This is a genomic window from Burkholderia sp. AU19243 (assembly GCF_018148075.1).
GTDB lineage: Bacteria > Pseudomonadota > Gammaproteobacteria > Burkholderiales > Burkholderiaceae > Burkholderia > Burkholderia latens_A.
Genome location: NZ_JAGSTV010000003.1, coordinates 112,119 through 168,616, shown reverse-complemented (window position 1 = coordinate 168,616; position 56,498 = coordinate 112,119). Strand labels below are relative to the sequence as shown.

Annotated in this window: 51 protein-coding genes and 2 pseudogenes (2 of these 53 cut by a window edge); 39 read left to right on the top strand and 14 right to left on the bottom strand. The window is 66.4% G+C overall.

Going from position 1 to position 56,498, the window contains the following annotated elements; translation table 11 throughout:
* The 3 genes in view from lptC to kdsD are tightly spaced (at most 3 nt apart) and all read right to left on the bottom strand, a layout consistent with a single transcriptional unit that may run on beyond the window.
* Positions 1-239: the start of an LPS export ABC transporter periplasmic protein LptC gene (gene lptC / locus KDW55_RS06985; RefSeq protein ID WP_040142002.1), read on the bottom strand. It extends 376 nt beyond the left edge of the window; 239 of the gene's 615 nt are visible here — the first part of the coding sequence; its start codon is at positions 237-239; its stop codon lies off the left edge, out of view.
* A 3-nt stretch (positions 240-242) separates the two neighbouring features.
* Positions 243-779, bottom strand: a complete 537-nt coding sequence (locus KDW55_RS06980) for an HAD family hydrolase (protein ID WP_040141999.1) — start codon at positions 777-779, stop codon at positions 243-245.
* On the bottom strand, positions 779-1,762 hold the full coding sequence (kdsD, locus tag KDW55_RS06975) for an arabinose 5-phosphate isomerase KdsD (RefSeq protein ID WP_069241758.1): 984 nt from the start codon (positions 1,760-1,762) through the stop codon (positions 779-781). Before kdsD ends, KDW55_RS06980 begins: the two co-directional genes overlap by 1 nt.
* A gap of 126 nt (positions 1,763-1,888) precedes the next feature.
* On the opposite strand from kdsD, the gene KDW55_RS06970 reads away from it, so the two are divergent.
* The 5 genes from KDW55_RS06970 (at position 1,889) to purU (ending at position 7,061) form a co-directional block, all read left to right on the top strand.
* The gene (locus tag KDW55_RS06970) at positions 1,889-3,895 is read left to right on the top strand and encodes a monovalent cation:proton antiporter family protein (RefSeq protein WP_212160848.1); all 2,007 of its coding nucleotides are present in this window, start codon (positions 1,889-1,891) and stop codon (positions 3,893-3,895) included.
* Between the two features lie 95 nt (positions 3,896-3,990).
* Entirely contained in the window at positions 3,991-4,557 is a 567-nt protein-coding gene (locus KDW55_RS06965; RefSeq protein ID WP_040141994.1) for an adenine phosphoribosyltransferase, read from the top strand.
* A 41-nt stretch (positions 4,558-4,598) separates the two neighbouring features.
* Positions 4,599-5,213 (top strand): LysE family translocator, encoded by a 615-nt coding sequence (locus KDW55_RS06960; protein WP_212160849.1) that lies wholly within the window; start codon positions 4,599-4,601, stop codon positions 5,211-5,213.
* Between the two features lie 5 nt (positions 5,214-5,218).
* Positions 5,219-6,076 (top strand): NUDIX hydrolase family protein, encoded by an 858-nt coding sequence (locus tag KDW55_RS06955; protein WP_069241756.1) that lies wholly within the window; start codon positions 5,219-5,221, stop codon positions 6,074-6,076.
* A gap of 100 nt (positions 6,077-6,176) precedes the next feature.
* Positions 6,177-7,061, top strand: a complete 885-nt coding sequence (purU, locus tag KDW55_RS06950) for a formyltetrahydrofolate deformylase (protein ID WP_040141987.1) — start codon at positions 6,177-6,179, stop codon at positions 7,059-7,061.
* 117 nt (positions 7,062-7,178) lie between these two features.
* Here purU and KDW55_RS06945 read toward each other — a convergent pair whose 3' ends face one another.
* On the bottom strand, positions 7,179-8,261 hold the full coding sequence (locus tag KDW55_RS06945; RefSeq protein ID WP_040141985.1) for an AI-2E family transporter: 1,083 nt from the start codon (positions 8,259-8,261) through the stop codon (positions 7,179-7,181).
* A gap of 257 nt (positions 8,262-8,518) precedes the next feature.
* Positions 8,519-11,404, bottom strand: coding sequence for an excinuclease ABC subunit UvrA (uvrA, locus tag KDW55_RS06940; protein ID WP_040141983.1), 2,886 nt, complete (start codon positions 11,402-11,404; stop codon positions 8,519-8,521).
* 278 nt (positions 11,405-11,682) lie between these two features.
* Between uvrA and KDW55_RS06935 the strand changes: the two genes are divergently transcribed.
* Entirely contained in the window at positions 11,683-12,870 is a 1,188-nt protein-coding gene (locus tag KDW55_RS06935) for an MFS transporter (RefSeq protein ID WP_040141981.1), read from the top strand.
* Positions 12,871-12,974: 104 nt separating this feature from the next.
* Positions 12,975-13,529, top strand: coding sequence for a single-stranded DNA-binding protein (locus KDW55_RS06930; protein ID WP_069241755.1), 555 nt, complete (start codon positions 12,975-12,977; stop codon positions 13,527-13,529).
* A gap of 252 nt (positions 13,530-13,781) precedes the next feature.
* Here the strand turns inward: KDW55_RS06930 and KDW55_RS06925 are convergent, their stop codons facing one another.
* Entirely contained in the window at positions 13,782-14,006 is a 225-nt protein-coding gene (locus KDW55_RS06925; protein WP_040141977.1) for a hypothetical protein, read from the bottom strand.
* A gap of 229 nt (positions 14,007-14,235) precedes the next feature.
* On the opposite strand from KDW55_RS06925, the gene KDW55_RS06920 reads away from it, so the two are divergent.
* From KDW55_RS06920 to KDW55_RS06900, 5 genes are all read left to right on the top strand, one after another.
* Complete coding sequence (locus tag KDW55_RS06920; RefSeq protein ID WP_209821107.1) at positions 14,236-15,000, top strand: ParA family protein; 765 nt, start codon at positions 14,236-14,238, stop codon at positions 14,998-15,000.
* A 450-nt stretch (positions 15,001-15,450) separates the two neighbouring features.
* Complete coding sequence (phaP, locus tag KDW55_RS06915; protein ID WP_059544732.1) at positions 15,451-16,032, top strand: TIGR01841 family phasin; 582 nt, start codon at positions 15,451-15,453, stop codon at positions 16,030-16,032.
* A gap of 247 nt (positions 16,033-16,279) precedes the next feature.
* Complete coding sequence (locus KDW55_RS06910; RefSeq protein WP_212160851.1) at positions 16,280-17,461, top strand: acetyl-CoA C-acetyltransferase; 1,182 nt, start codon at positions 16,280-16,282, stop codon at positions 17,459-17,461.
* Between the two features lie 217 nt (positions 17,462-17,678).
* Positions 17,679-18,422: an acetoacetyl-CoA reductase gene (gene phbB, locus KDW55_RS06905; protein WP_040141969.1), complete on the top strand. Its 744-nt coding sequence runs from the start codon at positions 17,679-17,681 to the stop codon at positions 18,420-18,422.
* Positions 18,423-18,615: 193 nt separating this feature from the next.
* The gene (locus tag KDW55_RS06900) at positions 18,616-18,819 is read left to right on the top strand and encodes a hypothetical protein (RefSeq protein ID WP_040141967.1); all 204 of its coding nucleotides are present in this window, start codon (positions 18,616-18,618) and stop codon (positions 18,817-18,819) included.
* A 79-nt stretch (positions 18,820-18,898) separates the two neighbouring features.
* Here KDW55_RS06900 and KDW55_RS06895 read toward each other — a convergent pair whose 3' ends face one another.
* Complete coding sequence (locus KDW55_RS06895) at positions 18,899-19,192, bottom strand: hypothetical protein (RefSeq protein ID WP_209824622.1); 294 nt, start codon at positions 19,190-19,192, stop codon at positions 18,899-18,901.
* A 22-nt stretch (positions 19,193-19,214) separates the two neighbouring features.
* Positions 19,215-19,466: pseudogene (locus KDW55_RS06890) on the bottom strand (3-hydroxylacyl-ACP dehydratase); the annotation flags it as partial.
* Between the two features lie 208 nt (positions 19,467-19,674).
* Between KDW55_RS06890 and KDW55_RS06885 the strand changes: the two are divergent.
* Positions 19,675-20,436 carry a M48 family metalloprotease gene (locus KDW55_RS06885; RefSeq protein ID WP_040141963.1) on the top strand — a complete coding sequence of 254 codons (762 nt, stop codon included), beginning with the start codon at positions 19,675-19,677 and terminating at the stop codon, positions 20,434-20,436.
* Between the two features lie 148 nt (positions 20,437-20,584).
* On the opposite strand, the gene KDW55_RS06880 is transcribed toward KDW55_RS06885, so the two are convergent.
* Complete coding sequence (locus KDW55_RS06880; RefSeq protein WP_212160852.1) at positions 20,585-22,285, bottom strand: lactate permease LctP family transporter; 1,701 nt, start codon at positions 22,283-22,285, stop codon at positions 20,585-20,587.
* A 33-nt stretch (positions 22,286-22,318) separates the two neighbouring features.
* On the opposite strand from KDW55_RS06880, the pseudogene KDW55_RS06875 reads away from it, so the two are divergent.
* The 5 genes and pseudogenes from KDW55_RS06875 to KDW55_RS06855 all read left to right on the top strand — a co-directional run.
* Positions 22,319-22,639, top strand: a pseudogene (locus tag KDW55_RS06875) (FCD domain-containing protein); the annotation flags it as partial.
* Between the two features lie 173 nt (positions 22,640-22,812).
* Positions 22,813-24,435 (top strand): phospholipase D family protein, encoded by a 1,623-nt coding sequence (locus tag KDW55_RS06870; protein WP_059548692.1) that lies wholly within the window; start codon positions 22,813-22,815, stop codon positions 24,433-24,435.
* Positions 24,436-24,666: 231 nt separating this feature from the next.
* Positions 24,667-25,440, top strand: coding sequence for a class II aldolase/adducin family protein (locus KDW55_RS06865; protein ID WP_212149446.1), 774 nt, complete (start codon positions 24,667-24,669; stop codon positions 25,438-25,440).
* 349 nt (positions 25,441-25,789) lie between these two features.
* Positions 25,790-26,224, top strand: a complete 435-nt coding sequence (locus KDW55_RS06860) for a CHRD domain-containing protein (protein ID WP_040141954.1) — start codon at positions 25,790-25,792, stop codon at positions 26,222-26,224.
* A 104-nt stretch (positions 26,225-26,328) separates the two neighbouring features.
* Positions 26,329-27,291: an alpha/beta hydrolase gene (locus KDW55_RS06855; RefSeq protein WP_212160853.1), complete on the top strand. Its 963-nt coding sequence runs from the start codon at positions 26,329-26,331 to the stop codon at positions 27,289-27,291.
* Here KDW55_RS06855 and KDW55_RS06850 read toward each other — a convergent pair.
* Complete coding sequence (locus KDW55_RS06850; RefSeq protein WP_069241749.1) at positions 27,261-28,103, bottom strand: EcsC family protein; 843 nt, start codon at positions 28,101-28,103, stop codon at positions 27,261-27,263. The genes KDW55_RS06855 and KDW55_RS06850 overlap by 31 nt on opposite strands.
* Positions 28,104-28,213: 110 nt before the next feature.
* On the opposite strand from KDW55_RS06850, the gene KDW55_RS06845 reads away from it, so the two are divergent.
* Complete coding sequence (locus tag KDW55_RS06845; protein ID WP_212160854.1) at positions 28,214-29,809, top strand: MDR family MFS transporter; 1,596 nt, start codon at positions 28,214-28,216, stop codon at positions 29,807-29,809.
* A gap of 26 nt (positions 29,810-29,835) precedes the next feature.
* Complete coding sequence (locus KDW55_RS06840; RefSeq protein WP_040141948.1) at positions 29,836-30,282, top strand: MarR family winged helix-turn-helix transcriptional regulator; 447 nt, start codon at positions 29,836-29,838, stop codon at positions 30,280-30,282.
* Between the two features lie 125 nt (positions 30,283-30,407).
* Here KDW55_RS06840 and KDW55_RS06835 read toward each other — a convergent pair whose 3' ends face one another.
* The gene (locus KDW55_RS06835; protein WP_040141946.1) at positions 30,408-30,989 is read right to left on the bottom strand and encodes a DJ-1/PfpI family protein; all 582 of its coding nucleotides are present in this window, start codon (positions 30,987-30,989) and stop codon (positions 30,408-30,410) included.
* Positions 30,990-31,161: 172 nt separating this feature from the next.
* Positions 31,162-32,442, bottom strand: a complete 1,281-nt coding sequence (locus KDW55_RS06830) for an amino acid deaminase (protein ID WP_040141945.1) — start codon at positions 32,440-32,442, stop codon at positions 31,162-31,164.
* Between the two features lie 119 nt (positions 32,443-32,561).
* On the opposite strand from KDW55_RS06830, the gene KDW55_RS06825 reads away from it, so the two are divergent.
* From KDW55_RS06825 to KDW55_RS06815, 3 genes are all read left to right on the top strand, one after another.
* On the top strand, positions 32,562-33,500 hold the full coding sequence (locus tag KDW55_RS06825; RefSeq protein ID WP_040141942.1) for a MurR/RpiR family transcriptional regulator: 939 nt from the start codon (positions 32,562-32,564) through the stop codon (positions 33,498-33,500).
* A gap of 2 nt (positions 33,501-33,502) precedes the next feature.
* Positions 33,503-34,984 (top strand): D-aminoacylase, encoded by a 1,482-nt coding sequence (locus KDW55_RS06820; RefSeq protein WP_212160855.1) that lies wholly within the window; start codon positions 33,503-33,505, stop codon positions 34,982-34,984.
* Between the two features lie 80 nt (positions 34,985-35,064).
* Positions 35,065-35,451: a RidA family protein gene (locus tag KDW55_RS06815; RefSeq protein ID WP_040141939.1), complete on the top strand. Its 387-nt coding sequence runs from the start codon at positions 35,065-35,067 to the stop codon at positions 35,449-35,451.
* A 146-nt stretch (positions 35,452-35,597) separates the two neighbouring features.
* Here KDW55_RS06815 and queF read toward each other — a convergent pair whose 3' ends face one another.
* Both queF and ilvA read right to left on the bottom strand, forming a co-directional pair.
* Positions 35,598-36,428 (bottom strand): NADPH-dependent 7-cyano-7-deazaguanine reductase QueF, encoded by an 831-nt coding sequence (queF, locus tag KDW55_RS06810; protein ID WP_059548686.1) that lies wholly within the window; start codon positions 36,426-36,428, stop codon positions 35,598-35,600.
* 12 nt (positions 36,429-36,440) lie between these two features.
* Positions 36,441-37,964, bottom strand: a complete 1,524-nt coding sequence (gene ilvA / locus KDW55_RS06805) for a threonine ammonia-lyase, biosynthetic (RefSeq protein WP_209821102.1) — start codon at positions 37,962-37,964, stop codon at positions 36,441-36,443.
* A 573-nt stretch (positions 37,965-38,537) separates the two neighbouring features.
* Between ilvA and KDW55_RS06800 the strand changes: the two genes are divergently transcribed.
* The 16 genes from KDW55_RS06800 to KDW55_RS06725 form a co-directional block, all read left to right on the top strand.
* On the top strand, positions 38,538-42,563 hold the full coding sequence (locus KDW55_RS06800; RefSeq protein ID WP_059548683.1) for a DUF3683 domain-containing protein: 4,026 nt from the start codon (positions 38,538-38,540) through the stop codon (positions 42,561-42,563).
* An 87-nt stretch (positions 42,564-42,650) separates the two neighbouring features.
* Positions 42,651-43,094 carry an HIT family protein gene (locus KDW55_RS06795; protein ID WP_175923984.1) on the top strand — a complete coding sequence of 148 codons (444 nt, stop codon included), beginning with the start codon at positions 42,651-42,653 and terminating at the stop codon, positions 43,092-43,094.
* Positions 43,091-43,504 (top strand): DUF971 domain-containing protein, encoded by a 414-nt coding sequence (locus KDW55_RS06790; protein WP_040141927.1) that lies wholly within the window; start codon positions 43,091-43,093, stop codon positions 43,502-43,504. Before KDW55_RS06795 ends, KDW55_RS06790 begins: the two co-directional genes overlap by 4 nt.
* 52 nt (positions 43,505-43,556) lie before the next feature.
* On the top strand, positions 43,557-44,288 hold the full coding sequence (ubiE, locus tag KDW55_RS06785) for a bifunctional demethylmenaquinone methyltransferase/2-methoxy-6-polyprenyl-1,4-benzoquinol methylase UbiE (RefSeq protein WP_040141925.1): 732 nt from the start codon (positions 43,557-43,559) through the stop codon (positions 44,286-44,288).
* Positions 44,289-44,329: 41 nt separating this feature from the next.
* Positions 44,330-45,361, top strand: coding sequence for a TIM44-like domain-containing protein (locus KDW55_RS06780; protein WP_212160856.1), 1,032 nt, complete (start codon positions 44,330-44,332; stop codon positions 45,359-45,361).
* A gap of 160 nt (positions 45,362-45,521) precedes the next feature.
* Positions 45,522-46,148, top strand: a complete 627-nt coding sequence (locus KDW55_RS06775; RefSeq protein ID WP_040141920.1) for an SCP2 sterol-binding domain-containing protein — start codon at positions 45,522-45,524, stop codon at positions 46,146-46,148.
* Between the two features lie 12 nt (positions 46,149-46,160).
* A complete protein-coding gene (gene ubiB / locus KDW55_RS06770) occupies positions 46,161-47,738 on the top strand; it encodes a ubiquinone biosynthesis regulatory protein kinase UbiB (RefSeq protein ID WP_209821099.1) in 1,578 nt (525 codons plus the stop codon).
* Positions 47,739-47,755: 17 nt separating this feature from the next.
* Entirely contained in the window at positions 47,756-48,382 is a 627-nt protein-coding gene (locus KDW55_RS06765; RefSeq protein ID WP_040141912.1) for an SAM-dependent methyltransferase, read from the top strand.
* 95 nt (positions 48,383-48,477) lie between these two features.
* Positions 48,478-48,813: an FmdB family zinc ribbon protein gene (locus KDW55_RS06760; protein WP_040141911.1), complete on the top strand. Its 336-nt coding sequence runs from the start codon at positions 48,478-48,480 to the stop codon at positions 48,811-48,813.
* A gap of 61 nt (positions 48,814-48,874) precedes the next feature.
* The gene (locus tag KDW55_RS06755) at positions 48,875-49,525 is read left to right on the top strand and encodes a DUF502 domain-containing protein (protein WP_040141909.1); all 651 of its coding nucleotides are present in this window, start codon (positions 48,875-48,877) and stop codon (positions 49,523-49,525) included.
* 67 nt (positions 49,526-49,592) lie between these two features.
* Entirely contained in the window at positions 49,593-51,395 is a 1,803-nt protein-coding gene (gene aspS, locus KDW55_RS06750; protein WP_212160857.1) for an aspartate--tRNA ligase, read from the top strand.
* Between the two features lie 156 nt (positions 51,396-51,551).
* Positions 51,552-52,046, top strand: a complete 495-nt coding sequence (nudB, locus tag KDW55_RS06745; RefSeq protein ID WP_040141906.1) for a dihydroneopterin triphosphate diphosphatase — start codon at positions 51,552-51,554, stop codon at positions 52,044-52,046.
* Complete coding sequence (gene clsB / locus KDW55_RS06740) at positions 52,043-53,317, top strand: cardiolipin synthase ClsB (RefSeq protein ID WP_040141905.1); 1,275 nt, start codon at positions 52,043-52,045, stop codon at positions 53,315-53,317. Before nudB ends, clsB begins: the two co-directional genes overlap by 4 nt.
* Positions 53,318-53,506: 189 nt before the next feature.
* Positions 53,507-54,106, top strand: a complete 600-nt coding sequence (locus tag KDW55_RS06735; protein ID WP_040141903.1) for a TetR/AcrR family transcriptional regulator — start codon at positions 53,507-53,509, stop codon at positions 54,104-54,106.
* A gap of 58 nt (positions 54,107-54,164) precedes the next feature.
* Positions 54,165-55,952 carry an acyl-CoA dehydrogenase C-terminal domain-containing protein gene (locus tag KDW55_RS06730; RefSeq protein WP_212197907.1) on the top strand — a complete coding sequence of 596 codons (1,788 nt, stop codon included), beginning with the start codon at positions 54,165-54,167 and terminating at the stop codon, positions 55,950-55,952.
* 112 nt (positions 55,953-56,064) lie between these two features.
* Positions 56,065-56,498 carry the 5' end (the start) of a 3-hydroxyacyl-CoA dehydrogenase/enoyl-CoA hydratase family protein gene (locus KDW55_RS06725; protein WP_212160859.1) on the top strand. Its footprint extends 2,002 nt past the window's final position, so 434 of the gene's 2,436 nt are visible here — the first part of the coding sequence; the start codon lies at positions 56,065-56,067; its stop codon lies off the right edge, out of view.

The following is a 56,498-nucleotide window of genomic DNA, read 5'->3' as shown; positions in this document are numbered from 1 at the left end:
TCCGTGTCTTCGTAATGGATCAGCTTCGCGGCGGTGAGCCGGTACTGCGTCGTGCCGGTCTGGTCGAGTTCGGTGACCGAGAAGTTGTCGGCGAAGTAGTCGGGCGTGTGGCGCTTCGGCTGCGCGGCGCCCTCGCCGGGCGGCGGCAGCGTCGCCTGCAGCAGCCACCATGTGATGCCCGCGAGCGCGGCCACCGCGACGAGCGGCAGCAGTTGGGTCCAGCGAAAATGCGTGTTCATCCGTCAGGCTCCGCAGGCAGCCGCGAGCAGCGCATCGTAGCGGCGTTGCGCGCGCAGGATCGCGTCGCACACCTCGCGCACCGCGCCGTGACCGCCGCGGGCCTCTGCCACCCAGTGCGCGCGGGCGATCACCTCGGGGTGCGCGTTGGCAGGCGCGGCCGCGAAGCCACAGCGCAGCATCACCGGCAGGTCGGGCCAGTCGTCGCCCATGTAGCCGCACGCGTCGGCGCCGATGCCGAGCGATGCGATCAGATCGGCGAACACGGCGAGCTTGTTCTCGACGCCCTGGAACAGGTGCGCGATCTTCATTTCCTTCGCGCGCGCCGCGACGATGTCCGAGCGGCGGCCGGTGATGATCGCGGTCGCGATGCCGGCCTCGCCGAGCAGCTTCACGCCATGGCCGTCGAGCGAATTGAACGATTTCATCGCGTCGCCGGCCGCCGTAAACAGCAGGCCGCCGTCGGTCAGCACGCCGTCGACGTCGAAAATCATCAGCTTCACGCGGCTCGCGCGTTCGGCCGCTGTCAGCGCTGCGCTCATCAGATCACCTTCTTCGAAAACAGGTCGTGCATGTTGAGCGCGCCGATCAGCGCGCCGTCCGCATCGACCACGAGCATCTGGTTGATCCGGTGGCGCTCCATCAGTTCCACGGCTTCGACCGCGAGCTGGTCCGGGCCGATCGTGCGCGGTGCGCGCGTCATCACGTCGGCGATCGGCAGCGTGCGGAAATCGCCTTCGCGCGCGAGCACGCGGCGCAGGTCGCCGTCGGTGAAGATGCCGGCCACGCGGCCGTCTGCGCCGATCACGGCGGTCATGCCCATCCGCTTCGCGGTGATCTGGAACAGCGCATCGGATAGCGTCGCGTCGAGCCCGACGCGCGGCACGTCGTCGCCCGACCGCATCACGTCGCGCACGTGCGTGAGCAGGCGGCGGCCGAGCGCGCCGCCCGGATGCGAGCGCGCGAAGTCCTCGGAACCGAAGCCGCGCGCGTCGAGCACCGCGACCGCGAGCGCATCGCCGAGCGCGAGCGCGGCGGTCGTGCTCGCGGTGGGCGCGAGGTTCAGCGGGCACGCTTCCTTCGAGACCGCGGCGTTCAGGTTCACGTCGGCGAGGGTGCCGAGGCTCGATTCCGCACGGCCCGTGATCGCGATCAGCTTCGCGCCGATGCGCTTGACGAGCGGCAGGATTGCGACGAGTTCTTCCGACTCGCCGGAGTACGAGATGCCGATGAAGACGTCGTCGGAGGTGACCATGCCGAGGTCGCCGTGGCTGGCCTCCGCAGGATGGACGAAGAAGGCCGGCGTGCCGGTGCTTGCCAGCGTCGCCGCGATCTTGCGGGCGATATGCCCCGATTTGCCGATGCCGGATACCACGACGCGCCCGCGGCAGCCGAGCAGCAGCGCAACGGCGTGGACGAAGTCGCCGTCGAGCTGGTCGCGCAGCGCGCGCACGGCGTCCGCTTCGATGTCGAGCACGTCGCGGGCGAGCGCGAGCGCCCGATCATCATTGATTTTCGCTATCATGCGCGGAGTATAGCAAAGGCGTTTGTTCGCCGTGCCGCACCTTCGGACGCGTGCCGAGGTTGCCGGCCCATCGCCACCACCCGCGCCCGCATTGCCGCGGCCCCGACGAACGAGGACGCTTCGCCCGTGATTTCCCCGCTCGAAATGACCCTGCTGCTGCTGCTGGCCTCGGTGGTGGGCGTCGTCGTATTTCGCTCGCTGAACCTGCCGCCGATGCTCGGCTACCTGACCGTCGGCATCCTGGTCGGCCCGCACGCATTCGGCGTCGCCGCGGATCTCGAACGGGCCGAGCATCTTGCGGAATTCGGCGTGGTGTTCCTGATGTTCTCGATCGGCCTCGAATTCTCGCTCGCGAAGCTGCGGGCGATGCAGCGGCTCGTGTTCGGCCTCGGGCTGCTGCAGGTGGTCGCGACGCTCGCGGTCGCAGTCGTGCTCGGCGCGTTGTTCGAGCGCTGGGTGCACATCACGTGGCAGGGCAGCGTCGCGCTCGGCGGCGCGCTCGCGATGTCGTCGACGGCGATCGTGTCGAAGATGCTTGCCGAGCGGCTCGAGATCGAGACCGAACACGGCCGCAACATCTTCGGCGTGCTGCTGTTCCAGGATCTCGCCGTGGTGCCGCTGCTGATCGTGATCGCCGCGTTCGGCGCCGAGTCGTCGAAGGACCTCGCGCTCACGCTCGGCTTCGCGGCGGTGAAGATCGTGATCGCGCTCGCGTTGCTGCTCGTCATCGGTCAGCGGTTCATGACGCGCTGGCTCAACGTCGTCGCGCGGCGCCGCTCGCAGGAACTGTTCGTGCTGAACCTGCTGCTCGTCACGCTCGGCGCCGCGTTCATCACCGACCGCTTCGGGCTGTCGCTCGCGCTGGGCGCGTTCATCGCCGGGATGCTGATCTCCGAGACGCCGTTCCGCCATCAGGTGGAGGAGGACATCAAGCCGTTCCGCGACGTGCTGCTCGGCCTGTTCTTCGTGACGACGGGGATGCTGCTCGATCCGCGCGTGATCTGGGAGCATCCGCTGATCGTGCTCGGCTTCTTCGTCGGGCAGATCCTGTTCAAGGCGACGATGATCGCGGGGCTCGCGCGCCTGTTCGGCGCGACGCCGGGCGTCGCGATGCGCACCGGTATCGGGCTCGCGCAGGCCGGCGAATTCGGCTTCGTGCTGCTGAACCTGATCCTCGACCGGCATCTGGTCGACTCGACGCTGCTGCAGGCGATCCTCGCGTCGATGCTGCTGTCGATGCTTGCCGCGCCGTTCCTGATCCAGAACGCGGACCGGATCGTGATGCGGCTGTCGTCGACGGAATGGATGCAGCAGTCGCTGCAAATGACGCGGATCGCGACGCAAAGCCTGAAGCAGCGCGGCCACGTGATCATTTGCGGCTACGGGCGCGCGGGCCAGAACCTGGCGCGCATGCTCGAACAGGAAGGCATTTCGTACGTCGCGCTCGACCTCGACCCCGATCGCGTGAGCGCGGCCGCGACGGCCGGCGAATCGGTGGTGTTCGGCGACGCCGCGCGCCGCGAGTCGTTGCTCGCGGCCGGCATCCATCGCGCGGCGGCCGTCGCGATCACGTATGCGAACACGCCGTCCGCGCTGCGCGTGCTGCATCACGTGCATGAACTCGAGCCGACGCTTCCGGCGATCGTGCGCACGGTCGACGACGCCGATCTCGAGAAACTGCTCGCGGCCGGTGCGACCGAAGTGATTCCGGAGATCGTCGAGGGCAGCCTGATGCTTGCGTCGCACACACTGGTGCTGGTCGGCGTGCCGATGCGCAAGGTGGTGCGGCGCGTCGAGGAGATGCGCGACGAACGCTACAGCTTGCTGCGCGGCTATTTCCACGGCGCGGACGATGCGGACGACGACGACCACGAGCAGGTGCGGCTACAATCGGTGCCGGTCGATGCGCGCGCGGACGCGGTCGGGCGCTCGCTGGAGGAACTGGGGCTGTACGTGCTCGGGCTGGAAGTCACGGCGATCCGCCGGCACGGCATCCGCGGCGTCGAACCCGATCCGCAGACGAAGCTGCGCGCAAGCGATATCGTCGTGCTGCGCGGGCTGCCGGAAGCGCTCGCGCTCGCCGAGGAGCGGCTGTCGCGCCACCGGCGCGAACCGCCCGCTGCGGTCGCATGACGCCCGGTCGGATCGACCAGCCGATTCAATAACCTGACCCGTATTTACTCGAAACGGTGCCCGATCTTCGCGCACCGTTTTTTTCGGAGAGTTTCATGCCGCATTCGTCGTCGGGCGCACCGCTCGATCCGGTCGCCTTCATCCATAGCCAGATCCGCACGGTGCCGGACTGGCCGCAGCCGGGCGTGATGTTCCGCGACATTACGACGCTGCTGCAGAGCCCGAAGGCGCTGCGCATCCTCGTGGATCTGTTCGTCGAACGCTATGTCGATGCGAAGCTCGACTACGTCGCGGGGCTCGACGCGCGCGGCTTCATCATCGCGCCGATCGTCGCGTATGAGCTGAGCGTCGGCTTCGTGCCGATCCGCAAGGTCGGCAAGCTGCCGTACAAGACGCGCTCGGAATCGTACGACCTCGAATACGGCAGCGCGACGGTCGAGATCCACGAAGACGCATGCCGCCCCGGCGACCGCGTGATCATCATGGACGACCTGATCGCGACCGGCGGCACGATGATGGCGGGGCGCAACCTGTTGCAGCGGCTCGGCGCGGTCGTGGTCGAGGGCGCGGCGATCATCGATCTGCCGGATCTCGGCGGCTCCGCGCTGCTGCGCAATGCGGGGTTGCCGGTCTACACCGTCACCGAATTCGCCGGCCACTGAACCGGTGAGCCACTGAACGCCGCCCACGCCGCGAGGTCACGATGCCCAATTTCATGCTGTTTCTCGCCACGTCGATCGCAATCACGTTCGCGCCCGGTCCGGACAACCTGCAGGTGCTCGCACGCGGGATCTCGCAAGGGCGCGCGGCCGGTTTCGTCGCGGCGCTCGGCTTCACGGCCGGGATCCTGTTCCATACGACACTCGCGGCGCTCGGCGTCGCGGCCGTGCTGCGCTCGTCGCCGGTCGCGTTCCAGGCGCTGAAGCTCGCGGGCGCCGCGTATCTGATTTGGATTGGCATCAAGGCGCTGCGCAGCCACGGCCTCGCGAATGCCCATGAGCGGCCGCCTCAGCCGCTCGGTGCGATCTTCCGGCAAAGCGTGATCGGCAACCTGATGAACCCGAAGGTCACGCTGTTCTTCGTCGTGTTTCTGCCGCAGTTCGTCGATCCGCGCGGCACGCAGGGCGTGACGCTGCAGATGTTCGAGCTCGGCGCGCTGTTCATGCTGCAGACGGCCGCCATCTTCTCGTTGTTCGGCGTTGGCGCCGGTGCGATCGGCGCATGGCTGAAGCGTCGCCCGAAGGCCGGCGTGTGGCTCGACCGGATCGCAGGCGCGACGTTCATCGCGATCGGCATTCACGTTGCCCTGAAGGACTGAAGCCGATGACGTTTCCGTGCATCGCTGCTGCGCGCCGCTTCGATCGGGCCGCGCACCTGCGCTTCGAGATCGCCGGCCGACAGGTCGGCTGGGTGCGGCGCCGGGACGTCGCGAAGCTCGTGCGCTGGCCTGACGTGTTTGAACTGACGGACGAGCGCGTCGTGCTGTCGGCACGCTACGACACGGTCGACGCGCGCAGCATGGCGCTCGCGAGCGCGATCGGCGCGCTCGCGGCCGAAGGCGCGATTCCGGGCTGGCGCGACGAAATCTACGCGATCCGCAACCGCTTCGACGATCCGCCGCTCGCGTATATCGAGCGCGCCGCGTCGCGCTTCTTCGGCACGCAGACTTATGCGGTGCATCTGAACGGCATCGTAGAATATGCGGTTGCACCGGGTTCGCCGGCCGCGCCGCAGATGTGGCTCGGCCGCCGCAGCGCGACCAAGTCCACCGACCCCGGCATGCTCGACAACGTCGTCGCGGGCGGCATCGGTTGGGGGCTGGGCGTTCAAGAGACGCTCATCAAAGAATGCTGGGAAGAGGCCGGCATGCCGGCGGAACTCGCGGCGCGCGCGATCGCGGGCCGCGCGGTGCAGGTGTTGTGCTCGCTGCCGGAAGGCACGCAGTCCGAACTGATCTTCGTGTACGACCTGCCGTTGCCGCGCGACTTCGCGCCGCACAACCAGGACGGCGAAGTAGCAGAGCATCTGCTGGCCGGCGTGCCGGAAGTGATCGCGTGGCTGCGCGAAGGCCGCGCGACGATGGATGCGAGCCTCGCGATGCTCGACACGCTGCTGCGCCATCGCTGGCTCGCGGCGGCCGATGCCGAGGGCATCGACGCGCTGTTCGCGCCGGCCGCATAACGCGCCGCATGCGAGGCCGTGGCCGAGGCCCGCGCCTCGCGCGCGGGAGGCGGCCGAACGCGCGCCATTTGACGAATACCGAAACGAAGGAGTAGCGGTCATGTCGACCGATCACAGCTTTATCTTGAAACTGTCGTGCCCCGACCGGCACGGCATCGTCCACGCGGTCTCGGGCTTCCTGTTCGAACGCGCCAACAACATTCTCGATTCGGCGCAGTTCGGCGACAGCCGTACCGGCGAGTTCTTCATGCGCGTGCACTTCGTGCAGGACGGCGGCGGCGCGGATGCCGCGTCGGCGCTCGACACGCTGCGCCAGGAATTCGCGCCGCTCGCCGAGCAGTTCGCGATGCGCTGGGAGATGCACGACGCGGCGGTGAAGCCGCGCGTCGTGATCATGGTGTCGAAGATTGGCCACTGCCTGAACGACCTGCTGTTCCGCTATCGCACCGGCCAGCTGCCGATCGAGATTCCGGCGATCGTGTCGAATCACAAGGAGTTCTACCAGCTCGCCGCGAGCTACAACATTCCGTTCCATCACTTCCCGCTCGTCGGCGGCTCGTCCGAGGCGGCGAAGGCCGCGCAGGAAGCGCGCGTGCTGGAGGTGATCGACGAGCACCAGGCCGATCTCGTCGTGCTCGCGCGCTACATGCAGATCCTGTCGCCGAACATGTGCCAGCGGCTCGCCGGCCGCGCGATCAACATCCACCATTCGTTCCTGCCGAGCTTCAAGGGCGCGAAGCCGTACTACCAGGCGTTCGACCGTGGCGTGAAGCTGATCGGCGCGACCGCGCACTACGTGACGACGGACCTCGACGAAGGCCCGATCATCGAGCAGGAAGTCGAGCGCGTCGATCACAGCATGACGCCCGACCAGCTCACCGCGATCGGTCGCGACGTCGAGTGCGTGACGCTCGCGCGCGCGGTGAAGTGGCACGTCGAACACCGGATCGTGCTGAACGGGACGAAGACGGTCGTGTTCCGCTGATCGCGGTTCGCGTCGGGCGGCCCGTGCCGCCCGACGGCCGCTGAAAGCAAGAACGCCGCGCTCGACGGAGCGCGGCGTTTTTGTTTGGATGACGAGTGGGGCGGCGGCGCGCGGCCGTCAGATCAGCCGCAGCATGTACAGCTCGCGCTTCAGGTACGCATAGAAGATCGGCGCGGCGATCACGCCCGGCAAGCCGAACGCGGCTTCCATGATCAGCATCGCCAGCAGCAGCTCCCACGCGCGCGACTCGATCTGCCCGCCGATGATTTTCGCGTTCAGGAAGTATTCGAGCTTGTGGATGATCACGAGGAACGCGAGCGACGCGATCGCGGTGCCCATGCTGACCGACAGCGACACCGCGACGATCAGCGTGTTCGAGATCAGGTTGCCGATCACCGGCAGCAGGCCGACGATGAACGTGACGAGCACGAGCGTCTTCGACAGCGGCAGCCGCTGGTGAAAGACCGGCAGCGCGACGAGCAGGTAGATCGCGGTGAATGCCGCGTTGATCGCCGAGATCTTGATCTGCGCGAACACGATCCGGCGGAAAGACTCGGCGAAGCGCGACACGCGCGTGACGAGCGCGGTCGACAGCGGCCGGCGCACCTTGCCGTGCTCGACGCCGATCGCGATCATCGCGCCGATGATCATCCCGAACAGCACGTGGCCGAAGCCGCGCGCGACGCTCTTGCCGCCTTGTTGAAGCTGATCCATGTGCGAGTGCATCAGCAGCGCCGCCTTGGCCTTCATCTGTTCGACGTCGACCGGCAGCAGGTTCGCGATCCAGGCCGGCGTGCGTGCGCGCGTCTGCTCGACGATCTGCATCAGCTGGTCGAGCAGGCTCTGCAGGTTCGGCACCGTGTGCTCGAAGTGCTCGATGATGCCGATCGTCAGGCCGGTGAGCCCGCCGACGATCGCGATCGACAGCAGCACGACGGCGACCCAGCGCGCGCGCATGCTTGTCGTGTGGCGTTCGATGACCGGCGCGATCGTATGGATCAGCTGATAGACGAGCAATCCGGCGAGCAACCCGCCGAGCAGCTTGAGCTCGATGACCAGCACCATCGCGACGAGGGCGAACAGATAACTGCCGATCTCGATCGCCGACAGCTTCGGCAGGCTGAAGTCGCTCGTCAGCCGCACGCTGCGCAGGTGCGGCTCGCGGCTTTGGGCGTCGCGCGACTCTTGTTGCTTCTCCATCGTGGATTCCTGTCGTTCGGGTGTCGTGACGCGCGGTACGCGGCAGGACGGCGGTCGGCCGGCGCCGCACCGGATTGGTGCGGATGGCGAACCTTACGACCGTAAAGTATAGCTGCCATTATGGTCCGCCTCGGGACAGTTTGGCTCGTGGTGTAAACGCAGAGGGGAAAACCGCGGGAGGGAAAACGATGACGCCGGGGCTGCCGCGAATTCCGTTCCCGCGCGCGGCCGGCAGCCACGCGCGGGAACGGCGGTCGTCAGCCGGCCGCAGCCTTGCGGGCAGGACGCTTGAGCAGCGGCGCGAGATACTTGCCGGTAAAGCTCGCCTTGGTCTTCGCCACCTGCTCGGGCGTGCCCTGCGCGATGATCTGGCCGCCGCCGGCGCCGCCTTCGGGGCCGAGATCGATCACCCAGTCGGCCGTCTTGATCACGTCGAGGTTGTGCTCGATGATCACGACCGTGTTGCCCTGGTCGCGCAGCCGGTGGATCACCTCGAGCAGCAGCGCGATGTCGTGGAAGTGCAGGCCGGTGGTCGGCTCGTCGAGGATGTACAGCGTGCGGCCCGTGTCGCGCTTCGACAGCTCCAGCGACAGCTTCACGCGCTGCGCCTCGCCGCCCGACAGCGTCGTGGCCGACTGGCCGAGGCGGATGTAACCGAGGCCGACGTCGAGCAACGTCTTCAGCTTGCGTGCGATGACCGGCACCGCGCTGAAGAATTCGTATGCGTGTTCGACCGTCATGTCGAGCACTTCACTGATGTTCTTGCCCTTGTACTGCACTTCGAGCGTTTCGCGGTTGTAGCGCTTGCCGTGGCACACGTCGCACGGCACGTAGACGTCCGGGAGGAAGTGCATCTCGACCTTCAGCACGCCGTCGCCCTGGCACGACTCGCAGCGGCCGCCCTTCACGTTGAACGAGAAGCGGCCCGGATCGTAGCCGCGCTCCTTCGCGGTCGGCACACCCGAGAACAGCTCGCGGATCGGCGTGAACAGGCCGGTGTACGTGGCCGGGTTCGAGCGCGGCGTGCGGCCGATCGGCGACTGATCGACGTTGATTACCTTGTCGAAGTGCTCGAGGCCCTCGATCGCCTCGTGCGGCGCGGGCTCCGCCGACGACCCGTACAGGTGGCGCGCGACCGCGTGGTACAGCGTGTCGTTGATCAGCGTCGACTTGCCGGAGCCCGACACACCCGTGATGCAGGTCAGCAGGCCGACCGGCAGTTCCAGATCGACGTGCTTCAGGTTGTTGCCGTGCGCGTCGACGATGCGCAGCATCCGTTCGGGATCGGGCGCGATCCGTTCGTCCGGATACTCGATCGTGCGCTTGCCGACCAGATATTGGCCGGTGAGCGACTGCGGGTTCGACTGCACCTGCTTCGGCGTGCCTTCGGCGACCACGACGCCGCCGTGCTCGCCCGCGCCCGGGCCCATGTCGACGACGTAGTCGGCCGTGCGGATCATGTCCTCGTCGTGCTCGACGACGATCACCGAGTTGCCGAGGTCGCGCAGGTGCTTGAGCGTGGCAATCAGCCGGTCGTTGTCGCGCTGGTGCAGACCGATCGACGGCTCGTCCAGCACATACATCACGCCGGTCAGCCCCGAGCCGATCTGCGACGCGAGCCGGATCCGCTGCGCCTCGCCGCCGGACAGCGTCTCCGCGCTGCGCTCGAGCGACAGATAATCGAGCCCGACGTTGTTCAGGAAGGTCAGGCGCGCGACGATTTCCTTGATCACCTTGTCCGCGATTTCGCGCTTCGCGCCGTCGAGCGACAGGCCGTCGAAATAGCCGAGCGCGTCGCGCAGCGGCCAGCCGCTGATTTCATAGATGCCGCGCGCGTAGTCGCCGGTGCCGACGCGCACGTGGCGCGCTTCGCGGCGCAGCCGCGTGCCGTCGCACGACGGGCACGGCTGGTTGTTCTGGTATTTCGCGAGCTCTTCGCGCACCGCGACCGAATCGGTCTCGCGGTAGCGGCGCTCGAGGTTCGGGATGATCCCTTCGAACACATGCTCGCGGATCGTCGTGCGGCCGCGCTCGTTGATGTACGAGAACGGGATCGTCTGCTTGCCTGAGCCGTACAGCAGCACCTTGCGGATCTTTTCGGGGAGATCTTCGAACGCCGCGTCGATGTCGAATTCGTAGAACGCCGCAAGGCTCTGCAGCATCTGGAAGTAGAACTGATTGCGGCGGTCCCAGCCTTTCACGGCGCCGGCGGCGAGCGACAGCGACGGGTGCGCGACAACCCGCTTCGGGTCGAAGAACGTGATCTGGCCGAGGCCGTCGCATTCCGGGCACGCGCCCATCGGATTGTTGAACGAGAACAGGCGCGGCTCGAGCTCCTGCAGCGAGTACGAGCAGATCGGGCACGCGAACTTCGAGCTGAACAGGTGTTCGCGGTCGGTGTCCATCTCGAGCGCGATCGCGCGGCCGTCGGCGAGGCGCAGGGCGGTCTCGAACGATTCCGCGAGGCGCTGCTTCATGTCCGGGCGCACTTTAAGGCGGTCGACGACGACGTCGATCGTGTGCTTGTCGTTCTTCTTCAGCTTCGGCAGCGACTCGACCTCGTAGATCTTCGCGACGCCTTCGTTCGCGGTGCCGCCGCCCGAGCGCACGCGAAAGCGCACGAAGCCCTGCGCCTGCATGTCCTCGAACAGCTCCGCGTGCTCGCCCTTGCGGTTCGCGACGACGGGCGCGAGGATCATCAGTTTGGTTTCCTCGGGCAGCGCGAGCGCCGCGTCGACCATCTGCGAGACGCTCTGCGCCTCGAGCGGGATGTCGTGGTCCGGGCAGTACGGCGTGCCGACACGTGCGAACAAAAGTCGCAGGTAGTCGTGGATTTCGGTGACCGTGCCGACGGTCGAGCGCGGGTTGTGCGACGTTGCCTTCTGCTCGATCGAGATCGCCGGGGACAGGCCTTCGATCAGGTCGACGTCGGGTTTCTCCATCAGCTGCAGGAACTGGCGGGCGTACGCGGACAGGCTTTCGACGTAGCGGCGCTGACCCTCGGCATAAAGGGTGTCGAACGCAAGCGACGACTTGCCCGACCCTGACAACCCGGTAATCACGATCAGCTTGTGGCGCGGCAGGTCGAGATTGACGTTTTTCAGGTTGTGGGTGCGTGCCCCACGGATACGTATCTGTTCCATGAACCTGGCGAAAATGGAGGGAACCAAACCTGCTACTATAACGGCTTTTCGAGGCCGTCGTTGGGGGCCCCCAGCCTTTGCAGCAGCTGGCAGCAACGCGGCGCGCACGCCGGCGAAAAGCGGCCGCGCCGCCCGGCCCGAGGCGGCCTGCGGGCCGCCGGCACCGCGTGCCGGCAAGCACGCCGGGAAGCGCCTGCCACGCCCCCCCGCGCCGGTGGCCCTGATCTTCCGCCGCCCGCCGTCGGGCGGACATTCCGATCATTCGAAATTCATTCCCGATGTCCAATCCGTCCGCCACGTCTTCCCGCATGAGCGCGCCCGAACTGCGCGCGACCACGTCGCTCGCGGCGATCTTCGCGCTGCGCATGCTCGGCCTTTTCATGATCATGCCGGTGTTCTCGGTCTACGCGAAAACCATTCCGGGCGGCGACAACGTGCTGCTCGTCGGGATCGCCCTCGGGGCCTACGGCGTCACGCAATCGCTGCTGTACATCTTCTACGGGTGGGCGTCGGACAAGTTCGGCCGCAAGCCCGTGATCGCGACGGGGCTGCTGATCTTCGCGCTCGGCAGCTTCGTCGCCGCGTTCGCGCACGACATCACGTGGATCATCGTCGGCCGCGTGATCCAGGGGATGGGCGCCGTATCGTCCGCGGTGCTCGCGTTCATCGCGGACCTGACCTCCGAGCAGAACCGCACGAAGGCGATGGCGATGGTCGGCGGATCGATCGGCGTATCGTTCGCGGTCGCGATCGTCGGCGCGCCGATCGTGTTCCACTGGGTCGGGATGAGCGGGCTGTTCGCGATTGTCGGCGTGCTGTCGATCCTCGCGATCGGCGTCGTGGTGTGGATCGTGCCCGACGCGGCGAAGCCCGTGCATGTGCCGGCGCCGTTTGCCGAAGTGCTGCACAACGGCGAGTTGCTGCGCCTGAACTTCGGCGTGCTCGTACTGCACGCGACGCAGACCGCGCTGTTCCTCGTCGTGCCGCGCCTGCTGGTCGACGGCGGGCTGCCGGTCGCCGCGCACTGGAAGGTGTACCTGCCGGTAATGGGGCTCGCGTTCGTGATGATGGTTCCGGCGATCATCGTCGCGGAGAAACGGGGCAAGATGAAGCCGGTGCTGCTCGGCGGCATTCTGGCTATCCTGATCGGCCAATTGTTGCTCGGCAGCGCACCGCATACCATCCTGATTGTGGCTGCGATCCTGTTCGTGTACTTCCTCGGCTTCAACATCCTGGAAGCGTCGCAGCCGTCGCTCGTGTCGAAGCTCGCGCCAGGTTCGCGCAAGGGTGCGGCCACGGGCGTTTACAACACCACGCAATCGGTCGGGCTCGCGCTCGGCGGCATCGTGGGCGGCTGGCTGTTGAAGCACGGCGGCGCGAACACCGTCTTCTATGCATGCTCGGGGCTCGTCGCGGCGTGGCTTATAATCGCGGCCAGCATGAAAGCGCCGCCGCGCAAGGCCTGAACTCACTTTTCGGGCGCGCAAGCGGCGACGCTTGCGGGCTTGCCCGGCGGGCTGCTCCGGCGACATTCGCGGGCGGCCCGGCATCGAATTTACTGGAGAAACACATGGCATCCGTCAACAAGGTCATCCTCGTCGGCAATCTCGGCGCCGATCCTGAAGTCCGTTACCTGCCGAGCGGCGACGCGGTTGCGAACATCCGTCTCGCGACCACCGACCGCTACAAGGACAAGGCGAGCGGCGATTTCAAGGAAATGACCGAGTGGCACCGCGTCGCGTTTTTCGGCCGTCTGGCCGAGATCGTCAGCGAATACCTGAAGAAGGGTTCGTCGGTCTATATCGAAGGCCGCATCCGCACGCGCAAGTGGCAGGGCCAGGACGGCCAGGATCGCTATTCGACCGAGATCGTCGCCGACCAGATGCAGATGCTGGGCGGCCGCGGCGGTTCGGGCGGCGGCGGTGGCGGTGGTGACGAGGGCGGTTACGGCGGCGGCTATGGCGGTGGCGGCGGCGGCGGCCGCGGCGGCGAGCAGATGGAACGCGGCGGTGGCGGCGGGCGTGCCGGCGGCGCCGCACGGGGCGGTGCAGGCGGCGGCCAGAGCCGTCCGAGCGCGCCGGCAGGCGGCGGCTTCGACGAGATGGACGACGATATTCCGTTCTAAGCCCAACGTCGGTTCCTGCCGAAACGACAGGCCCGAACGTCTACGCAGAATCAGTAGTTCAGCGTGGACCTTCGGGTCTTTTTTCGTTTACGCGTCGTTCGATCGGGCCCCAACCGTTGTGCGTCGGGACGGGGGCGTGCACGTCGACGGCGCCGCCGGGCGGCGCAGACTTGAGGGCTCTCCGCGGCAGCGCAGGCCGGCGGGATCGTCCGCTGGCCGCCCGTTTCGGATGGCCCGAAAAAACGAAACCCGTTACGCTTCCGTCACGATCGCAACGAGATTGCTGACGCGCTCGACCGATTTCCCGCCCTTCGGCCAACGGACCAGCGCGTCGCCGCCGTGAATCGACAGGATCACGCCGTCGCTGCGATCCACAGCGCCCGTAAACGTGACACGGTTAACTTTTGCGGCGGGCGAAAACGAACCTGCACGGCGGCCCGGCAGCAGATCCATCAGGAACGAAAATACGGGGTACACAACCACTCCTTTACAGGCTTGACTAAGGGTTTTCCCGTATTTTAACTGCGACAATGTTGCGCCGCAACATGGCACCTTTTTTCGGCGCTTGTCGTGCGCGGGGGCCCGACGTCATTGCTCTTCACTGCGCCCATTTCCGCATCGGAACGCATATCTGACCGATGTCATGCGGCCGCCACGATTGACCGGCTAAGCTGATTCTTTCGGCATTTCGAGCGAAGGAGACGCAATGCGGCGGGTCGTATTCAACCAGAAGGGCGGCGTGGGCAAGTCGACCATCGTCTGCAACCTGGCGGCGATCAGCGCGCACGAAGGGCTGCGCACGCTCGTGATCGATCTCGACGCGCAAGCGAACTCCACGCGCTACTTGCTCGGCGACCGCGCGACCGACGCGCAGCCGGGCGTGGCCGACTTTTTCGAGACGGCGCTGACGTTCAACTTCCGGCCGGTCGACGTCGCATCGTTCATCCATCCGACGCCATTCGACGGCCTCGACGTGATGCCCGCGCATCCGGACCTCGACACGCTGCACGGCAAGCTCGAGTCCCGCTACAAGATCTACAAGCTGCGAGACGCGCTGAACGAGCTCGATGCATACGATGCCGTCTACATCGACACGCCGCCCGCGCTGAACTTCTACACGCGCTCGGCGCTGATCGCGGTCGAGCGCTGCCTGATTCCGTTCGACTGCGACGACTTCTCGCGCCGCGCGCTTTACACGCTGCTCGAGAACGTGAAGGAGATCCAGCAGGACCACAACGCGGCGCTCGAAGTCGAAGGGATCGTCATCAACCAGTTCCAGCCGCGCGCGAGCCTGCCGCAGCGGCTGGTCGACGAACTCGTCGACGAAGGGCTGCCGGTGCTCGAGTCGCGGCTGTCGGCGTCGGTGAAGATTCGCGAGTCGCATCAGCAGTCGAAGCCGGTCATCCATCTGGAGCCGGCGCACAAGCTCGCGCAGGAGTTTCTCGCGTTGCATCGCGAATTGGCGGGCTGAACGCTTCCACGGCGCAAGCCGCAATTCGTGCGATTATTAAATCGGTTATTGATAATACCGATAACGATTTCAGTACTCTAAAAAACGATTTCCCCGAATCCTCTGCGCGTAATACGTACATGACTGTATTCCAATAGCGGAAATAATGACGGGGTAAATGTTGCGTCCGGACCCGGTGCGCGATCCCGTAAAAAAGTAAAAACCTTTTATAATCAAGTCTTAGGCGCGAAGTTGGAACACATTCTGTTTCGGCCCTCCGCCAGCCAGAACGGTATATAAGGGTTTTCACCTAGCATTAATTCAATTTAATTCACAATCAATGCCTCTAGAATGACCTTCCTCGACTTCTCGCATTCAATCGATTTGCGGGTGGCGAATAAGGAAGCGGACCACGATCCGACTTCCATTTTCTTTACGTTATCTCTCGCATTGCTAACAGGAGCGTGACCGATGTCCGTATTTGCCCCCGAAAAATTCGCCGCCGATTACCAGTCCGGCATTGCCGCGTGGTTCGCGATCGCCCGTCCGGCAATCAATGGCTTCGAAGCCGTGGTTGAACTCAACCTGCAAGCGGCCAAGACGGCGCTCGAGGAATACGAGGACAAGCTGAAGAACGCGTTCAATGCGAACAACCCGGTCGCGAGTTTCGCGCAGCAGGTTGCCGCGCCGCAGGAAGCTGCCGGCAAGGCCGTCGCTTACGGCCGCCATTTGTTCGACATCGCGGTGTCCACGCAGGCCGAATGGGCGAAGGTCGCGCAGGCTCAGTACGAGCAGACGGACAAGCGCGTGAAGGACGTGGTCGGTGAGCTGACGAAGCATGCGCCCGCCGGTTCGGGCGCCGTGGTCGCCGCGCTCAACTCGGCGCTGACCGCGGCGACTGCCGCGGCCGATTCAATGCGCGCCGCGACCGGGCAGGCGATCGAGGCCGCGCAAAGCGGTTTCGACGCGGTCACCGAAACGACGGCGCGCAGCGCCAGGCAGACGGCCGCCGCCGCGCGCAAGGAAGCGGCTTCGCGCGACACGGCGGCCTGAGCGCGATTCACGCGACACGACACGACCGAAAGCGGCGCGGGCGGGCGCCGATTGCCGCGTGTGCCACGCGACGATCGATGAAGCGCCCGCCGGCCCAGCGTGACCGGCCGCGGCCCGATCGTGCGGAGGCGTCGCGCGCGCAAGCGTGCGGCCGTTCCTCCGCATTCCCGGCCGCGCGGCGCATCTGCGCCGTCCGGTTCGGGCACGCACACGGATCGACCCACTGACTTCAATGCAGGAACAGAACATGACGGACGTAGTGATCGTATCGGCCGCGCGGACCGCGGTCGGCAAATTCGGCGGCTCGCTCGCGAAGGTTGCGGCACCGGAGCTGGGCGCGACGGTGATTCGTGCGGTGCTGGAGCGTGCGGGCGTGAAGCCCGACCAGGTGAGCGAAGTGATCATGGGCCAGGTGCTGACGGCGGGCTCCGGGCAGAACCCGGCGCGCCAGTCGCTGATCAAGGCCGGCCTGCCGAATGCGGTGCCGGGCATGACGATCAACAAGGTGTGCGGTTCGGGCCTGAAGGCCGTGATGCTCGCGGCGAACGCGATCATTGCGGGCGATGCGGAGATCGTGATCGCCGGCGGCCAGGAAAACATGAGCGCGGCGCCGCACGTGCTGCCGGGCTCGCGCGACGGCTTCCGGATGGGTGATGCGAAGCTGGTCGACACGATGATCGTCGACGGGCTGTGGGACGTGTACAACCAGTACCACATGGGGATCACCGCGGAGAACGTTGCGAAGGAATACGGGATCACGCGCGAGGAGCAGGACGCGTTCGCGGCGCTGTCGCAGAACAAGGCGGAAGCCGCGCAGAAGGCCGGCCGTTTCAACGACGAGATCGTGCCGGTGGCGATTCCGCAGCGCAAGGGCGAGCCGGTGCAATTCGCGACCGACGAATTCGTGCGCCACGGCGTGACGGCAGAATCGCTGGCGGGGTTGAAGCCCGCGTTCGCGAAGGACGGGTCGGTGACGGCGGCGAATGCGTCGGGGCTGAACGACGGCGCGGCGGCGGTGCTGGTGATGTCGGCGCAGAAGGCGGCGGCGCTGGGTCTGACGCCGCTTGCGCGGATCAAGGCGTACGCGAACGCGGGCGTGGATCCGAGCGTGATGGGCATGGGCCCGGTGCCGGCGACGCGCCGTGCGCTGGAGCGCGCGGGCTGGACGCCGGGCGACCTGGATCTGATGGAAATCAACGAAGCGTTCGCGGCGCAGGCGCTGGCGGTGCACAAGCAGATGGGCTGGGACACGTCGAAGGTGAACGTGAACGGCGGGGCGATCGCGATCGGCCACCCGATCGGCGCGTCGGGCTGCCGGATCCTGGTGACGCTGCTGCACGAGATGGTCAAGCGCGACGCGAAGCGCGGGTTGGCGTCGCTGTGCATCGGCGGCGGGATGGGCGTCGCGCTCGCGGTCGAGCGCGACTGAGCGGGTTCTGAAGGTCATGCACGCGTGCGGCGCCAACCTGCGCCGCACACGCGCGAAGTGCGCTTCGCGCGGGACAAGCTGCGAACAACAAGCGTGATGTTCCGATGCGCGCCGCGTCCGCGTGGCGGGCGGAGCGCGTCGCAGCGGCGGAGCCGGCGGCATCAGCAGTGCCGCCGCTTCGCATCATTGATTAATTTACTTGCCGGTGAATAATAGGATGACTAAGCGAATTGCAGTTGTGACGGGCGGGATGGGCGGTCTGGGCGAAGCGATCAGCATCCGGTTGAGCGATGCTGGCCACCGGGTCGTCGTCACGTATTCGCCGAACAATACCGGCGCCGATCGCTGGCTGACCGAGATGCATGCGGCCGGCCGCGAATTCCGCGCATATCCGGTGGACGTGGCCGATTACGATTCCTGCCAGCAATGCATCGAGAAGATCGTCCGGGACGTCGGTCCGATCGATATCCTCGTGAACAACGCGGGCATCACGCGCGACATGACGTTGCGCAAGCTCGACAAGGTCAACTGGGATGCGGTGATCCGCACCAATCTCGATTCCGTGTTCAACATGACGAAGCCGGTGTGCGACGGCATGGTCGAGCGCGGCTGGGGACGCATCGTCAACATCGCGTCGGTCAACGGCTCGAAGGGCTCGGTCGGCCAGACCAACTACGCGGCCGCGAAAGCCGGCATGCACGGTTTCACGAAATCGCTCGCGCTCGAAATTGCGCGCAAGGGCGTGACGGTGAACACCGTGTCGCCGGGCTACCTCGCGACGAAGATGGTGACTGCGATTCCGCAGGACATCCTCGACACGAAGATCCTGCCGCAGATTCCGGCGGGCCGGCTCGGTCGACCGGAGGAAGTCGCCGCGCTGATCGCGTTTCTATGCTCGGAGGATGCCGGCTTCGTGACGGGCTCCAACATCGCGATCAACGGCGGCCAGCACATGTGCTGAAGCGCAGCGGCCCGGGCGGCGCTTGCGCGTGTCCGGGCCGTGCTCCCGCTGTATCGAGCGCCGGAGCGGCGCGCGTGCGCGGTGACGGAGCGCGGCGCCGGTTTGCCGCGCACGCGGCAGGCAAATTCGCCCCGCGCTACGGCCCGGCAACCGCTGCACGCACGCCGCACCGGCTTCGCATTCCGGAGGCGGCATGGGTGAAACCTGGATGGGACTCGCGATCGGCGGCTCGGCGCTGGCCGTCGCGTTGACGATGGCGATCGCGCTTCACTGGCTCGAGCGGCGTCGCGCGCGACTGTTGCGCAACTTCGATCATCGCGATTGCTGGTTCATCGCGTACGGCAAGCGCCTTGCGCGCGGGCCCGCGCGTGGGACGCGTGGCGGCAGCGCGCGATGACGCCGGCGGCGCGGCAGCCGCGCGTTCGGCGTCGTGCCGCATCCCGCGCATCCGCTTGCGGAGCGCGGGATCTTCACGCTCAATCGTTGCGCTCGTGCGTGCCGTCGCCCGAATCGTTCTTGTGAAAGATCCGCTTCGTCGTGCGTTTGGTGGCATCCCAGCCCTCACGCGATGCATGCGCGATACCGTGCCCGACCGCCTTTGCAGCGCTCGCGGTCGCATGGCCGAAGCTGCGCGCGGCTTCGCCGGTTTTGTGCGCGGCTTCCTTCGAGTCTCGCTTGATGTCCTGCTTCACTTCCGACATGTCCGCGTGCGCGATCGGGCTGATCAGCGCAAGAACGAACGCGGTGCGAATGAACTGACGTGCTTTCACGACCTGGCTTTCCTGGGTTGATTCATCGAGGCTCCGCGCGCCCGGCAGGCGGCGGAACGAATGCGCCGGCGGCCGATGCGTCGAGCATCACCGCGGCGCGGCCGCTGAACAGCACGCGCTCGCCGCAGCGCAGCGCGAAGCCGTACAGCACCGGGCGGTCGTCGCCGCCGATGCGTTCGGCGTCGACGGTCAGCGGCAGCGCGAACGCGTCGAGTCGATCGACGAATGCGTCGACGTCGCGCATGCTCGCCAGATAGCCCGCGCGCGGGCGCGCAGGCTCACGCGGCGGTCGCGTTCCCCTTTCAGCCGCTTGCCCGGACACGGCGACTGATTGCCGGTTCATTGCCGGTCCGCGAAGCAATATCTTCGTTAATTACGATTCGCTAAACAATAAGCATGTCATGCGATGTAAACATCTGGTAATTTTCTGCCGGATTATGCAAAATCGCCGCTCCCAAATACTAACTACCGAGGGATCCGGGATGCATATCAAGAAAGCGGCGGCAGCGTGTGGCATGGCGTTCCTGTTGAGCGCATGCGGCGGCGTGCAGAATCTCGACGCGAACAGCCTCACGTCGGCGGGGACCAACCTGTTCAAGGCAGCGACGCTGTCGGACAGCGACATCGCGGCACTGTCGAACGACTCGTGCAAGGCGAGCGATGCGGAATCGAAGATCGCGGCGCCGAACAGCGCGTATGCGAAGCGCCTGACGAAGGTGATGAAGGGCTTCGGCGACATGACGCTGAACGGCCAGAAGATCAACTACAAGGTCTATCTGACCAAGGACGTGAACGCGTGGGCGATGGGCAACGGCTGCGTGCGCGTGTACAGCGGCCTGATGGACATGATGAACGACGACGAACTGCGTGGCGTGATCGGTCATGAAATGGGCCACGTCGCACTGGGTCATTCGAAGAAGGCGATGCAGACGGCGTACGCGGTGAGCGCGGCGCGCACCGCGGCCGGCGCGGCTTCGCCGGGCGTTGCGGCGCTGACGAGCTCGCAGCTCGGCGACATCACCGAGAAGTTCATCAACGCGCAGTTCTCGCAGACGCAGGAAAGCGCGGCCGACGACTACTCGTTCGACCTGATGAAGCAGAAGAACATGAACCAGAAGGGCCTCGTCACCGCGTTCCAGAAGCTCGCGCAGCTCGATGGCGGCAAGAGCTCGATGATGAGCTCGCACCCGTCGTCGACGAGCCGTGCGCAGCATATCCAGGATCGCATCGCGAAGGGCAGCTGATCGCCGGCCGGCGCCGGGGCGACCCGGCAGCCGCGACGACGATGTCCATGCAGAAACCCCCACGCGCTCGCGGGCGTGGGGGTTTCTTTTTTTCAGCGGCCGGGAAAGTGGTGCGCAAAGCGCCGGTCCGCGCCGCCTCGCCGGCTGCTTACGGCACCATCCCGGGCAGTACGTATGCCTGCACCAGCGTGATCAAACCGACGATCACCGCGAACAGCAGGCTGTGGCGCACCGTGAAGCGAAACAGCTCGGACTCCTTGCCGACGAGGCCCGTCGCCGCGCATGCGACCGCGATCGACTGGGGCGAGATCATCTTCGCCGTCACGCCGCCCGTCGTGTTCGCGGCAACCGCGAGCGTCTCGGGCACGCCGAGCTGATGCGCGGTCGCCTGCTGCAGCGAGCAGAAAAGCGCGTTCGACGACGTGTCGGAGCCGGTCAGGAACACGCCGAGCCAGCCGAGGAACGGCGAGAAGAACGGGAATGCGGCGCCGGTCGCGGCGAGCATCAACGCGAGCGTCGACGACATCCCCGAGTAGTTCGCGACGAACGCGAACGCGAGCACGAGGCCGATTGACAGAATCGGGCGCGTGAGCTCTTTCAGCGTTTCGCCGAACGTGACGAGCGCGTCGCGCGGCTTCATCCGCAGCAGTGCCATCGAGATCAGCGCGGTCACGAGGATCGCGCTGCCGACCGCCGATACGAGATCGATCTTCATCACCGCATCGAGCGCCTTGGGCGTCGCGGCGATCGGCGCAGTCTTCACGATCAGCTGATCGAGCCCGGCTACGTGGAACTTCAGCACGGTCGATGCGAGCGCGCCGTGCACGGCGAACAGCGCCTTGAACGGCGCGAGGCTCCACACGGTGACGACGGCCGTCAGGATCAGAAACGGCGACCACGCGCGCACCGTCTGCCCGAACGTGTACGGCGACGCGCGGCGGCTCGAGCCCGAACCGCCGTCGCCCGCGCCGAACCCGGCGAGCGCCGCAGCGCCGCCGGACACGACGATCCCGCCTGCCCTCTGCGTCGCACTGCTCGGCTGCCAAATCTTCAGGAACGCCGCGAGCGACACGAGGCTGACGAGCGAAGACGTGATGTCCGGCAGCTCCGGCCCGATGTGGTTCGACGTGAAATACTGCGTGATCGCGAAGCTGCCGCCGGCGACGAGCGCGGCCGGCCACGTCTGCCGCACGCCGCGCAGCCCGTCCATCATGAACACGAGCCAGAAGGGCACGGCGAGCGACAGCAGCGGCAGCTGGCGGCCGGCCATCGCGCCGATGTGGAACGCGTCGAGGCCCGTCACCTGCCCGGCGACGATGATCGGAATGCCCATCGCGCCGAACGCGACCGGCGCGGTATTGGCAATCAGACAGAGCCCGGCTGCATGCAGCGGCTTGAAGCCGAGGCCGACGAGCAGCGCGGCCGTGATCGCGACAGGTGCGCCGAAGCCGGCCGCGCCTTCGAGGAACGCGCCGAACGAGAAGCCGATCAGCAGCATCTGCAGCCGCTGGTCGTCGGTGATCGACAGCACCGACGCCCGGATCACGTCGAACTGGCCGGTTTTCACGACGATCTTGTACAGAAACACGGCCGCGACGATGATCCACGCGATCGGCCACAGGCCGTACGCGAACCCGAAGCCGGCCGCCGCGAGCGCCTGCGGCACCGGCATCCGGTGCGCGAGGATCGCGACGCCGAGCGACAGCAGCAGCGTGATTGCCGCGGCGACGTGCCCCTTCATCCGCAATGCGGCAAGCGCGACGAAAAAGAAGATGATCGGAATTGCGGCGACTAACGCCGACAGCCCGAGGCTGCCGAGCGGCGTATAGATCTGATGCCAAACCTGCATGGGTGTCTCCTCCATGGATTTCTATCGGTACGGGAAACCGCGCACGCGAACGAGGACGCGGCCGTCGAGACGGCAACCGACGCGAAGCTGCACGAGGCGATCGCGCTCGCATCGCACAACACGATGTTCCTGCATCTGAATACGAGCGTGATCGGGATGCTGCGCGAGCACATTTCGATCAACGTCGCCGGGATGACGACGTGCGACGAGCAGGCGTCCGAGTTGTTGTTGCAACAGCACCGTGTCGTCTGCGATGCAATCTGCGCGCACCGGCCCGAGGAGGCGCGCACCGCGATGCAGACCCATATCGACTATGTGCGGAGTCATTTCGAGCGAAGCGGCAACACGCCGTGAGATTGGTTGGACCACCGGCGCGCTGAGCTTGCGCGGCGGCCGCGTGGCGGCGCCCTGGCCCGCCGTGCGATTGACCGGTTCATCGGGCGGCTACTAGAATCGGTCGGAACTGCCCGTCAGCCGCGCGCCGCGGCGATCACGTGCCCATTGATCCGATTGTCGAGGAAGCCTCCGTGCTCACGTCTTTGATCCGGCGCGCACCGGCCGCGCTGTCGTGGCGCGCCGTGTGCCGCCCGGCCCGCGCACTGATCGCGTGTGCGCTGCTGCCGCTCGTCGCCTGCGCGACGCACCCGCCCGCCACGTCGCTCGATCGTCCGGTGTCCCACGCGCTGTCGGCCGACAGCGCGACGCCGCTGCGCGACGCGCTGGCTGCGCCGGCGGCCGCGCATCCGGGGCAGTCCGGTTTCCGGCTGCTCGCCGACGGCGCGACCGCGTTGCAGATGCGTATCGCGCTCGCGCGTGCGGCGACGAAGACGCTCGACATGCAGTACTACATCGCGACCGAGGACACGACCGGCAAGCTGTTGCTCGCCGCGGCGCTGTACGCGGCCGATCGGGGCGTGCGCGTGCGGATGCTGGTCGACGACCTGAACTTCCACGACATCGATCGCGTGATGGCCTCGCTGAATACGCACCCGAACATCGAGATCCGCGTATTCAATCCGTTCGGCGCGTCGCAGCGCGGAATGGTCGAGCGCACGGCCAACTTCCTCACGCGCATCGACAGTTTCACGCGCCGCATGCACAACAAGGCGATGATCGCGGACAACCAGCTCGCGATCGTCGGCGGCCGCAACCTCGGCGACGAATACTTCAGTGCGAGCCCGACGCTGCAGTTCCGCGATCTCGACGTGCTGTCGGCCGGGCCGGTGACGCACGACATCTCGAAGAGCTTCGACGACTATTGGGCGAGCGCGAGCAGTTATCCGCTGCGCGTGCTGAATCATCAGAAGTTCGACCCGAAAGATCTCGACGCGATGCGCGACGAGTTGCGCGAGCACTGGCGCAAGAACGCGGATCCGTACAACGCGAAGCCCCTGAACGCGACGCCGCTCGCGCAGCAGATCGCACGCGAGCAGCTCGAGCTCGTGTGGGCGCCGGCCGAATTCAAGGTCGATGCGCCGGACAAGATCGCGCGACCGACCGGCACCTACGTGAGTCCGCCGATGCAGCGCCTGGCCGAACTCGCGCGCGGCGCACGCAAGGAGTTCCTGGCGTTTTCGCCGTATTTCGTGCCGCACGACGCCGGCGTGAAGATCCTCGGCGACACGGCCGCGCGCGGCGTGCGTATCGCGATCGTCACGAATTCGCTGGCCGCGACCGACGCGATCGCGGTGCAGGCCGGCTATGCGCCGTATCGCATACCGTTGCTGCAGCGCGGCGTCGAGCTATACGAATTCAAGTCGCAGCCGGACCAGGCGCCGCCACGGCTGTTCGGCTCTCGCTCGCGTGCGAGCCTGCATGCGAAGGCATATGTGATCGACCGGCAAATCCTCGTGATCGGTTCGCTGAACCTTGACCCGCGCTCCGCGCACCTGAACACCGAGCTGGCGCTGGTTATCCACAGCCCGGTGCTCGCGGAGCAGGCCGCGGCGATCTTCGCGCGCGTCACGCAGCCCGACGAAAGCTACCGCGTGACGCTCGCGAAGCAGGCGGACGGCAGCCCGCCCGCGCTTGAATGGACGGGTACCGACGACGGCCGCACCACGACCTATCACGTCGACCCGCATGCGGGGCTGCTGCGCAACGTGATGACGGGCATCTTCACGCTGCTGCCCGTCGACGACCAGCTGTAAGGGCGCGAACGACTCCGGCAAAACCCGCGATACCGGCGTGCGGGCAAAGGTGATATCGTTGTGCACGCAACGATATCCATGACGTGACGGTCTCGGCGGCGGCTCGCGCAATGCGGGTCGGAGCCCTGCCGCACGCCGCGCCGCATGCGCCATCCGCGCATCTGGCGCCTGCCGACGATGGACGACGTGCGCCGCACGTGCGGCCGCGCCCGCCCGCAACCGGAGTACCCCATGCAACGTGTACCGAACCAGCCGTTCACGCGTCCCGCCCGTTTCTCCGAAGCCGAATGGCAGGCGCGCGTGCAGCTCGCGGCCGCCTACCGGATCTTCGAGCATCTCGGCTGGACCGAGCTGATCTACAACCATATCTCGCTGCGCGTGCCCGGCGAAGACGGCCATTTCCTGATCAATCCGTTCGGGCTCCATTACCGCGAGGTTTGCGCGTCGAATCTCGTGAAAATCGACATCGACGGCAACGTGATCGGGCATTCCGACTGGCCGATCAACCCGGCGGGCTTCACGTTCCACAGCGCGATCCACGCGGCGCTCCCGGATGCGCATTGCGTGATGCACGTGCACACGACGCCGACGATGGCCGTGTGCTGCTCGCGCGACGGGCTATCGTTCTCGAACTTCTACTCCGCGCAGCTGTACGGAAAGATCGCCTATCACGACTTCGAGGGCATCACCGTGCATCTCGACGAAGGCCGGCGCATCGTCGCCAGCGCCGGCGGGCGACCCGTGCTGCTGTTGCGCAACCACGGGCCGGTGACGATCGGCGCGACGCTCGCGCAGACCTTCTCGCTGATGTGGCTGCTCAATCGCGCGTGTGAGGTGCAGGTCGCAACGCGCGCTATCGGCGACGCATTGCCGATCGAGCCATCGGTACTCGAGGGCTGCGTGCGCGATTCGCTGAATTTCGATCCGAAGCACGGTGCGGGGCAGGACGCATTCGACGCGCTGCAGCGCATCGTCGATCGCATCGATCCGGGCTATCGCGCGTGATGCGCGAGCGTCGCCGCAGCTGCTCGTCACCCGGTCGATTCGTGATGATCGGCGGTTCGCGGTAACCAATCTGCATCCCGAGGCCCGATTCGAGGCGGCGCGGGCAAAAAAAAACGCGGCCGGGCGGCCGCGTGAATACTCGCAGACTCCTTCGGACGAAGGAAACAAGCAACTGTGAGACGAAGTGTAGCGAAAGGCCGCACGCGGATTCAGGGCTTGCGGTGCAAAGGTCTCTTCCTGGTTCCGGCAGGCTGGCGGTTCGCGCATGTGCTGCCGGATCAGCGGCGATCGACTACCATCATGGAGCGCCCCCGGCCGGGCGGCGTCCCAAGTCGTACAAGGAGGATTCATGCTGAAGCTGCGTTTGCTCCAGGCCGTATTGCTCGCAGGCGTCATGGCCGCCGGCAGTGCCGCCGCCGAAACGATGCATCTGTCCGCCAGCCTGCAGCCGTCGAGCGAGGTGCCGCCCACCGCGACGAAAGGCTCCGGCGCGGTCGACGCCACCTACGACACGGCTACCCACATGCTTCGGTGGACGGTGACTTACGATCACCTCACCGGTCCGGCGACCGCCGCCCACTTCCACGGTCCCGCGCCGGTCGGCCAGAACGCGGGCGTGCAGGTGCCGATCCCGAAAGACGGGCTTGCGAGCCCCATCAAGGGCGAGAAGGAGCTCACCGACGCGCAGGTGACGGAGCTGATGAGCGGCAAGTGGTACTTCAACGTGCACACGAAGGAGCATCCGGCCGGCGAAATCCGCGGCCAGCTGATGCCGGCGAACTGAGCCCGGCGAATCCGCGCGCCCGCGTTTGATATGGAGGCTCCGGTCGAGCGGCGTGGCGACGATTGCACGTACCATCGCCACACCGCGACGACGGAGTGTGTTCGATGAGTTGGCAAAGCAAGTTCGCGTGCTGGCTGCTGCGCTGGCAGTTTCGTCCGGAGACCATGCGCCCGGTGCTCGACCCCGCCCGCGCGCGGCGCTTCACCGACCTCAGAATGGTCATCCCGCGGCGTGTGCCGTCGGGCGATCGGCTGCGCGAATGCTACGGGCCCGGCGACGCGCCGCTGCGCGGCGAATGGCTCGAGCGCACCGGCGCGGTCGCGGCGCGCGGCGCCGGCCGCACGCTGCTGTATTTCCACGGCGGCGGCTACTACTTCTGTTCGACGAAAACCCATCGGCCGCTCGTGTTCCGGCTGACCCGGCGCGCGGGCGTGCGCTCGTTCTCGCTCGACTACCGGCTCGCTCCGGAAAACCGCTTCCCGGCTGCGCTCGACGATGCGCTGGCCGCGTATCGCCAACTGCTCGCGCTCGGCACGCCGCCCGAGTCGATCGTGTTCGGCGGCGACTCGGCAGGCGGCGGTCTCGCGCTCGCGACACTCGTCGCGCTGCGCGATCGCGGCGAGCCGTTGCCGGCCGGCGCGATCCTGTTCTCGCCGTGGACCGATCTCGCGGGCACCGGCGACACGATGCGTACCAACGACGGCCGCGACCCGATGTTCTCGGCCGCCGCGCTGCCGAAGGCGGCAAAGCTGTATCTCGGTGATGCACCGGCGACGCATCCGTATGCGTCGCCGCTCTATGCGGATCTTGCCGGACTGCCGCCGCTGTTCATCCAGGCGGGCAGCACCGAGGTGCTGCTCGACGATGCGCGGCGCGTTGCCGACAACGCGAAGGCGGCTGGCGTGCCGGTGGAACTGGAGGTGTGGCCCGACATGCCGCACGTGTGGCAGCTGTACACGCCGATGGTGCCGGAGTCGCGCGACGCGCTCGATCGTGCCGCGGCGTTCCTGCGTCGCGTCGCGGTCGAGCGGGCGATTCAGCGCGCGGGCGAGCCGTCGATCGCCTGATACGCGGCCTTCACCGCAACCGACCCGTACTTGCGCTCGAGCCGGCGCACGGTGAAGTGGCCGTGCGCCATCTGCTGAAAGTGGTCGATGAACAGCGTGTTGACCGTCGCGCCGAGCACCGCGCCGATCGCCGGGATGGACTTCGCGGCCATCTGCTCGGTCACCTGCACCGAGAAGCGCGACGCGACCGTCTGCACCAGCTTGAATACCGCTGCCGAGCCGTGCGCGGTGACGCCCTTCGTCGTGATGTCCGACGACGCCTTCGAAATCGCCTGCGCGAGCGCACCGCGCAGCACGAAATAGCCGAGATCGGCTTCTTCCTCCTGCTTGTCCGGCGCACCGCCCATGCCGAGGACGGCCAGGCACTGCAGCTGCGTATCCACTGAACCGAGATCCTCGCCTTCGCTGCGCGCGATGTCGCACACCGAGCGGAAGATCAGCGTGGTCGTCACCGGCAACTCGACCGGCAACGCGAGGAAGCCGAACGCGCCGCCCGCAGCGCCGGTGGTCGCGACCGCGAGCTTGTGCAGCAGGTTGCTCGGCTTCTCCGGCTCCGCATCGGGCGTCTGCGGCTTGCCGAGCGTGCGCAGTGCGATGTTCAGGCATTTGCGCAGCGCGAGCTGCGTCGCGTCGTTGATCTTCCCGGTCGCGAAATCGGGCAGCCGCGCGATCATTTTCTCGACCGGCGCGCCCAGCACGCCCGTGAGCTTCATCGTCAGCGACGGGCTTTCCAGCACCTGCTTCGCGCGCCGCAGCGCGTCCTGGTCTTCCGGCGACAGCGTCGCCGCGGGCGTGATCGAAATCGGTTCCATGTTTCTCCTTCGCGGCCGGGAACGGGCCCCCGAACGTCGCCGGCCTAGATTACTCCGGCATGCTAGAATTTTGAGATTGCTTGACCCGTCAAAAGTTGCATCAACAAAAAATGGCCGTCCATACTGCCGCCCACCATTCGAGCGGGCAACTGCTGCCGTTCCGTGAATCGTTGCTGGCGATGATCGGGATCTCGTTCGTCACCATGCTGGTCGCGTTCGATCAGACCGTCGTCGGCACCGCGCTGCCGACCATCGTCGCCGAACTCCGCGGCTTCGACCTGTACGCGTGGGTGGCGACCTCGTACCTGCTCAGTTCCGTGATTACCGTGCCGATCTTCGGCCGCCTCGGCGACTATTACGGCAGGAAGCCGTTCGTCATCGCGTCGATCGTCGTGTTCACCGGCGCGTCGGTGCTATGCGGGATGGCCAACGACATGCTGTTCCTGGTCCTCGCGCGCGGCCTGCAGGGGATTGGCGGCGGGATGCTGGTCGGCACTGCGTTCGCGTGCATTCCGGACCTGTTCCCCGACTCGGTCGTGCGGCTGCGCTGGCAGGTGCTGATGAGCTCGGCCTTCGGCATCGCGAACGCGATCGGGCCGTCGCTCGGCGGGTTCCTCACGCAGTCGTTCGGGTGGCGCTCGGTGTTCTACGTGAACCTGCCGATCGGCATCCTTTCGCTGTTCTTCGTGTGGCGCTATCTGCCTCACCTGCGCCACGTCGAGCATCAGCGCAAGATGCGGCTCGACTGGCCCGGTGCGCTGCTGATCGCGTTGTCGCTCGGTGCGCTGCAGCTGTTCGTCGAATGGCTGCCGAAGTACGGCGCGGCGAGCTGGGCGTCACTGCTGCTGGTCGTCGCGGTCGGCGCCGGGATCGGCTTGTGGCATTGGGAAAAGCGCTCGGCGCAGCCGATTCTGCCGTTCGACATGTTCGGCAACCGGGCGCTCGCCGCGCTGTTCGTGCTCGCGATCCTGGCCGGCTTCTCGATGTTCTCGCTGCTGTTCTACGCGCCGCTGCTGTTCCAGGGCGGCTTCGGAATGTCGCCGAAGGAGGCGGGGCTCGTGATCACGCCGCTCGTCGTGTTCATCACGATCGGCAGCATCATGAACGGCCGTGTCGTCACGCGCATCCGCAATCCGAACGCGATGCTGCAGGTCGGGTTCGTGCTGTTCGCCATCGCGTGCGCAGGGGTCGTCGTGGCGACGCACGCCACGCCGGGCTGGATGTTGATGGCGCTGATGGCGGCCGGCGGGATCGGGCTCGGCTTCGTGCTGCCGAACCTGACCGTGTTCGCGCAGCAGACGGCCGGCCGCGAGCATCTCGGTATCGCGACCGCGCTGCTGCAGTCGCTGCGTATGGTCGGCGGGATGATCGGCACCGCGCTGACCGGCACGCTCGTCAACCAGCTGTATTCGAGCGGCGTGCGCGATGCGCTGTCGCGCGATCACGCGCTGCAATGGCATGCGCAGCTCGCCGATCCGCAGATACTGATCGATCGGGCCGCGCAGGGCGGTCTTGTCGCGGAGCTCACGCGCGCCGGGCATAATGGCGCGCTGCTGCTGGAAGCGGCTCGCGAATCGCTGGTCGGCGCGATCCACGTCGGCGTCGCGATGGCGGCCGTCGTCGCCGTGGTATCGGTGTGGCAGTGCCGACGCGTGCCGCCGATCGCGTTGCGGCACAAGATCGAGCCGCACGTCGCGGCCGACTGACCGATTGAACGAACAGAACTGAGCGCATGGAAGAACAGGACCGCGTCGCGATCTTGCAGCAATTCGGACGCACGTATCGCGCGTTCATGACCGCATTTGAGACGCACGTCGGACAGCCGATGCCGCGTTGGCGGATCATGGTCGCACTGCACACGATGGGCGGGCATTCGTCGCAGAAGAAGCTCGTCGAGGTGCTGCGCATCGATCCGGGCGCGCTCACGCGCCAGTTGAAGTCGCTCGACGCGCTCGGCTGGATCGAGCGCGCGTCCGATGCGCGCGACAACCGCGTGACCAACGTCACGCTGACCGCCGAAGGCCGCGCCGCGTTCGACGCGTGTCTGCCGCGCCGCAAGGCGTTCATCGAACAGACGATGGCGCAATTGCCGGATGACGTGCTGACCGCGCTGTCGGGCGCGCTCGCGATGCTGGAGTCGCGGATCGCCGACGTCGGCTCGCCCCCGGCGCCGCACTGAAGCAGCGGGGCCCGACGGGGCGCACCCGTCGGCCGCGCTCAACCGGCGACGCGCAGTGCGCGTACGCCCCTGCACCTGTCGGCGTTTCGCTTACTTCGCATTATTTCAATTCACGCCGGCGCCGTTCAAAGCTCGATGCGCGTACCGAGCAGCGCGAGGAACTGCGCGAGCCATGCCGGATGCGCGGGCCATGCGGGCGCGGTGACGAACGGCGCGTCGGTGACGGCCGCGTCGACCGGGATGTCCGCATATTCGCCGCCGGCGAGCTTCACCTCGGGTGCGCAGGCCGGGTAGGCCGAGATGCGTTTGCCGCGGATCACGTCGGCGGCCGCGAGCAGTTGCGCCGCGTGGCAGATCGCGGCAATCGGCTTGCCGGCTTCCGCGAACGCGCGCACCAGCGAGATTACCTTCGGGTCGAGGCGCAGGTATTCGGGCGCGCGGCCGCCCGCGATCGCGAGCGCGTCGTAGCCCGACGCATCGACGTCGTCGAACGTCGCGTTCAGCGTGAAGTTGTGACCCGGTTTTTCGGTGTAGGTCTGGTCGCCTTCGAAATCGTGGATCGCGGTCTTGACCTTGTCGCCCGCGCGCTTGCCCGGGCAGACCGCGTCGACGTGGTGGCCGACCGCCTGCAGTGCCTGGAACGGCACCATCGTTTCATAGTCTTCGGCGAAATCACCGGTCAGGAACAGGATCTTCTTCGCGGCCATGGCTTTCTCCATTGAACAGCGTTGAGGGTCCGTTCGCGCCGTGTGCGGCAGGCTGGAGCAACGGCGGCGAAGCGGCACCGAGGACGAAAGCGCAGTGTACTCCGGCAGATTGAAGCGCGCGTGACGAACGCCCCGCGCGACGGCGGAGCGCCCACGCGGCGCGTGCGATGCGTCAGAAGAACGTTTCGACGACTTCCGTCACGCGGAACTGCGGATCGAGGACGAGCAGCTGGCGCCACTTGTCGAACGTCAGGCACGGGTGCGAGATGTCGAACGCGACCATGTCGCCGACCTTCACGTCGGCGCCGGGCGGAATCTTCAGGTACGCGTGCTGGTCCATCATCCCGGTGACTGCCCAGCCCTCGCTCGCGGCGACGTCGCGCGGCGCGCTGTCGCGGCCCGGCCGGAAGTGGCGCGCCGGCTCGGGCAAGCCTGCGTCGAACGCCGCGTCGCGCTTGCCGAGCGCGATGATCGCGCGGTCGGCTTCCGGCACGGATTGCACGTACGCCCACAGCTGCAGCGCCGGCAGCAGCCCTTCGCCCATCCGGCGCGCGATCGGGTTGCGCGCAAACACGTCCGTCTGCGCTTTCTTGTAGATGCCGACGTCGTGCGTCAGGTAGCAGCCCGGACGCAGCACGACTTCCGCGAAACCCGCATCGGACGCCTTCGCGAATTCTTCCGCGACCACGTCGTACCACGCCGACCCGGCACCCGACAGAATCGCCGGCGTGCGCGCGAACCGGCCGGCTTCCGCCAGCTCGCGCGTGAACGCGACGGCATCCTGCAGGAACGCGCGGATTTCGCCTTCCTCCTTCAGCACGCCTTCGTAAAGTTCGATGCCCGCGAGCTTCAGCGTGCCGGGATAGCGAGCGATCGCGCCCAGCACGGCCTCACGCTGCGCGGCGTCGCGCACGCCCGCGCGGCCGCCCGGCACGCCGAGCTCGATCAGCACGTTCAACGTCTTGTTCGCGTCGCCGAAGAAGCGGCCGAGCTGGTCGACGCTGTCGGCCGAATCGACGAGGCAGAAGAACTCGAAATCGGGATCGGACAGCAGCCCGGCGATGATCGTCATGTTCTGGCGGCCGACCAGCTGGTTCGCGAGCAGCACGCGCCGCACGCCGCCGTGATACGCGGCCTGCGTCTGATGCGCGGTCGCGAGCGTGATGCCCCACGCGCCTGCCGCGAGCTGGCGGCGGAACAGTTGCGGCGCCATCGTCGTCTTGCCGTGCGGCGCGAATTGCGCGCCGTACTGCTGGACGAACGCCTGCATCCAGTTCAGATTGTGTTCGATGCGATCCGCGTACAGGACGGCGGCCGGCAGGCTTACGTCTTCCGCGAGCAGGTTCCACTCGAGCCGGCCCGCGTCGTCGAGCGGCACGCTCGCGCTCGGCACGTTGCCGAGACCCTTGCCCAACGGATTGATTGTCGGTTCTTGATAGTTTGTAACTTTCATCTCATCCCGCTCCATCATCACGATGCATTGCACTGAAGTTGACACGCAGATGGTACAGAAAGTAGCATCGGCGCGGTGATGTTATTTAGTAACATCGAGCTTCGCGTCCTTTTTCTCAGATGAATACGCCCGTGACTCCGTCCGCTGCATTTGCAGCCGACCCGCCGTCCGCGCCGTCCGCCGCGCCGGTCCTCGATATCGTTGCGCGGATCGCCGAATGCGCGCCAGAGCTGCGTGAAGCCGAACGCAAGGTCGCAGCGTTCATCCTCGCCGATCTCGCGCGCGCCGCGCATGCGAGCATCGGCGCGCTCGCGCGCGACGCGGAAGTCAGCGTCGCGACGGTCACGCGATTCGCGAAGGCCGTCGGCTGCCGCGACGTGCGAGAACTGAAGGTGCTCGTTGCGCAGGCAGCGGCCGTCGGGCAGCGCTTTCTCGCGCCTTCCGGCGAGCATCCCGGCGAAGATGCAAATGCCGCATCGGTCGTCTACGACGAGATCCGCGTCGCGCTCGCGCACAACCACCAGTTGCTGCGCAATACGTCGTTCGACGCGGCCGCCGACCTGCTTGCCGGCGCGAAGATGATTTATGTGTACGGGCAGGGCGGCGGCTCGACCGCGCTCGCCGACGAACTGCGCTTCCGGCTCGTGCGCTTTGGCCGACCGGTCGCGACCTATCAGGACAGCCTGTTGCAGCGAATGGTGTCGGCGACGCTGTCGCGCGACGCCGTGGTCGTCGCGCTGTCGGTGAGCGGGCGCGTGCCCGAGTTGCTCGAAAGTTGCCGCGTCGCGAAGCGTTATGGCGCGACGCTGATCGCGATCACGGCGCCGGCGTCGCCGCTTGCGGCGCTCGCCGATCACCTGATTCCGGTCGTCGCGTTCGAAACCGATTTCATTTACAAGCCTTCGACATCGCGCTACGCGATGATGATGGCGATCGACGTGCTCGTCACCGGGGTCGCGTTGCGGCTCGGGGATGCGGGCCGGGAATCGCTGCGCCGCATCAAGCACGCGCTCGATGCGCACCGCGGCGGCGGAGACCGTCAACCGGTAGGAGACTGACCATGCATTCGCATCCCGAAGCCGCCGATACGCTGATCGTCGGCGCGCAGCTGTACGACGGCACCGGCGCACCGCCGGTCACGCGCGACGTCGCGATCCGCAACGGCTTCATCGCCGCGATCGGCAACCTGTCGAACTGGCTTGCGGAGGCCGTCGTCGATGCGAACGGCCGCGCGCTCGCGCCGGGTTTCGTCGACGTGCACACGCACGACGACACCCACGTGATCCGCGCGCCGCAGATGCTGCCGAAGATCTCGCAAGGCGTGACGACCGTGATCGTCGGCAACTGCGGGATCAGCGCGTCGCCGGTGACGCTGGACGGCGACCCGCCCGACCCGATGAACCTGCTCGGCGATCGCGACGCGTTTCGCTACCCGACTTTCGCCGCCTATGTCGAGGCCGTCAACGGCGCGCACCCGGCCGTGAACGTCGCGGCACTCGTCGGCCACACCGCGCTGCGCAACAACCAGATGGACCGCCTCGACCGCGCGGCGACCGACGGCGAGATCGCCGGGATGCGCACGCAGCTCGAGGAGGCGCTCGCCAATGGCGCGCTCGGCCTGTCATCGGGCCTTGCGTACGGTTCCGCGTTCGCTGCGCCGGCCGAGGAGGTGATGGCGCTTGCCGAGCCGCTTGCGAATGCCGGGGCGCTGTACACGACGCACATGCGCACCGAGTTCGACGCGATCCTCGACGCGATGGACGAAGCGTACCGCGTCGGCCGTCACGCGAAGGTGCCGGTCGTGATCTCCCACCTGAAGTGCGCGGGCCCGTCGAACTGGGGGCGCAGCACCGAGGTGCTCGCGTCGCTCGAACGTGCGCGCCGCTACCAGCCGGTCGGCTGCGATTGCTATCCGTACAGCCGCAGCTCGTCGACGCTCGACCTGAAGCAGGTGACCGGCGACATCGACATCACGATCACGTGGTCGGAGCCGCATCCGGAAGTCGCCGGCAAGCTGCTGAAGGCGATTGCCGCCGATTGGGGCGTGACCGAGCAGGAGGCCGCGCAGCGGATTCGTCCGGCCGGCGCCGTGTACCACAACATGTCCGAGGACGATGTGCGCCGGATCCTGTCGCACCCGGCGACGATGGTCGGCTCGGACGGGCTGCCGAACGATCCGCTGCCGCATCCGCGGCTGTGGGGCGCGTTTCCGCGCGTGCTCGGCCATTACGTGCGCGACACGAACCTGCTGCCGCTCGAGGAAGCGATTCGCAAGATGACGTCGCTGTCCGCGCGCCGCTACGGGATCGCGAAGCGCGGCGAAGTGCACGTCGGTTATCACGCGGATCTCGTGCTGTTCGATCCGGCGCGCGTGCTCGATGCGGCCACGTTCGAGAAGCCGCAGCAGCCTGCGCACGGGATCGATGCGGTGTGGGTGAACGGCGTGCTGACCTACGAGAACGGGCGGGCGACCGGCGAGCGCGCGGGCGTATTCATCGCGCGCGGCGAACGCGTGCCGGCGAGCGGCGACGCCGCGTTCTGAACGCGGGCGCATTTCGATATTCCGCGTGCGCCGCGTTCGGCGCACGCATTCGCAACGGAACTGAAACAGGAGTGAAAACGATGAAGCGATATGGCGTGGGCGAAGCGAAGGGCACCGGCGGTCAGGTAATGCCGTTTGCGCGCGCGGTCGAGGCCGACGGCTGGCTGTACGTGTCGGGGCAGACGCCGATGGTGAACGGCGAGGTCGTCGAAGGCGGGATCGTCACGCAGTCGAAGCAGGCGATCGAAAACGTGATCGCGATCCTGAAGGAGGCCGGCTACGGGCTCGAACACGTCGTGCGCTGCGGCGTGTGGCTCGACGACGCGCGCGATTTTGCGTCGTTCAACAAGGTGTTCATTTCGTACTTCGGCGAACACCCGCCGGCACGCGCGTGCGTGCAGTCGAGCATGGTTATCGACTGCAAGGTCGAGGTGGATTGCATCGCGTACAAGCCGCCGGTGAAGTAACGCGGCGAGGGTTTGCATTGCAAAGAGGCCGGCGCATTCGCGTGCGTCGGCCTCTTTGCGTTATGGCGGCGTTGAGGCGCGACCGACCGGAGATGCGCGGGCAGGTGAAGGGCGGCAGGTCAAAATGCCTGCCGGCCTGCGTTCATTCACTGACGCGCAGTCCGCGCATTATCCGGCATCGGCTGGTTGTAATTGGTCCGGAACGGATTGATGTCGAGCCCGCCGCGGCGTGTATACCGCGCATACACCGCGAGCTTCACCGGTTTGCACGCATGCAGGATGTCGAGGAAGATTCGTTCGACGCACTGCTCGTGAAAGCCGGTGTGATTGCGGAACGAGATGATGTAGCGCAGCAGCCCCGCGTGATCGATCTGCGGGCCGACGTAATGGATCTGCACGCTGCCCCAGTCCGGCTGGCCGGTGACCGGGCAGTTCGAGCGCAGCAGGTCGGACACGAGCGTTTCCTCGACCGGCGCTTCGTCCTCGGCGTCCGCGGCCGACAGCAGCGAAGGATCCGGTTCGTACACGTCGGTGTCGAGATCGAGCCGGTCGAGCGACAGCCCGTCGAGCTCTTCCATCTCGAGCTTGCCGAAATCGTGCGGCGACACGAGCTGCACCGACACGCTTGCGCCGCACGCGGCCGACACGTCGCGCTTGAGCACGTCGCGCACCGCGTCGACCGAGTCGAACTTCGATTGCGCGAACGAGCCGAGATACAGCTTGAACGACTTCGATTCGACGATGTTCGGCGATTCGGCCGGCACGTAGAACGTCGCGATCGCGAGCTGCGGCTTGCCGCGCGCGTTGAGCCACGACAGCTCGTAAGCGTTCCAGATGTCGGTGCCGAAGAACGGCAGCGCCGACGTGATGCCGAGCTGCTCGCGCGCGCCGGCGCGCGGGATCGGGAACAGCAGCGATGCATCGTACTGCGCCGCGTAGACGGTGGCCTTGCCGAGCGGGGATTGTTCGGGGTTCATGGGACGAAGCCTTTACGACAGGAAGAGGCGATAAGCCGGATTGGCACTCTCTTCGACATACGGATAACCGAGCGCCGCGAGGAAGCGTTCGAACTCGGCATGATCGGCCTGCGGCACCTGCAGTCCGACGAGGATCGAGCTGTAGTCCGCGCCCTGGTTGCGATAGTGGAACAGGCTGATGTTCCAGTCCGGCGCCATCGACGACAGGAACTTCATCAGCGCGCCCGGCCGCTCCGGGAATTCGAAGCGGAACAGGCGTTCGTCGAGCGCGAGCGGCGAGCGGCCGCCCACCATGTAGCGGATGTGTTCCTTCGACAGCTCGTCGTGCGTGAGGTCGACGGTCTTGAAGCCGTGCGATTCGAAATTCGCGGCGATCTCCGCCGATTCGCCGCGCCGTTTGATCTGCACGCCGACGAAGATGTGCGCGGACTTTTCATCCGCGATCCGGTAGTTGAACTCGGTCACGTTGCGGTCGCCGACGAGCGTGCAGAAGCGCTTGAAGCTGCCGCGCTCCTCCGGGATCGTCACCGCGAACACGGCTTCGCGCGCCTCGCCGACTTCGGCCCGTTCCGCGACGAACCGCATCCGGTCGAAGTTCATGTTCGCGCCCGACGTGACCGCAACGAGCGTCTGGTTCTCGATTCCTTCGCGTTCCGCATAGCGTTTCGCGCCCGCGACGGCGAGCGCGCCCGACGGTTCGAGCACGCTGCGCGTGTCCTGGAACACGTCCTTGATTGCCGCGCAAAGCGCGTCGGTGTCGACCGTCACGACGCCGTCGAGGAATTCGCTGCAGAGCCGGAAGGTTTCCTCGCCGACGAGCTTCACGGCCGTGCCGTCCGCGAACAGGCCCACTTCGGGCAGCTCGACGCGCTCGCCCTTCTGCAACGACTGCGCCATCGCGCACGAATCCTCCGCCTGCACGCCGAATACCTTGATCTCGGGGCGCACGGCCTTCACGTAAGCGGCTACGCCGGCTGCGAGCCCGCCGCCGCCGATCGGCACGAAGATCGCGTGAATCGGGCCCTGGTGCTGCCGCAGGATTTCCATCGCGATCGTGCCCTGGCCGGCGATCACGTACGGGTCGTCGAACGGATGGACGAACGTGAGGTCGCGCTCGGCCTGCACCTTCACCGCGTGCGCGTACGCATCGCTGTACGATTCGCCCGCCTGGATCACCTCGACGCTCGGGCCGCCGTGCGCGCGCACCGCGTCGACCTTCACCTGCGGCGTCGTGACGGGCACGACGATCACGGCCTTGATGCCCATCCGCGCCGCCGAGAACGCGACGCCCTGCGCGTGGTTGCCGGCCGACGCCGTGATCACGCCGCGCGCGAGCGCGTCGGCGGGAATGTGCGCCATCTTGTTGTATGCGCCGCGCAGCTTGAACGAGAACACCGGCTGGTTGTCCTCGCGCTTCAGGTAAACGGGGTTGCGCAGCCGGGCCGACAGATTGCGGGCGGGTTCGAGTTCCGTCTCGAGCGCGACGTCGTAGACGCGCGCAGTGAGGATTTTCTTCAGATAATCGTGGGATGCCATGGGCGCTCGCGTGCGGTGCGGAAGCAGACGGTAAAGGATCAATGATAGCGCCAAGGGTCCGCTCGCACGCAAGCCGCATGCCGACGCGCCGTCGCCGCGCCGCGTGCGGGGCCGTCGTCGGCGCGGCGCGGTCCCTTTTTACCAATTTAACCGCATGGTTACCGACCGGACGGACGGCGAATGCCGCCGCGAAACCGCGTCGAACCAGGCCTGGCGCGGGTTGCGGCGAAAGCCCCACGACCTGTCCGGCGTCCCACGCATGGGCCGATCATGGGTTAGAATTCCGTTTTGAATCAAGGATCGGAAGATGCAGAGGCACCCTCGGATCGCCCCGTTGAAGCCGTCGCCGCGCGCAGCCAGCCCCGCGGCGGAACGGCATGCGCGCCGCGCGCGATCGTGCTGATGGCTCCGAGTGCCGCCAGGCCCTGCCGGCCCGGAACGGTGAGTCCTCACCCGCTCCGGCCCCATGCGAGATAGTCCCGCGCCTGGCACAAGAACAGATTTCCCCAAGATTGCGCCCACGCGCTTGCCGACGCCCGTGCACGGTGTATCGGCCCTCCGAGTCGTCCGAACATGAACGCACCACAAGTTTTCGATCCGCATGGCGCGGCCGCCGCCGTCGCCGCCGACCCCGCGCCCCGTCTGCGCGAGATTCCCTACAACTACACGTCGTTCTCCGATCGCGAGATCGTGATTCGCCTGCTCGGCGCGGATGCGTGGTCGGTGCTCGACGAGCTGCGCGCGGAACGCCGCACGGGCCGCTCGGCGCGGATGCTGTATGAAGTGCTCGGCGACATCTGGGTCGTGCGCCGCAATCCGTACTTGCAGGACGACCTGCTCGACAACCCGAAGCGCCGCGCGCTGTTGATCGAGGCGCTGAACCATCGCCTGACCGAGATCGGCAAGCGCCGCCGCGCCGACCTCACCGAGCACCACGACGACGCCGGCCGGGAACGCGCGGAGCGCGTCGAGATGCTCGAGGCCGCCGCGCAGCGCGCCGTCGACGAATTCGCGGACGAATTCGACAAGATGGCCGACCTGCGCCGCCGCGCGACCAAGGCGCTCGGCCGCTGTACGCAGAAGGACAACATCCGCTTCGACGGGCTGTCGCGCGTGTCGCACGTGACCGATGCGACCGACTGGCGCGTCGAATACCCGTTCGTCGTGTTGACCCCCGACACCGAAGCCGAGATCGCCGCGCTGATCAAGGCGTGCTTCGAGCTCGGCCTCACGGTGATTCCGCGCGGCGGCGGCACCGGCTACACGGGCGGCGCGGTGCCGCTCACGCCGTTCTCCGCGGTGATCAACACCGAGAAGCTCGAACAGCTCGGCGCGGTCGAGCTGACCGAACTGCCGGGCGTCGCGCACAAGGTGCCGACGATCTTCTCGGGCGCGGGCGTCGTCACGCGTCGCGTGACCGAAGCGGCCGAAGCGGCCGGCTACGTATTCGCGGTCGATCCGACGTCGCTCGACGCATCGTGCATCGGCGGCAACGTCGCGATGAACGCGGGCGGCAAGAAGGCCGTGCTGTGGGGCACCGCGCTCGACAACCTGGCCTGGTGGCGGATGGTCGACCCGGACGGCAACTGGCTCGAAGTCACGCGCCACGAGCACAACCAGGGCAAGATCCACGACGTCGACGTCGCGCGTTTCGAGCTGAAGTGGTTCGACGGCGCATATGCGCCCGGCGAAAAGCTGCTGAAGACGGAGATGCTCGAGATCGAAGGCCGCCGCTTCCGCAAGGAAGGGCTCGGCAAGGACGTGACCGACAAGTTCCTCGCCGGTCTGCCGGGCGTGCAGAAGGAAGGCTGCGACGGGCTCATCACGTCCGCGCGCTGGGTGCTGCACAAGATGCCGGCGCACACGCGCACCGTTTGCCTCGAATTCTTCGGCCAGGCGCGCGAGGCGATCCCGAGCATCGTGGAAATCAAGGACTACCTGTTCGAGACGTCGAAGCAGGGCGGCGCGATTCTCGCCGGCCTTGAGCACCTCGACGAGCGCTACCTGCGCGCGGTCGGCTACGCGACCAAGAGCAAGCGCAACGCATTCCCGAAAATGGTGCTGATCGGCGACATCGTCGGCGACGACGCCGATGCGGTCGCGCAGGCGACGTCCGAAGTGATCCGGATGGCGAACGGCAAGAGCGGCGAAGGCTTCGTCGCGGTCAGTGCGGAGGCGCGCAAGCGCTTCTGGCTCGACCGCAGCCGCACGGCCGCGATCGCGAAGCACACGAACGCGTTCAAGATCAATGAAGACGTCGTGATCCCGCTGAACCGGATGGGCGAGTACACCGACGGCATCGAGCGGATCAACATCGAGCTGTCGCTCAAGAACAAGCTGCAGCTGGTCGACGCGCTCGAAGCGTTCTTCCGTGGCGGCAACCTGCCGCTCGGCAAGACCGACGATGCGAACGAGATCCCGAGCGCGGAACTGCTGGAAGACCGCGTACAGCAGGCGCTGGAGTTGCTCAAGCGCGTGCGCGCGCGCTGGGAATTCGTGCGCGACCGGCTCGACCAGCCGCTGCGCGAGGCGCAGCACTACCTCGTGCAGCTCGGCTACGAGGCGCTCGCCGAGAAGTTCGCGGACCGCGCGGACGAGCAGCCGGGCGCGACCGTATTCCACGTGACGCAGGACCGCACGGTGCGCATCTCGTGGAAGCAGGAAATCCGTGCGGAACTGCGCGCGATCTTCAACGGCGGCGCGTTCAAGCCGATCCTCGACGAAGCGCAGGCGATCCACAAGCGCGTGCTGCGCGGCCGGGTTTTCGTCGCGTTGCACATGCACGCGGGCGACGGCAACGTTCACACGAACATCCCGGTCAACTCGGACAACTACGAGATGCTGCAGGACGCGCACGCGGCCGTCGCACGCATCATGACGCTCGCGCGCTCGCTCGACGGCGTGATCTCCGGCGAGCACGGGATCGGCATCACGAAGCTCGAGTTCCTGACCGACGACGAAATCGCCGAATTCCGCGCATACAAACAGCGCGTCGACCCGAACGGCCGCTTCAACAAGGGCAAGCTGCTCGACGGCGCCGATTTGCGCAACGCATACACGCCGAGCTTCGGGCTGATGGGTTACGAGTCGCTGATCATGCAGCAGTCCGACATCGGCGCGATTGCGGACTCGGTGAAGGACTGCCTGCGCTGCGGCAAGTGCAAGCCGGTGTGCGCGACCCACGTGCCGCGTGCGAACCTGCTGTACAGCCCGCGCAACAAGATCCTCGCGACGTCGCTGCTGGTCGAGGCATTCCTGTACGAGGAACAGACGCGCCGCGGCGTGTCGATCAAGCACTGGGACGAGTTCAACGACGTGGCCGATCACTGCACGGTGTGCCACAAGTGCGCGACGCCGTGTCCGGTGAAGATCGACTTCGGCGACGTCACGATGAACATGCGCAATCTGTTGCGCAAGATGGGCAAGAAGAAATTCAACGCCGGCAATGCGGCGGGCATGTTCTTCCTGAACGCGACCAATCCGCAGACGATCAACGCCGCGCGCAGCGTGATGATGGGCGTCGGCTACAAGGTCCAGCGCTTCGCGAACGACATGCTGAAGAAGGTCGTGACGAAGCAGACGCAGCATCCGCCCGCGACCACCGGCAAACCGCCCGCGGTCGAGCAGGTGATCCACTTCGTCAACAAGAAGATGCCGGGCAACCTGCCGAAGAAGACGGCGCGCGCGCTGCTCGACATCGAGGACAACAAGATCGTGCCGATCATCCGCAACCCGAAGTCGACGACCGTCGATTCGGAAGCGGTGTTCTACTTCCCCGGCTGCGGCTCCGAGCGCCTGTTCTCGCAGGTCGGGCTCGCGACGCAGGCGATGCTGTGGGAAGCGGGCGTGCAGACGGTGCTGCCGCCGGGCTACCTGTGCTGCGGCTACCCGCAGCGCGGCTCGGGTCAGTACGACAAGGCGGAGAAGATCGTCACCGACAACCGCGTGCTGTTCCACCGGGTCGCGAACACGCTGAACTACCTCGACATCAAGACGGTGGTCGTGTCGTGCGGCACCTGCTACGACCAGCTCGCCGGCTATGAATTCGACAAGATCTTCCCGGGCTGCCGGATCATCGACATTCACGAGTTCCTGCTCGAAAAGGGGATGAAGCTCGACGGCGTGACGGGCACGCGCTACATGTATCACGACCCGTGCCACACGCCGATCAAGACGATGGACCCGGTCAAGCTCGTCAACGAGCTGATGGGCGCGGAGAAGGACGGCTACAAGATCGAAAAGAACGAGCGCTGCTGCGGCGAATCGGGCACGCTGGCGGTCACGCGCCCCGACATCTCGACGCAGGTCCGTTTCCGCAAGGAAGAGGAAATCCGCAAGGGCGCTGCGAAGCTGCGCAGCATCCCGGTCGTGGCCGGCGACGCGCCGGCGCCGGCGGCCGCGAGCGCGAACGGCCCGGACGTGAAGATCCTGACGAGCTGCCCGTCGTGCCTGCAGGGCCTGTCGCGCTACAACGAGGACGCGAACCTCGAGGCCGACTACATCGTGGTCGAAATCGCGCGCCAGGTGCTCGGCGAGAACTGGATGGCCGACTATGTCGCACACGCGAACAATGGCGGGATCGAGCGCGTGCTGGTCTAATGCGGGCATGACGACCGCCCGGCGGGGCAACGGATGAGAGCGGGCGCTGGCGCTGATGCACCGGCGCCCGTGCACATGGGAGCGACGATGGAATGCGTGTTTTGCCGTGAAGACGGCGGCGAAGTGCTCTGGCAGGACGACGTGCTGCGCGTCGTCCTCGCGACGGGCGAGCACGACTACCCGGGCTTCTGCCGGGTGATCTGGGGCGCGCACGTGGCCGAGTTCTCGGATCTCGGCGAGCCCGAGCGGGCACACCTGATGCGCGTGGTGTACGCGGTGGAGCGCGCGGTGCGCCGCGTGATGCAGCCCAACAAGGTGAATCTCGCGAGCCTCGGCAACATGGTGCCGCACGTCCACTGGCACGTGATCCCGCGCTTTTCGAACGATGCCCATTTTCCGCAGCCCGTGTGGGCGCCGCGCCAGCGCAGCGTGTCCGAGGCGCTGCTGCGCTCGCGCGCGGCGCAAGCCTCGTTGCTGCACAATGCGGTGCGCGAGGAAATTCAACGAACGACCGATTCGAGGCAGCCATGAGCGGTTTGACTTCCACGACGCCGATTCCGTCCGGCGTCGTCGTGCATGCGGTGTCGCGCGTGCTCGAATTGCAGTATCCGAACGGCGAGAACTACCGGATCCCGTTCGAGCTGATGCGCGTCTATTCGCCGTCGGCCGAAGTGCGCGGCCACGGGCCCGGCCAGGAGACGCTGCAGACCGGCAAGCGCGAGGTGACGATCACCGCGCTCGAGGGGGTGGGCAACTACGCGCTGCAGCCGACGTTCTCCGACGGCCATTCGACCGGCATCTACTCGTGGGATCTGCTGTACGAACTGGCGACGCAGCAGGATGCGCTGTGGCGCGACTATTTCGACAAACTAAAGGCGGCGGGCATCGAGCGCGACGCGCCGATGCAGGCGGCGCCCGCGCCGCACGGCCACTGCCACTGAAATCGACGGCGCCCGCTCGGCGCCGTCTTGCCATTTACTGAGGATCAACGCGATGAGCAAAACCCACTTCGGCTTCGAAAGCGTCGAGGAAACTGAAAAAGCGAAGAAAGTGGCGGGCGTGTTCCATTCGGTCGCGAGCAACTACGATCTGATGAACGACCTGATGTCCGCGGGCATGCACCGCGCGTGGAAGGCGTTCACGATCGCGCAGGCGAACGTGCGCCCCGGCTTCAAGGTGCTCGACATCGCGGCCGGCACCGGCGACCTGACGAAGGCGTTCGCGAAGGCGGCCGGCCCGACCGGCGAAGTCTGGCATACGGACATCAACGAATCGATGCTGCGGGTGGGCCGCGACCGGCTGCTCGACAAGGGCATCGTGACGCCGTCGCTGCTGTGCGACGCCGAGAAAATTCCGTTTCCGGACAACTACTTCGATGTGGTCACGGTGGCGTTCGGGCTGCGCAACATGACGCACAAGGACGCCGCGCTCGCCGAAATGCGCCGCGTCGCAAAGCCTGGCGGCCGGGTGATGGTGCTGGAATTCTCGAAAGTCTGGGAACCGCTGAAAAAAGCGTACGATCTGTATTCTTTCAAAGTATTACCGTGGCTTGGCGACAAGTTCGCGAAAGATGCTGAAAGTTATCGGTATCTTGCTGAATCTATCCGGATGCACCCCGATCAGGACACGCTGAAGACGATGATGGAACAAGCGGGCCTCGACGCCGTCAAATATTACAATTTGTCAGGTGGCGTGGTAGCTTTACACCTTGGAACCAAGTACTAAGGGGTTCTTTCCATACATTCGCCTTACATGTGGAGAAGCTGATGTCCGAATCGCGTTCGTTGTTCAACCGTAGCAAGCCGTCGAAGCCGTGGGCTCGACGGGTCGGCACGCTGCTGATGGTCGGCCTGCTCACGGCCGGCACGTTCGCATCGCTCGACGCCGAAGCGAAGCGCATGGGCGGCGGACGCAGCATCGGCCGCCAGAACTCGACCGTCACGCAGCGCCAGGCCACGCCGCCGGCGCAGCAGCCGATGCAGCAAGCCGCGCCGTCCCAGGCGCAGCGCGCGAATCCGGCCGCGCCGGCGCCCGCCGCGCAGCCGAACCGCTCGCGCTGGCTCGGGCCGATCGCCGGTCTCGCGGCCGGTCTTGGCATCGCGGCGCTGCTGTCGCACTTTGGCCTGGGCGGCGCATTCGCGAGCATGATGGCGAACGTGATCGTGATCGCGCTGCTCGCGATGATCGGCATCTGGCTGGTTCGCAAGTTCATGAACCGTCGCCGTCCGCACGAGCCGGCGTACTCGGTTGGCGGCGCGGCATCGTCGTCGGGCGGCTACTCGCAAAGCCCGTCGTTCCAGCAGGGCGCCGTCGGCAACCATGCCGGCAGCGGCAGCAGCTATGCGAACGAGGCGCAGAGCGTGTTCGGCGGCGGCGCGGCAGCCGCGGGCGCGGCCGGCGCGATGGCCGCCGCACCGCTTCAGGTGCCGGCCGGGTTCGACACCGATGCGTTCCTGCGTAGCGCGAAGGTGTACTTCGTCCGCCTGCAGGCGGCGTGGGATCAGGGCAACCTCGCCGACATCCGCGAGTTCACGACGCCGGAAATGTTCGCCGAGATCAAGATCGACCTCGACTCGCGCGGCAACGACGCGAACCAGACCGACGTCGTGCAGCTCGACGCGGAACTGGTCGCGATCGAGGATCGCGGGATCGAGCAGTCGGCAAGCGTGCGCTTCCACGGTTTGATCCGCGAATCGGCGAACGCGTCGGCTGCGCCGTTCGACGAGGTGTGGAACCTGTCGAAGTCGGGCAGTCAGGGCTGGTTGCTCGCGGGTATCCAGCAGATCAACACGCACTGAGCGTGACGGCGGGCGGCTCGCCCGCCGCCCGCGCCGGGCGCCGCACTGCGACCGCTTGCCGCCCGGGTGCGCGGTTGGCCGCGGCCCGCCGACGATCCGACGTTACAATAGAAACCCGCGTGGGCGCCCGGCCTGCGCGGGTTTTTTCTTTCCCAGCCCGATGACCTTTGCCGCCAAGCCTTTTGCTGCCGCCGTCAATCACCTGCTCGCACGCGAATCGTGGGCGCGCGACCGCCTGATCCCCTACGCGGGCAAGACCGCCCGGCTCGACGTGCCGCCCGTCACGCTGATACTGCTCGTGCAGCCCGACGGCTATCTGTCCGCGGTCGACGCACACGATGCGCGACAGGTCGACGTGTCGATCGCGCTCGCGGGCGACACGGTCGCGGCATTCCTGCAGGGCGGCCAGGCGGCCGTGATGAAGCACGTGAAGATCGAAGGCGACGCGGAGTTCGCGACGCAGATCGCGAAGCTGGCCGAGCATCTGCGCTGGGAACCTGAGGAAGATCTCGCGAAGCTGGTCGGCGACGCGGCCGCGCACCGGATCGCGACGGTCGTGCGCGACGCCGGCGCGCGTGCGCGCCGCACCGGCCGCAACGTGCTCGACTCCGTCGCCGAGTACTGGCTCGACGAGAACCCGCAAGTCGTCCGGCGCACGGCGCTCGGCGGCTTCGATGCCGAACTCGCGCGCGCGCGCGATGCGCTCGCGCGGGTGGAAAAGCGGGTCGAGCGACTCGAACAAAAAATCGGCGCGCGCACGGGTTTCGGCCCGCGCGGCGCGCACTGAGGGCCGCAGGGCATGCGCATTCTCCGTTTCATCAAGATTGTCTACACCGTCATCCGCTTCGGCCTCGACGAAGTGATGCTGTCCCGGATCGACGACCGACGCGTGAAGCTGCTGCTGCGAATCACGACGATCGGCCGCCGCTATTCGTCGCCGCCGGCGGTGCGGCTGCGCCACGCGCTCGAAAGCCTCGGGCCGATCTTCGTGAAGTTCGGGCAGGTACTGTCCACGCGCCGCGACCTGCTGTCGGTCGATTTCGCGAACGAACTCGCGAAGCTGCAGGATCAGGTGCCGCCGTTCGATTCGGCGGTCGCGATCGCAATCATCGAGAAGTCGCTCGGCGCGCCGGTCGACGAGCTGTTCGACGAGTTCGAGCGCGAGCCGGTCGCGAGCGCGTCGATCGCGCAGGTGCACTTCGCGAAGCTGAAGCAGGGCGTGCATGCGGGCAAGGCGGTCGCGGTCAAGGTGCTGCGCCCGAACATGCTGCCGGTCATCGATTCCGACCTCGCGCTGATGCGCGACATCGCGACGTGGACGGAGCGCATGTGGGCCGACGGCCGACGCCTGAAGCCGCGTGAAGTCGTCGCCGAATTCGACAAGTATCTGCACGACGAACTCGACCTGATGCGCGAGGCCGCGAACGGCAGCCAGCTGCGCCGCAACTTCGCGGGCCTCGACCTGCTGCTCGTGCCGGAGATGTTCTGGGACTTCTCGACGTCGCAGGTGCTCGTGATGGAGCGGATGACTGGCGTGCCGATCAGCCAGGTCGAGACGCTGCGCTCGGCTGGCGTCGACATCAAGAAGCTCGCGCGCGAAGGCGTCGAGATCTTCTTCACGCAGGTGTTCCGCGACGGGTTTTTCCATGCGGACATGCACCCGGGCAACATTCAGGTGAGCCTTGATCCGAATACGTTCGGCCGCTACATCGCGCTCGATTTCGGGATCGTCGGTGCGTTGTCCGATTTCGACAAGAACTACCTTGCACAGAACTTCCTCGCGTTCTTCAAGCGCGATTACCACCGTGTTGCGACGCTGCACCTCGAATCCGGCTGGGTGCCGCCCGAGACGCGCGTCGAAGAACTGGAAAGCGCGATCCGCGCGGTGTGCGAGCCGTACTTCGACCGCGCGCTGAAGGACATCTCGCTCGGCCAGGTGCTGATGCGCCTGTTCTCGACGTCGCGCCGCTTCAACGTCGAGATTCAGCCGCAGCTCGTGCTGCTGCAGAAGACGATGCTGAACGTCGAGGGGCTCGGCCGTTCGCTCGACCCCGAACTCGATCTGTGGAAGACCGCGAAGCCGTATCTCGAGCGCTGGATGACCGAGCAGATTGGCTTGCGCGGCTGGTACGAACGCTTCAAGGTCGAGGCGCCGCAGTGGAGCAAGACGCTGCCGCAGCTCCCGCGCCTGATCCACCACGCGATGGCGGCGCGCCACGACGCGCCGCGCGCGGCAAGCGAGGAGCTGATGCGTCAGATCCTCATCGAGCAGAAGCGCACGAACCGGCTGCTGCAGGCGCTGCTGATCTTCGGCCTTGCCGTTGGCGTCGGGGCGCTCGTCGCGCGCGTGCTGCTCGCGCTCGCGTACGGCGGTTGACCGAAAGGAGCTGTGCGATGCCGGAACCGACGCAACCTTGCCCGCCGAGCGCAGCCGATTTCGCGACGCGCGACCCCGGCAACGCGTCGTTCTGGGACGAGCGTTTCGCGCGCGGCGTGACGCCGTGGGAATTCGGCGGCGTGCCGGAAGGATTCCGCGCGTTCGCGCGGCGGCGCGACCCGTGTGCGGTGCTGATTCCCGGTTGCGGCAGTGCGCAGGAGGCCGGCTGGCTCGCGCAGGCCGGCTGGCCGGTGCGAGCGATCGATTTCGCCGCGCAGGCGGTGGCCATCGCGAAGGCGCAGCTCGGCGCGCATGCCGACGTCGTCGAACAGGCCGATTTTTTCACGTATCGGCCGCCGTTCGACGTGCAGTGGGTGTATGAGCGCGCGTTCCTCTGCGCGCTGCCGCCGAGCCTGCGCAGCGCGTATGCGGCACGAATGGCCGAGCTGCTGCCCGCCGGTGCGCTGCTCGCCGGCTATTTCTTCGTGACGACGAAACCTAAAGGGCCGCCGTTCGGGATCGAGCGCGGCGAACTCGAGGCGCTGCTCGCGCAGCACTTCGAGCTGATCGAGGACCAGCCGGTGACCGATTCGCTGGCCGTGTTCGGCGGGCACGAGCGTTGGCTGACTTGGCGCCGTCGCTGAAGCCCCCGCGCCGCGGTCGTTGCCGGAGCGCGCCGGGGTTTCGGCTATAATTCAAGGTTTTGCAAGCCGTTTCCAGTTTCTGCGGGAAAAATATCATGCCGATCTACGCCTATCGATGCGAAGCGTGCGGTTTCGCGAAGGACGTGCTCCAGAAGATGAGCGACGCGCCGCTGTCGCAATGCCCCGAATGCGGGAAGGATGCGTTTCGCAAGCAGGTCACCGCTGCCGGTTTCCAGCTGAAGGGTTCCGGCTGGTATGTCACCGATTTCCGCGGCGGCTCGGGCGGCACCAGCGCGCCGGCGACCGGCGACGCGGGTGCGGCAGCGCCTGCCGCGACGCCGGCGGCAGCCGCGCCAGCTGCCGCGAGTTCCGAAAGCACGACGACGAGCGCCGCGCCGGCCCCGGCTGCAGCGCCCGCCGCCGGCAGTTGACAGTCGCGGCCCGTCGGGCCGCGCTCACACCGCGTCTGCGGGCGCGGTTCATTGACGGCAGATGATGAAAAAGACGACCCTGAAAACGGTGTTCTTGACCGGCTTGCTGGTTCTCGTCCCGCTTGCGATCACGCTGTGGGTGCTTGGCCTCATCATCGGCACGATGGATCAGACGCTGCTGCTGCTGCCCGAGTCGTGGCAGCCGGAGCGGATGCTCGGCTTCCACCTGCCGGGGATTGGTGCGGTGCTGACGCTCGCGTTCATCTTCGTCGTCGGGCTGGCCACGCAGAACTTCATCGGCCAGAAGCTCGTCACGTGGTGGAACGCCGTCGTGCGTCACATCCCGGTCGTCGGGCCGATCTACACGAGCGTCAAGCAGGTATCGGACACGCTGCTGTCGAGCAGCGGCAACGCGTTCCGCAAGGCGCTGCTGATCGAATACCCGCGTCGCGGCTCGTATACGATCGCGTTTCTGACCGGCGCGCCCGGCGGCGACGTGGTCAACCATCTGACGGAAGAGTTCGTGAGCGTGTACGTGCCCACGACGCCGAACCCGACGTCCGGCTTCTTCCTGATGCTGCCGAAGAGCGAAGTCATCGAACTCGACATGTCGGTCGATGCCGCGCTGAAGTACATCGTCTCGATGGGCGTCGTGGCGCCTCCGGCGCCTGTTCCGGCGCCCGCCCGCCGCCCCGTCGAGCCGCCGCTGTAAGTAAAGAATCATCGCCCGGGCCGCGCGTTGCGGCGCCCGTTGATCAAACCGAACGAAAGCAAACATCATGTCGATGCGTACTGAATACTGCGGTCTCGTGACCGAACACCTGCTGGGCCAAACCGTGTCGCTGTGCGGCTGGGTGCAGCGCCGCCGCGATCACGGCGGTGTGATCTTCATCGACCTGCGCGATCGTGAAGGCCTCGTGCAGGTGGTGTGCGACCCGGACCGTGCGGAAATGTTCGCGACCGCCGAAGGCGTGCGCAACGAGTTCTGCGTGCAGGTCAAGGGTCTCGTGCGCAATCGTCCGGAAGGCACGGTCAATGCCGGCCTCAAGAGCGGCAAGATCGAAGTGCTGTGTCACGAACTGAACGTGCTGAATGCGTCGGTCACGCCGCCGTTCCAGCTCGACGACGACAACCTGTCGGAAACGACGCGCCTCACGCATCGCGTGCTCGACCTGCGCCGGCCGCAGATGCAGCACAACCTGCGTCTGCGCTACCGCGTCGCGATCGAAGCGCGCAAGTACCTCGACGAGCAGGGCTTCATCGACATCGAAACGCCGATGCTGACGAAGAGCACGCCGGAAGGCGCGCGCGACTACCTCGTGCCGTCGCGTGTGAACGCAGGCCAGTTCTTCGCGCTGCCGCAGTCGCCGCAGCTGTTCAAGCAGCTGCTGATGGTCGCGAACTTCGACCGTTACTACCAGATCACCAAGTGCTTCCGCGACGAGGATCTCCGCGCGGACCGTCAGCCCGAATTCACGCAGATCGACTGCGAAACGTCGTTCCTCGGCGAGCAGGAAATCCGCGACCTGTTCGAGGACATGATCCGTCACATCTTCAAGACGACGATCGACGTCGAACTCGACGCGAAATTCCCGGTGATGCCGTACTCGGAAGCGATGGCGCGTTTCGGCTCCGACAAGCCGGACCTGCGCGTGAAGCTCGAATTCACCGAGCTGACCGACGCGATGAAGGACGTCGACTTCAAGGTGTTCAGCACGCCGGCCAACGCGAAGGACGGCCGGGTCGCGGCACTGCGCGTGCCGAAGGGCGCCGAGCTGTCGCGCGGCGACATCGACGGCTACACGGAATTCGTACGCATCTACGGCGCGAAGGGTCTCGCATGGATCAAGGTCAACGAGAAGGCGAAGGGCCGCGACGGCCTGCAAAGCCCGATCGTCAAGAACCTGCACGACGCATCGATTGCCGCGATCCTCGAGCGCACCGGCGCTGAAGACGGCGACATCATCTTCTTCGCGGCCGACCGCGCGAAGGTGGTGAACGACAGCCTCGGCGCGCTGCGCCTGAAGATCGGCCATTCGGAATTCGGCAAGGCGAACGGCCTCGTCGAGGCCGGCTGGAAGCCGCTGTGGGTCGTCGACTTCCCGATGTTCGAATACGACGACGAAGACGCGCGCTACGTCGCGGCGCACCACCCGTTCACGAGCCCGAAGGACGAGCACCTCGAATACCTCGAGACCGACCCGGGCCGCTGCCTCGCGAAGGCGTACGACATGGTGCTGAACGGCTGGGAAATCGGCGGCGGCTCGGTGCGTATCCACCGCGAGGAAGTGCAGAGCAAGGTGTTCCGCGCGCTGAAGATCGGCGCGGAAGAGGCGCAGGCGAAGTTCGGCTTCCTGCTGGACGCGCTGCAGTACGGCGCGCCGCCGCACGGCGGTATCGCGTTCGGTCTCGACCGCATCGTCACGATGATGGCCGGTGCCGACTCGATCCGCGACGTGATCGCGTTCCCGAAGACGCAGCGCGCGCAGGATCTGCTGACGCAGGCACCGAGTCCGGTCGACGAGCGTCAGCTTCGCGAACTGCACATCCGTCTGCGTCAGCCGGAGCAGCCGCAGGCGTAACGCTTGTTCTGGATCGTGCGCGCGGCGGCGCGTGCACGACGCCCGACGAAAAAGGCGCTTCGTGCGCCTTTTTCGTTTTTTTGCGGTACAGTCGCAGCACTTGCCGCACGTTCGGGCGCAGGCCCGGCGAACGGCCCTGTGCCGCATGAAACAGAGATGACGAAGCCGCCGAAAATTCCCGAATCCGTTCTCGTCGTGATCTACACGCCCGACCTCGACGTGCTGGTGATCAAGCGTGCCGATCAGCCCGATTTCTGGCAGTCGGTGACCGGATCGAAGGACTCGCTTGACGAACCGCTCGCGCTGACGGCTGCGCGCGAAGTGGTCGAGGAAACCGGCATCGCGGTCGGCACGCGCGACGTGCCGGCCACCGCGCTGATCGACTGGCATCATCGGATCGAATACACGATCTATCCGCAGTACCTGCATCGCTACGCGCCGGGCGTCACGCGCAACGTCGAGCACTGGTTCGGCCTGTGCGTGCCGCACCGCGTCGACGTCACGCTGTCGCCGCGCGAGCATGTCGACTATGCATGGCTGCCGTACCGCGAGGCGGCCGCGCGCTGTTTCTCGCCGTCGAATGCCGAGGCGATCCTGCAACTGCCCGTGCGCGTGTCGCTCGCGCGGGCGCCGCAGGGCTCGTCCGCATGAATGCGGAAGCCCGCAAGCGCTTCGCGCAATTGCGGCAGATGTTCCTGCAGGAGCGCGGCTCCGCGTCGCGGCTCGCCTTCACGACCGGCAACACGGTGCGGCTCTGCGAGACCGGCGCCGAATTCTTCCAGGCGCTGATCGAGCGGATCGACGCAGCCCGCGAGCAGGTGATGCTCGAAACCTACATCTTCTGTGACGACGCGGCCGGGCGGCCGGTGTCGGATGCATTGATTCGCGCGGCGCAGCGCGGCGTGCGCGTGCGCGTGATCACCGACGGCGTCGGTACCGCGCGACTGCCGCTGTTCGATACGTGGGCCGAGGCCGGCGTCGAACATTGCATCTACAACCGCTACCTGTTCGGCCGCTTCGGCTTCTCCCGCACGCATCGCAAGCTCGCCGTGATCGATCATGCTGCCGCGTTCTGCGGCGGCATCAACATCGTCGACGACTACACGCAGGGCAGCGCGACGCTGCCGTTTGCGCGCTGGGATTTCGCGGTCGAGATGGCCGGGCCCGCGGTGGCGGACGTGCGCGCCGCATTCGAACTGCAGTGGCACCGGATCCAGTTCGGCCACAAGCCGTATGCGCAGTATGCGGCCGGGCTGCATGGCGGCGAGGCGTTCCCGGACATGTTCCGGCGCTGGATGCGCAGCCACCGCTGGATCAAGGCTGGCGCGCTGCGGGTCGTGACCGAGCCGAGCGTCGCGTTCGTCGCGCGCGACAACGTCGTGAACCGCCGCGCAATCGAGAAGGCGTATCTCGCCGCGATCGGCCAGGCTCGCCAGCAGATCCTGCTCGCGAACCCGTATTTCATGCCCGGGCGCAAGCTGCGTCGGGCGCTGACCGGCGCCGCGCGCCGCGGCGTCGACGTGCGGATCCTGATCGGCCGCAAGGAGTTCACGGCGCTCGATACGGCGGTGCCGTTCCTGTATCACGCGCTGCTGCGCGCCGGTGTGCGCGTCGCCGAGTACGACAAGACGATCCTGCACGGCAAGGTCGCGGTGATCGACGACAACTGGGCGACGGTCGGTTCGTCGAACCTCGACGCGCTGAGCCTGATGCTCAACAACGAAGCGAACGTGGTGCTGGTGCGCTACGACGCGGTGACGACCGAGTTGCGCGATGCGATCGCGGCGGCGTTCACCGAAGGGCGCGAAATCGACCCCGCGCGCTACGCCGCACGGCCACGCATCGAGCGTATGCTGAACTGGCTCGCGTACAACACGTACCGCATCGTGATGAAGGCACTGACGGTCGGCGGTTACGACTAAGCGTTCCCTTCAAAAATCCGTCCGCACGTTCGTGCGGAAAAGCCGCTCCGGCCCGGCCGGAATCGCGCAAAATAGCGGCTCGGTTAGACACCGGTTTCTAATAATTTCCTTGTTTCGCGAGCGGCCACACTCAATAATAGTACGGCCGTTCGATTTTATTCGAACCCCCGAACGGTTACAGAAAAAGCTATGCGAAAAGGCGAACAGACGCGTGCCGCGATACTCGAAGCTGCTTTGGACCTCGCCAGCCGTGACGGGCTGGAGGGGCTGACGATCGGCCTGCTGGCCGAGCGCATGCAGATGAGCAAGAGCGGTGTGTTCGCGCACTTCGGATCGCGTGAGGATCTGCAGGTCGAGGTCGTCCGCGAATATCACCATCGTTTCGAGAACGAGGTGTTCTTTCCGAGCCTGCGCGAGCCGCGCGGTCTGCCGCGCCTGCGGGCGATGCTGGCGCGCTGGATCGAGAAGCGCATCCAGGAGGTGACGACTGGCTGCATCTACATCAGCGGCGCCGTCGAGTATGACGACCGGCCTGACAGCCCCGTGCGCGAGCAGTTGATCGCGAGCGTGACCGCCTGGCGTGCCGCGTTGCTGCGCGCCATTTCGCAGGCGAAGGAAGAAGGCCATCTGCGTGCGGATACCGATCCGGACCTGATGCTCTTCGAGTTGTACAGCTTCACGCTCGGCCTGCATCACGACGCCCGCTTCCTGCATTCGCCGGATGCCGTGCGCCTCACGTGGGCCGCGCTGGAAAAGACGATCGTTTCGTATCAGAGCGAGAGCCGTTAGCGGCGCGTGATCCGCCCGCCAGGAGCTCGAGCCGTTTTGCCCACCTTTGGAGAGAGTCATGGGACAGTACGCCGCGCCGCTGCGCGACATGCAATTCGTGTTGCACGAGCTTCTGAACGTCGAAGCCGAAGTCAAGCAAATGCCCAAGCATGCGGACCTCGACGCCGACACGATCAACCAGGTCCTGGAGGAAGCGGGCAAGTTCTGCTCCGAGGTGCTGTTTCCGCTGAACCAGGTCGGCGACCGCGAAGGCTGCACGTATGAAGGCGACGGCGTCGTGAAGACGCCGACCGGCTTCAAGGAAGCGTACCAGCAGTACGTCGAGGCCGGCTGGCCGGCGCTTGGCTGCGATCCGGACTACGGCGGCCAGGGCCTGCCCGCGTTCGTGAACAACGCGCTCTACGAAATGCTGAACTCGGCGAACCAGGCATGGACGATGTATCCGGGCCTGTCGCACGGTGCGTACGAATGCCTGCACGCGCACGGCGCGCCGGAACTCCAGCAGCAATACCTGCCGAAGCTCGTGTCCGGCGAATGGACGGGCACGATGTGCCTGACCGAACCGCATTGCGGCACCGACCTCGGCATCCTGCGCACCAAGGCCGAATCGAACGGCGACGGCTCGTACTCGATCAGCGGCACGAAGATCTTCATCTCGAGCGGCGAGCACGACATGTCGAAGAACATCATCCATCTCGTGCTCGCGCGCCTGCCGGACGCACCGCAAGGCACGAAGGGGATCTCGCTGTTCATCGTGCCGAAGTTCATTCCGGACGCATCGGGCGAACCGGGCGAGCGCAACGGCATCAAGTGCGGCTCGATCGAACACAAGATGGGCATCCACGGCAACTCGACGTGCGTGATGAACCTCGACAACGCGAAGGGCTGGATGGTGGGCGAGCCGAACAAGGGCTTGAACGCGATGTTCGTGATGATGAACGCCGCGCGTCTGGGCGTCGGCATGCAGGGCCTGGGCCTCACGGAAGTTGCGTACCAGAACTCGCTCGCGTACGCGAAGGAGCGTCTGCAGATGCGTTCGCTGACCGGCCCGAAGGCACCGGACAAGCCGGCCGACCCGATCATCGTGCATCCGGACGTGCGCCGCATGCTGCTCACGCAGAAGGCCTATGCGGAAGGTGCGCGCGCCTTCACGTACTGGTCCGCGCTGCAGATCGACAAGGAGCTTTCGCACGCCGACGAAGCCGTGCGCAAGGAAGCGGCCGACCTCGTCGCGCTCCTCACGCCAATCATCAAGGCGTTTCTGACCGACAACGCGTTCGAGTCGACCAACCACGCGATGCAGATCTTCGGCGGCCACGGCTTCATCTCCGAATGGGGGATGGAGCAATACGTGCGCGACGCGCGGATCAACATGATCTACGAAGGCACGAACTCGATCCAGTCGCTGGACCTGCTCGGCCGCAAGGTGCTCGGCGACATGGGTGCGAAGCTGAAGAAGTTCGGGAAGCTCGTCACCGAATTCGCGGAAGCCGAAGGCGTGAAGCCGGAGATGGCCGAGTTCATCAACCCGCTCGCCGACATCGGTGAAAAGGTGCAGAAGCTGACGATGGAAATCGGCATGAAGGCGATGCAGAACCCGGACGAAGTCGGCGCCGCCGCCGTGCCGTACCTGCGCACCGTCGGTCACCTGGTGTTCTCGTACTTCTGGGCGCGCATGGCGCGCATCGCGCTCGACAAGGAAGCGTCGGGCGATCCGTTCTACAAGTCGAAGCTCGCGACGGCACGCTTCTACTTTGCGCGCCTGCTGCCCGAAACGGCCGCGACGATCCGCGCCGCGCGCGCCGGTTCAAAGACGCTGATGGAAGTCGACGAATCGCTGTTCTGATGCAAGCCGGGCGGTGCGCATCGCGCGCCGCCCGAACGCAACGGTTCCTGGTACTCACTTCGCCGTGCAGCCTTCCCGACCCGCGCTGCACGACATTATCCGGAGACATCCCGTGAGCAATTTCCTGATTCGCAAGGTCGCCGTGCTGGGCGCCGGCGTGATGGGCGCGCAGATCGCCGCGCACCTCGTCAACGCGCGCGTGCCGGTGCTGCTGTTCGACCTGCCGGCCAAGGAAGGCCCGAAAAACGCGATCGCGCTGAAGGCGATCGAGAACCTGAAGAAGTTGTCGCCCGCGCCGTTCGGCGTGAAAGACGACGCGAAATACCTCGAAGCCGCGAACTACGAAGACGACATCGCGAAGCTCGCCGAATGCGACGTCGTGATCGAAGCGATCGCCGAGCGCATGGACTGGAAGCACGATCTGTACAAGAAGGTCGCGCCGCACATCGCACCGAATGCGATCTTCGCAACCAACACGTCGGGGCTGTCGATCACGAAGCTGTCCGAAGGTTTCTCGGACGAGCTGAAGGCACGCTTCTGCGGCGT

What these genes read in the sequence shown, in the direction of transcription:
- KDW55_RS06840 (WP_040141948.1), top strand. Translation starts at nt 29,836, where the DNA reads ATGGAAGAACAGGACCGCGTCGCGATCTTGCAGCAATTCGGACGCACG.
- KDW55_RS06945 (WP_040141985.1), bottom strand. Translation starts at nt 8,261, where the DNA reads ATGGAGAAGCAACAAGAGTCGCGCGACGCCCAAAGCCGCGAGCCGCAC.
- KDW55_RS06780 (WP_212160856.1), top strand. Translation starts at nt 44,330, where the DNA reads ATGTCCGAATCGCGTTCGTTGTTCAACCGTAGCAAGCCGTCGAAGCCG.
- KDW55_RS06960 (WP_212160849.1), top strand. Translation starts at nt 4,599, where the DNA reads ATGCCCAATTTCATGCTGTTTCTCGCCACGTCGATCGCAATCACGTTC.
- purU (WP_040141987.1), top strand. Translation starts at nt 6,177, where the DNA reads ATGTCGACCGATCACAGCTTTATCTTGAAACTGTCGTGCCCCGACCGG.
- kdsD (WP_069241758.1), bottom strand. Translation starts at nt 1,762, where the DNA reads ATGATAGCGAAAATCAATGATGATCGGGCGCTCGCGCTCGCCCGCGAC.
- KDW55_RS06795 (WP_175923984.1), top strand. Translation starts at nt 42,651, where the DNA reads ATGGAATGCGTGTTTTGCCGTGAAGACGGCGGCGAAGTGCTCTGGCAG.
- nudB (WP_040141906.1), top strand. Translation starts at nt 51,552, where the DNA reads ATGACGAAGCCGCCGAAAATTCCCGAATCCGTTCTCGTCGTGATCTAC.
- KDW55_RS06955 (WP_069241756.1), top strand. Translation starts at nt 5,219, where the DNA reads ATGACGTTTCCGTGCATCGCTGCTGCGCGCCGCTTCGATCGGGCCGCG.
- KDW55_RS06860 (WP_040141954.1), top strand. Translation starts at nt 25,790, where the DNA reads ATGCTGAAGCTGCGTTTGCTCCAGGCCGTATTGCTCGCAGGCGTCATG.
- ilvA (WP_209821102.1), bottom strand. Translation starts at nt 37,964, where the DNA reads ATGGCATCCCACGATTATCTGAAGAAAATCCTCACTGCGCGCGTCTAC.
- aspS (WP_212160857.1), top strand. Translation starts at nt 49,593, where the DNA reads ATGTCGATGCGTACTGAATACTGCGGTCTCGTGACCGAACACCTGCTG.
- KDW55_RS06735 (WP_040141903.1), top strand. Translation starts at nt 53,507, where the DNA reads ATGCGAAAAGGCGAACAGACGCGTGCCGCGATACTCGAAGCTGCTTTG.
- KDW55_RS06935 (WP_040141981.1), top strand. Translation starts at nt 11,683, where the DNA reads ATGTCCAATCCGTCCGCCACGTCTTCCCGCATGAGCGCGCCCGAACTG.
- KDW55_RS06730 (WP_212197907.1), top strand. Translation starts at nt 54,165, where the DNA reads ATGGGACAGTACGCCGCGCCGCTGCGCGACATGCAATTCGTGTTGCAC.
- phbB (WP_040141969.1), top strand. Translation starts at nt 17,679, where the DNA reads ATGACTAAGCGAATTGCAGTTGTGACGGGCGGGATGGGCGGTCTGGGC.
- KDW55_RS06820 (WP_212160855.1), top strand. Translation starts at nt 33,503, where the DNA reads ATGCATTCGCATCCCGAAGCCGCCGATACGCTGATCGTCGGCGCGCAG.
- KDW55_RS06830 (WP_040141945.1), bottom strand. Translation starts at nt 32,442, where the DNA reads ATGAAAGTTACAAACTATCAAGAACCGACAATCAATCCGTTGGGCAAG.
- KDW55_RS06755 (WP_040141909.1), top strand. Translation starts at nt 48,875, where the DNA reads ATGATGAAAAAGACGACCCTGAAAACGGTGTTCTTGACCGGCTTGCTG.
- KDW55_RS06765 (WP_040141912.1), top strand. Translation starts at nt 47,756, where the DNA reads ATGCCGGAACCGACGCAACCTTGCCCGCCGAGCGCAGCCGATTTCGCG.
- KDW55_RS06880 (WP_212160852.1), bottom strand. Translation starts at nt 22,285, where the DNA reads ATGCAGGTTTGGCATCAGATCTATACGCCGCTCGGCAGCCTCGGGCTG.
- KDW55_RS06900 (WP_040141967.1), top strand. Translation starts at nt 18,616, where the DNA reads ATGGGTGAAACCTGGATGGGACTCGCGATCGGCGGCTCGGCGCTGGCC.
- KDW55_RS06800 (WP_059548683.1), top strand. Translation starts at nt 38,538, where the DNA reads ATGAACGCACCACAAGTTTTCGATCCGCATGGCGCGGCCGCCGCCGTC.
- KDW55_RS06865 (WP_212149446.1), top strand. Translation starts at nt 24,667, where the DNA reads ATGCAACGTGTACCGAACCAGCCGTTCACGCGTCCCGCCCGTTTCTCC.
- KDW55_RS06910 (WP_212160851.1), top strand. Translation starts at nt 16,280, where the DNA reads ATGACGGACGTAGTGATCGTATCGGCCGCGCGGACCGCGGTCGGCAAA.
- KDW55_RS06920 (WP_209821107.1), top strand. Translation starts at nt 14,236, where the DNA reads ATGCGGCGGGTCGTATTCAACCAGAAGGGCGGCGTGGGCAAGTCGACC.
- KDW55_RS06845 (WP_212160854.1), top strand. Translation starts at nt 28,214, where the DNA reads ATGGCCGTCCATACTGCCGCCCACCATTCGAGCGGGCAACTGCTGCCG.
- KDW55_RS06850 (WP_069241749.1), bottom strand. Translation starts at nt 28,103, where the DNA reads ATGGAACCGATTTCGATCACGCCCGCGGCGACGCTGTCGCCGGAAGAC.
- clsB (WP_040141905.1), top strand. Translation starts at nt 52,043, where the DNA reads ATGAATGCGGAAGCCCGCAAGCGCTTCGCGCAATTGCGGCAGATGTTC.
- KDW55_RS06825 (WP_040141942.1), top strand. Translation starts at nt 32,562, where the DNA reads ATGAATACGCCCGTGACTCCGTCCGCTGCATTTGCAGCCGACCCGCCG.
- KDW55_RS06855 (WP_212160853.1), top strand. Translation starts at nt 26,329, where the DNA reads ATGAGTTGGCAAAGCAAGTTCGCGTGCTGGCTGCTGCGCTGGCAGTTT.
- KDW55_RS06980 (WP_040141999.1), bottom strand. Translation starts at nt 779, where the DNA reads ATGAGCGCAGCGCTGACAGCGGCCGAACGCGCGAGCCGCGTGAAGCTG.
- KDW55_RS06835 (WP_040141946.1), bottom strand. Translation starts at nt 30,989, where the DNA reads ATGGCCGCGAAGAAGATCCTGTTCCTGACCGGTGATTTCGCCGAAGAC.
- KDW55_RS06965 (WP_040141994.1), top strand. Translation starts at nt 3,991, where the DNA reads ATGCCGCATTCGTCGTCGGGCGCACCGCTCGATCCGGTCGCCTTCATC.
- KDW55_RS06760 (WP_040141911.1), top strand. Translation starts at nt 48,478, where the DNA reads ATGCCGATCTACGCCTATCGATGCGAAGCGTGCGGTTTCGCGAAGGAC.
- KDW55_RS06775 (WP_040141920.1), top strand. Translation starts at nt 45,522, where the DNA reads ATGACCTTTGCCGCCAAGCCTTTTGCTGCCGCCGTCAATCACCTGCTC.
- KDW55_RS06885 (WP_040141963.1), top strand. Translation starts at nt 19,675, where the DNA reads ATGCATATCAAGAAAGCGGCGGCAGCGTGTGGCATGGCGTTCCTGTTG.
- phaP (WP_059544732.1), top strand. Translation starts at nt 15,451, where the DNA reads ATGTCCGTATTTGCCCCCGAAAAATTCGCCGCCGATTACCAGTCCGGC.
- KDW55_RS06815 (WP_040141939.1), top strand. Translation starts at nt 35,065, where the DNA reads ATGAAGCGATATGGCGTGGGCGAAGCGAAGGGCACCGGCGGTCAGGTA.
- uvrA (WP_040141983.1), bottom strand. Translation starts at nt 11,404, where the DNA reads ATGGAACAGATACGTATCCGTGGGGCACGCACCCACAACCTGAAAAAC.
- queF (WP_059548686.1), bottom strand. Translation starts at nt 36,428, where the DNA reads ATGAACCCCGAACAATCCCCGCTCGGCAAGGCCACCGTCTACGCGGCG.
- ubiB (WP_209821099.1), top strand. Translation starts at nt 46,161, where the DNA reads ATGCGCATTCTCCGTTTCATCAAGATTGTCTACACCGTCATCCGCTTC.
- KDW55_RS06790 (WP_040141927.1), top strand. Translation starts at nt 43,091, where the DNA reads ATGAGCGGTTTGACTTCCACGACGCCGATTCCGTCCGGCGTCGTCGTG.
- ubiE (WP_040141925.1), top strand. Translation starts at nt 43,557, where the DNA reads ATGAGCAAAACCCACTTCGGCTTCGAAAGCGTCGAGGAAACTGAAAAA.
- KDW55_RS06930 (WP_069241755.1), top strand. Translation starts at nt 12,975, where the DNA reads ATGGCATCCGTCAACAAGGTCATCCTCGTCGGCAATCTCGGCGCCGAT.